This window comes from Bacillus siamensis KCTC 13613, from assembly GCF_000262045.1.
Lineage (GTDB): Bacteria > Bacillota > Bacilli > Bacillales > Bacillaceae > Bacillus > Bacillus siamensis.
Genome location: NZ_AJVF01000014.1, coordinates 1 through 55059 on the forward strand (window position 1 = coordinate 1; position 55059 = coordinate 55059).

The following is a 55059-nucleotide window of genomic DNA, read 5'->3' on the forward strand; positions in this document are numbered from 1 at the left end:
GCTCTTCAGCGCCGATGGTAGTCGGGGGTTTCCCCCTGTGAGAGTAGGACGCCGCCAAGCGATCATAACGGTAAAGGCAGCTCATCATGAGCTGCCTTTTTTGTTTTGAATAAAAACAATACAAACACCGAAATACGGCAACGCCCATATACTAATTGCAAACTTCAAAAAGGTCCAAATTGTGTATACAATCAATGGCTTCAGGGAAGGCTATTCATACGGAGGTGGGCACAAATGAATGAAACGTCCAGCCATGAAGAAACATGTATTGTGTGTGAAACTAAAAAAAGCAGGGGTATTCATATTTATACGAAATTTATATGTTTAGAGTGTGAGAAGAAAGTAGTTTCAACTCCAACCTCTGATCCGAATTATGAATTTTTCGTTCGTAAACTGAAAAGCCTTCATACACCGACATTATATTCTTAACCCTGAAAAGGGTCTTTTTTTTGCTTTAAAATAAGGGAGTAGTTTTTTCACTTTTTATAAAAGAACTGATACGATAAGAAGAGGAACTTGTTTAGAAATGGAATGTAATAGATAATACTGATAAAAGTGAATAAATAGGAGTCGATCTAATATGAAACCGTTTATTCAATATATGAAATGGATGCTTTGCGGCAGCGCGGTTTTTGTATTAGCGGGAACAGCCGCTTTTACGATAGGGCATCAGCCTTTTCTGTATTCGCTTTTATACGGAGCAGCAGGCGGAACTGCCGTCAGTATGGCCGGACTGTGGAATGCGAAGCGCCTCTTTTTAAAAAAACACCGGCTGACAAGAAAAGAATATACTTATATCAAGGAAAATCTTGAGGAAGCAAGAAATAAAATCGTTCGATTACGCAGGGCGCTTTTTCGCTCTAAAAGTATACAAATGCTGAAGCAGAATGCAGAGATACTGCGGATAACCCGGCGGATATATCTGCTCACAAAGCAGGAGCCGAAGCGTTTTTATCAGGCGGAGCGTTTCTATTATCAAACGCTTGATTCTGTTGTGGAGCTGACTGAAAAGTATGCTCTGCTCTCATCACAGCCGCGAAAAAATAAAGATTTATCAATGTCCTTGAGTCAGACAAGGATGACTCTTGCGGAGCTTGCCAGGCGGCTGGAAGAGGATCTTCATGAACTGATGAAGGAAGACATCGATGATCTGCATTTTGAATTAGATATGGCAAAGCAGTCACTGAGAAAGTAAGAAAGGGGGAAGGAAATGGCCAAAGACCGTTCCGATGATATCATGGGCGCTCAAAATGATCAGGCTGATCTAAAGCTTGCAGATACGCTGCCGGAAGAAAAAAGAGAAGCGGCACTTCAGCTCGCTGAAAAACTGGATCCCGGGAACATGCAAAGCATTGTTCTATTTGGTTCACAGGCGCAGGCGAATCTTCTTGAATTTTCCCATACGATGATAGAGCATGTGCAAGGAAAAGATGCAGGAGAGATGGGACAGATACTGTCTGATTTGATGAGAAAGCTTGACCAGGTAAACCCCGATGATCTGCAGATGAAAAACAAAGGATTCTTTGCCCGTTTGTTCAAAAGGGTATCCGGCTCTGTACAAGAAGTGCTTTCGAAATATCAAAAGACCAGTGTGCAGATTGACCGTATCAGCAGAAGGCTCGAACTTTCTAAAAATGGGCTGTTGAGTGATAATAAAAGGTTAGATCAGCTGTATGCCCAAAATAAACGATACTTTTCTGACTTAAATATGTATATAGCAGCGGGTGAATTAAAGTTAGATGAGCTGAAAACAAAGCTGATTCCCGAAGCGGTAAGAAAAGCTGAATTAGGGGAACACAATCAAATGGCCGCTCAGGAAGTTAATGACCTTCGCCAGTTTGCCGGCCGTCTGGATAAGAGAGTGCATGATCTGCTGCTGAGCAGGCAGATTACGCTTCAGAGTGCGCCGCAAATCCGTCTGATTCAAAACACGAATCAGGCACTGGCAGAGAAAATTCAGTCCTCCATTGTTACGGCTATTCCTTTATGGAAGAATCAAGTCGCCATCGCCCTGACACTAATGAAGCAGCAGAGTGCGGCAGATGCGCAGCAGAAGGCGGCGGATACGACGAATCAATTGCTCCTGAAAAATGCGGAGCTTTTGAAAACAAGTACAGTCGAGACCGCCAAAGCCAATGAGCGCGGACTTGTTGAGGCAGATACCTTAAAAAAAGTGCAGGAAAGTTTAGTCACCACACTGGAAGAAATCATGTCTATTCAAGAAGAAGGCAGGATGAAGCGCAGGCGGGCCGAGGAGGAGCTCATGATCATGGAAGGCGATTTGAAAAAGAAACTGCTTAATATGAAGTCCGGCCGGGAGAATGGCTAGTTGGCAAAAAGTCTTAGCTTTAAGTTGGCTCACAGGCACGATATAATAAGAAAGACAGGCAAAGGATTTGTTTAAAATATGGACACACCTTTATATACAGCGCTGCTGAAGCACGCGCACCGAAATACGTATTCTTTTCATGTTCCGGGACATCACAATGGAGATGTCTTTTTTGATGAAGCCAGATCTGTATATCAATCTCTTTTATCTATTGATATGACTGAGATTACAGGGCTTGATGACTTACATCACCCGACGGGAGTCATCAAGGAAGCACAGGAATTGTTGAGCAGGCTATACGGCTCTCAGGAAAGCTACTTTCTCGTCAATGGAACGACTGCCGGCAATCTGGCGATGATTTTAGCTGTTTGTGAACCGGGCGAACCCATTCTGATCCAGCGTAATTGTCACAAGTCTGTTTTCCATGCGGTGGCAATGGCCGGAGCCAAGCCGGTGTATTTAGCGCCGGAAATTGATAAAAACATGCATGTGCCGGCCCATGTATCCCTTCCGGTCATTGAAAAAGCGTTAGCGTCATATCCGAATGCGAAAGGCCTTGTTCTGACTAATCCGACTTACTACGGTCATGCTGCCGACTTGACCGCGGCAGTTAACAAAGCCCATTCATACGGCGTTCCTGTACTGGTGGATGAGGCTCATGGCGCTCACTTTGTGTTAGGTGAACCGTTCCCGCCATCATCATTAGATATGGGAGCGGATGCCGCTGTTCAATCGGCTCACAAAACGCTTCCGGCTATGACGATGGGATCTTACTTTCATTTAAACAGCACCCGCATTGACAGAGATCGATTAACCTATTATTTAAGCAGTTTGCAAAGCAGCAGCCCGTCATATCCGATAATGGCCTCTTTAGATACGGCGCGCGCTTATGTTCAGGATATCGCTGAAAAAGGGACACTCCCCGGTCATATGGCGCATATTGAACAAATCAAACGAATGTTCGCATCAATTTCTTCTATTGAAATGATCGAACCTTCCGGATTTGGGCTCAGGGCGGACCCGTTAAAATTCATTCTTCGGTCAAAGCTCGGACATTCCGGCTATTCATTACAAAGTATGTTGGAGAGTGAAGGCATTGTTGCCGAGCTGGCTGACGAGTACCAAGTATTGCTCGTCCTGCCGATAGGCGGCCGGCGGATGATAGAACAGGAAACCGTTAGAAACATACAGAGGAAACTGGAGAATACACCGCCCGATAAATTGCCGGATACCGTGAATTGGACCTTTCCGTCCATTTCGACACTTGAATATCCGCAAAATGAGATGCGGAAGTTTACAAAAGAGCTTACGGATATAAATAAGGCGGCCGGGCGCTTGCACGCGGGGAATATTATTCCCTATCCCCCGGGAATTCCGCTGATCATGGACGGAGAACGGATAACAGAAGAGATCGTACAAAAGCTTTCCCGTTTAATCGGCATGGACGCGCATATTCAAGGCTTGTTAAACGGGGAACAACTACTTGTTTATACAGAAGAGGAGAAATCATGAGCGGTTTATTTATTACATTTGAAGGTCCTGAAGGCGCAGGGAAAACGACTGTGCTTCAGGAAGTGAAAGAGATTCTGTCGGCAAAGGGGCTTCCGGTAACAGCGACAAGAGAACCGGGCGGCATCGACATTGCGGAACAGATCAGAGAAGTGATCTTAAATAAAAACAATACACTGATGGATGCAAAAACGGAGGCGCTGCTCTACGCCGCTGCGAGAAGACAGCATTTAGCCGAGAAGGTGCAGCCTGCATTGGAAGAAGGACGCATTGTGCTGTGCGATCGTTTTATCGACAGTTCGCTGGCTTATCAAGGCTATGCGAGAGGGCTCGGCATTGATGAAGTGCTTTCTATTAACCAGTTTGCAATCGGCGATACGATGCCTGATGTCACTATCTATTTTTCTATCGATCCGGAAGAAGGGCTGAAACGGATTACGTCGAATGATTCAAGAGAAAAGAATCGTCTTGATCTTGAGGCCCTGCACTTTCACACGAAAGTACGGGAAGGATATCAAAAGGTGATGCAGCGTTTCCCTGAAAGATTTCATACAATCGACGCATCGAAAAAGAAGGAACTCGTCATTCAGGACGTACTTCAGGTGATAAATGAAACATTGAAAAAAATTCAGTTGTGACCTGTTTCTCATAAGTTGATATAATGAATGTAACGACCATGTTCTTTCCAACCTAAAGGGGGCCTATAGAATGAAATTAATAGTGGCAGTGGTGCAGGATCAAGACAGCAACAGACTTTTGAAAGTATTAACCGACCACAACTTCAGGGTGACGAAGCTTGCGACAACAGGCGGATTTCTTAAATCAGGCAATACGACGTTTATGATCGGGGTGGAGGATATCCGTGTCGATAAAGCGCTCAGCCTCATTAAAGAAAATGGCTGTAAACGTGATCAAATGATTGCCCCGGTATCCCCGATGGGCGGGAATGCGGATTCTTACGTTCCTTATCCTGTCGAAGTGGAAGTCGGCGGAGCGACGGTCTTTGTCCTTCCGGTCGATGAATTTCATCAATTTTAAGGATTTGACGACGTGAAAATAAATTCTGACTTACGCACATTTATTGAGAAAAAGCAGCAGCCTGCTTATAAAGCGGCAGAGCTCTCCGGGACGTTTAAAAGTTCAATGGACAGCCAAAGCAGCAAGCTGAAATTTGACCAGCTGAGCAGGTTCTTAACGGATATAGAAACGTTCGGGAAAAGACTGACGAAGTCGAGGAACTTCAAAGACTTAGCGAAATTCAAAGGATTGGTAAAACGTTTTGTGAAAGAGGCCGTTGACAGCGGATTATCGCATGAAACGACGAAAAGCTTTGACCTGTACGGCAGCAGCCGGACCCTGGGGCTTGTGAAAGAAATAGATGAAAAGCTGCTCCAGCTGACGGAAGAGATGTTAGATCAGGAAAAACCGGCAATTGATTTGCTGGATCGAATCGGAGAAATAAAAGGTTTATTGATTAACCTTTACACATAGAGAGTGATACAATGGCAATATCATGGAAGGAAATGACCGGGCAGCAGCCCAGAGTGATGCGTCTTTTGCATAATAGCATTGAAAAGAAAAGGCTTTCTCACGCATATCTGTTTGAAGGCAAAAAAGGTACTGGCAAATTGGATGCCGCACTGCTTCTCGCAAAAAGCTTTTTTTGCCTTGAAGACGGGACTGAGCCTTGCGGGGAGTGCCGGAACTGCAAGCGTATTGATTCCGGAAACCACCCCGACCTGCATGTGGTTCAGCCCGACGGATTATCCATTAAAAAAGCTCAGATCCAATCGCTTCAGGAGGAGTTTTCTAAAACAGGACTGGAATCGCATAAAAAGCTGTACATTATATCCCATGCGGATCAAATGACGACAAATGCGGCAAACAGTCTGCTGAAATTTTTAGAGGAGCCGAGTCAAGACACTATCGCTATTCTGATTACTGAGCAGCTCCACAGAATATTGGATACCATCGTTTCGAGATGCCAGGTTCTTCCGTTTCAGCCGCTTCAGCCGAAAGCAATAGAAGAAAGGCTGGTTGAACAGGAAGTAAGCCCTCACATGGCCAGACTCTTAGCAAATATGACAAATAATATTGCGGAAGCAGTCGAATTAAGTCGAAATGATGAGTTTGCAGAGTCCAGAGCGAAAGTGATAAAATTGTATGAAGTCTTACATCAGCGGAAAGGACATGCCTTTTTCTTCATTCAGGATCAGTGGGTGCCCTTTTTCAAAGAAAAAACCCATCAAGAAATGGGTCTTGATATGCTCTTATTGATATACCGTGATGTATTATCCATCCAAATTGGAAATGAAGATAAACTGATTTATCAAGACTTATTCCAATCAATAAAACAGCATGCGCTGCAATTTACACAAGAAAGCGTTACGAACCAAATTCTCGCTGTTTTAGAAGCAAAAAAACGGCTTCATTCCAATGTGAATACACAGGGATTAATGGAGCACTTGGTGTTAACGTTGCAGGAGGGATAAGCTTGTACAACGTAATAGGCGTCCGCTTTAAAAAAGCGGGGAAAATTTATTATTTTGATCCGAACGGATTTGATATAGAACAGGACAGCTGCGTCATTGTTGAAACTGTAAGAGGTGTCGAATACGGGCAGGTTGTCATCGCAAATAAACAAGTGGACGAGCATGATGTTGTGCTTCCGCTTCGAAAGGTCATTCGCGTTGCTGATGAACGCGATCTTCTCATTGTAGAAGAAAACAAACAAGAGGCCCTGTCCGCCTTTGAAGTCTGTCAGAAAAAAGTAGCTGACCACGGCTTAGATATGAAACTCGTTGATGTTGAGTTTACGTTTGACCGCAATAAAGTCATTTTTTACTTCACGGCTGACGGACGGGTTGATTTCAGGGAATTGGTCAAAGACTTGGCTTCTATCTTTAAAACAAGAATCGAGTTGCGCCAAATCGGTGTGAGGGACGAGGCGAAAATGCTCGGCGGTATCGGCCCGTGCGGGAGAATGCTTTGCTGCTCCACGTTCCTCGGTGATTTTGAACCGGTATCCATCAAAATGGCAAAGGATCAAAATTTATCGTTGAACCCGACGAAAATTTCCGGTCTGTGCGGCCGTTTGATGTGCTGTTTAAAGTACGAAAATGATGAGTATGAGACGGCAAAAGAACAGCTGCCGGATTTAGGCGAAATGATTACGACGGCAAACGGCCCCGCAAAGGTTGTCGGTCTTAATATTCTGGAACGGGTGCTTCAGGTGGAACTGAAGAATCGTGAAAAAGTGATAGAATATACTTGGGAAGAGCTCTTGGAAGAGGGCGTCGTATCCGCACAAACCACAGATTAACGAGGTGTGGAACCTTGGATAAAAAAGAGTTATTTGATACTGTCATAAACCTGGAGGAACAAATCGGTTCGCTGTACCGTCAGCTGGGTGACTTAAAGCAGCATATCGGCGAAATGATTGAAGAGAATCACCATCTTCAGCTTGAAAACAAGCATTTGCGTAAGCGGCTTGATGACACGACAGAGCAAATTGAGCAATTCAAAGCCGATCAGAAAGAAACAAAAACACAGAAGGCAGAGCAAAGTGATATAGGAGAAGGCTACGACAATCTGGCCCGGCTGTATCAAGAAGGCTTTCATATTTGCAACGTCCATTATGGGAGCGTCCGCAAGGGAGATTGCCTTTTTTGTCTGTCCTTCTTAAATAAAAAATGAGGAAAAGGCTTCCGCTGATGTCGGAAGCCTTTTTCAAAGAGTGCCGAAAGGAATAAGATTATGGTTTCATTACGTGATGATGAAAGATTGGATTACTTATTAGCAGAGGACATGAAAATTGTACAGAGCCCGACGGTTTTCGCTTTTTCATTAGATGCCGTGCTGCTGTCTAAGTTTGCATACGTTCCGATTCAAAAGGGAAACATCGTTGATTTATGTACGGGGAATGGAATTGTGCCGCTTCTGCTCAGTACAAGGTCAAAGGCGGATATCACCGGGGTTGAAATTCAGGAGCGTTTGTATGATATGGCGCTCCGAAGCGTGGAATACAACGGGCTGGGCGGTCAGATCAGACTCATTCATGATGATCTGAAAAATATGCCGGAAAGACTCGGACATAATAAATATGATGTTGTCACCTGCAATCCGCCTTATTTTAAAACACCGAAAGAGGCTGAGCAGAACCTGAACGAACATCTCAGAATCGCAAGGCACGAAATTCTTTGCACGCTTGAAGATGTAATTTCCGTCAGCAGCAAACTGTTGAAGCAAGGCGGGAAAGCGGCGCTCGTTCATCGGCCGGGCCGGCTTTTGGAAATCTTTGAATTAATGAAAGCGTACCGAATAGAACCAAAGCGGGTTCAGTTTATCTATCCGAAACAAGGAAAAGAAGCGAACACTATTTTGGTTGAAGGAATTAAAGGCGGCCGCCCTGATCTCAAAATTCTTCCTCCGCTGTTTGTATATGATGAACAAAATGAATATACGAAAGAGATCCGCACGATTTTATATGGAGACAAATAGTCATTTCTTTTATGTGCTGCTGTGCAATGACAACAGTCTTTACGCCGGTTATACAAATGATCTGCAAAAACGGCTGAAAACCCACAATGAGGGAAAGGGCGCGAAGTACACAAGGGCGCGGAGGCCGGTTTCGTTATGCCATGCGGAATCATTTGACACAAAACGGGAAGCCATGCAGGCGGAATACCGTTTTAAGCAGCTAACTCGAAAGAAAAAAGAACAATATATAGAAGAAAAACGAAGCAACAAGGAGGCTGTATATGTTAAGTCGCCAGATGAGTTTTAACGGAAAATCTGAAATGGGAATCCTTTATCTTGTTCCTACACCGATCGGCAACTTGGAGGACATGACCTTTCGTGCAGTGGAGACGCTGAAATCGGTCGATGTCATAGCTGCCGAAGATACGAGACAGACGAAAAAGCTGTGCCACGTCTATGACATAGAAACATCTCTTACCAGTTATCATGAACACAACAAAGAAAGCAGTGGCCATAAAATTATTGAATGGATGAAAAACGGAAAGAATGTGGCTTTGGTCAGTGACGCCGGTATGCCGACAATTTCCGACCCGGGGGCTGAGATTGTAAGAGATTTTACCCAAATCGGCGGTTATGTCGTTCCGCTTCCCGGTGCAAATGCGGCCTTAACCGCGCTGACCGCATCAGGCATCACCCCGCAGCCGTTTTTCTTCTACGGATTCTTAAACAGACAGAAGAAAGAAAAGAAGAAAGAACTCGAAATCCTGAAAAAACGCCAGGAAACGATGATTTTTTACGAAGCGCCGCACAGATTAAAAGAAACATTAACCGCCATGCATGACGTTTTAGGAAATCGAAACATCGCCGTCACGAGAGAATTAACGAAAAAGTACGAGGAATTTATCAGAGGAACGGTCGCCGAGGTGCTTGAATGGGCAAATGAAGATCAAATCCGCGGTGAGTTCTGTCTCGTTGTCGAAGGCAATCAAGCCACTGAACCGGATGAAGATGACAAGCCTTGGTGGACGGAGCTTTCTGAGAAAGAGCATGTGGAGCATTACATAAACGAAGGAGCATCTTCCAAACAGGCCATAAAACAAACAGCGGTAGATCGGAACGTTCCGAAACGCGAGATTTATGACGCTTATCACATTCAATCATAAAAAAAACCGTTCTTGTATCGTAACAAGAACGGTTTTTGTATGAAATAACTTATTTTTGGTTTTGAAGCTGATTTTGAATTTCAGAGATGATTTGCTCAGCGCCTTCTTTGCTGAGTACCAATTTGCCGCCGGCAAGTTTAAGGTTATCATCAGAAACTTCACCAGTAACTTGGCAAGTCATGTTTGGTTTATATTTTTTTAGGATGATTTTTTCATCATCAACATAAATTTCAAGAGCGTCTTTTTCTGCGATGCCCAGTGTACGGCGAAGTTCGATAGGGATAACTACGCGTCCAAGTTCATCAACTTTACGTACGATACCAGTAGATTTCATTAACAGTCTCCTCCCGAGAGATAATTATTTTGTAGTTTATATTTTTCTTCGTCATTATTCGACAAAATTCCTTACATTCCTAGCATAACAAGGTTTCCAATAATCGTCAATCTTTTTGTTTACTATTGATTGTAAGAATTAGTTCTTATAGTAAGTAAAGCCTTGGAAATCCTGAAATAACAGGCTTTTTGACTGCTTTTTCGAACCTATTATCCTACTGAAAATCCTTTTAAATCAAGACTTTCGAACCAAGATGTTTTATATTAGTAGATTATATACGACAAATTTCGACATGTTAAGACTTTTTTTAATTTCAATAAAAATTTTTAATTTTATTTACTCTTTTACGCGCAGTACGTATATATCCTTGATCTTAAAGGCTAAGATGGTATCATAGATAGAGGACAAATATCAATATTGTATATCAAATAAAACCGCTCTCGTCCTTTGGGCGTGAGCTTTTCGACATTCTGAATGGGAGGTTGCAACATGCCGCAAGACAATAATACTTTTTATATTACGACCCCGATATATTATCCGAGCGGAAAATTACATATCGGCCATGCTTATACTACCGTGGCCGGCGATGCGATGGCGCGTTACAAAAGATTAAAAGGATTTGACGTACGCTACCTGACAGGAACGGATGAACACGGACAAAAAATCCAGCAGAAAGCGGAGGAAGAGAATATCACACCTCAGGCTTATGTGGATCGTGCCGTGGCTGAGATCCAAAAACTATGGAAGCAGCTCGACATTTCTCACGATGATTTCATCCGGACGACGGAAAGCCGGCATAAAGAAATTATTGAGAAAGTGTTCCAAAAGCTTCTGGATAATGGTGATATCTATCTGGATGAGTATGAGGGCTGGTACAGCATCCCTGATGAAACATTCTATACTGAAACACAGCTGGTGGATGTGGAACGAAATGAAAAGGGTGAGGTTGTCGGCGGAAAAAGCCCGGACAGCGGCCATCCAGTCGAATTAATCAAAGAGGAGTCATACTTCTTCCGCATGAGCAAATATGCAGACCGCCTGCTGAAGTTTTATGAGGACAATCCTTCCTTCATCCAGCCTGAATCACGCAAAAACGAAATGATTAACAATTTCATTAAACCGGGGCTTGAAGATTTGGCCGTTTCCAGAACGACGTTTGACTGGGGCGTAAAAGTGCCGGGAAACCCGAAGCATGTCGTGTATGTATGGATTGACGCATTATTCAACTATATTACGGCGCTCGGTTACGATACGGAAAATGACGAGCTTTACAAAAAGTACTGGCCTGCTGACGTCCACCTTGTCGGTAAAGAAATTGTCCGTTTTCATACCATTTACTGGCCGATTATGCTGATGGCGCTTGATCTCCCGCTCCCTAAGCAAGTATTCGCGCATGGCTGGTTATTGATGAAAGACGGAAAAATGTCGAAATCAAAAGGAAATGTCGTTGATCCGGTAACATTGATTGAACGCTACGGCTTGGATGAGCTTCGCTATTACCTGCTTCGCGAAGTGCCATTTGGTTCAGACGGTGTCTTTACGCCGGAAGGTTTTGTAGAACGGATTAATTATGACTTGGCAAACGACTTAGGAAACCTTCTGAATCGTACAGTCGCTATGATCCAAAAGTATTTTGACGGTGAGATTGGTTCATATGAAGGAAATGTGACTGATTTTGATCAAGAGCTTTCTTCTGTAGCCGGTGAAACGGTTAAAGCATATGAAAAGGCAATGGAAAACATGGAGTTCTCAGTGGCTTTATCAACGCTATGGCAATTAATCAGCCGTACGAACAAATATATTGATGAAACTGCTCCGTGGGTGCTGGCAAAAGATCCGGACAAACAAAAAGAATTACGCTCTGTCATGTATCATTTAGCTGAATCATTGCGTATTTCGGCCGTACTGCTTCAGCCTTTCTTAACGCAGACGCCTGAAAAAATGTTTGCTCAGCTCGGGATTGAGGATCAGTCTCTTAAAGCTTGGGACAGCATCCAGACATTCGGCCAATTAAAGAACGCGAAAGTGAAAAAAGGGGAGCCGCTTTTCCCTCGTCTTGAAGCTGAAGAGGAAGTAGCTTACATCAAGCAAAAAATGCAAGGGACTGCTCCTGTGAAAGAAGAAAAAACAGAAGAGCCGCAAGAAGCAGAGCGTCTTCCGGAAATTACGTTTGATCAATTTATGGATACAGAACTTCGCGTCGCAGAAGTCTTGTCCGCAGAACCGGTAAAAAAAGCGGACCGTCTGCTGAAGCTGCAAATTGATCTGGGCTTTGAACAGCGCCAAGTCGTATCAGGTATCGCGAAGCATTACACACCGGATCAGCTTGTGGGAATGAAGATCATTTGTGTAACGAATCTAAAACCGGTAAAACTGAGAGGCGAGCTTTCTCAAGGGATGATACTGGCAGGAGAATCTGACGGCGTCCTTAAGGTTGTAGCTGTCGACCAGTCATTACCGAAAGGCACCAGAATTAAATAATAGATGCAAAAGGTGTTTCACGTGTAACATTTCGTCGAACACCTTTTGTTTTTCAACAAGAAAGGAGTTTTTATGATGCTTTTTGATACACATGCACACTTAAACGCCGAGCAATTCGACACAGACTTAGAAGAAGTCATTGCGCGTGCAAAGGCTGAAAAAGTTGAACGAATCGTCGTTGTCGGATTCGACAAACCTACCATCACGCGTGCAATGGAGCTGATTGAGGAATATGACTTTATATACGCTGCGATCGGCTGGCATCCGGTAGACGCAATTGACATGACAGAGGAAGATTTATCATGGATTAAGGAACTGTCTGCTCATGAAAAAGTCGTGGCAATCGGAGAAATGGGCCTTGACTATCACTGGGACAAATCACCGAAGGATATCCAAAAAGAGGTATTCCGGAAACAAATCGCGCTTGCCAAAGAAGTGAACCTTCCAATTATCATCCACAACCGTGATGCGACTGAGGATGTTGTCACGATTTTGAAAGAAGAGGGAGCGGAAGAAGTCGGCGGCATTATGCACTGCTTTACGGGCAGCGCGGAGGTTGCGCGGCAGTGTATGGATATGAATTTCTATATCTCATTCGGAGGACCGGTTACCTTCAAAAATGCGAAGAAACCAAAAGAAGTGGCAAAGGAAATTCCGAATGACCGTTTGCTGATCGAAACTGACTGTCCTTTCCTGACACCCCATCCTTTCCGCGGCAAACGAAATGAGCCAAGCTACGTGAAATATGTTGCTGAACAGCTCGCGGAATTAAAAGGACTGACGTATGAAGAAATTGCTTCGATAACAACCGAAAACGCAAAAAGACTTTTCCGCATGAACTGACAAAATGCGCTGTCGTAACGTGTAAAGGCTTGTCCGATTCAGTGGATATGTAAAACGGTTCTACAAGCTTCCTTCTTCTCATAAGATAGGTTGTCGATATGTCTCTCTTCCTTTTTTTGCTTTGTTTTTGCATAATGAGGGATACGCTGAAGGTTTTTGATCTTCGAGATGGGAGGGTTGACAGCATTTTAGATACTCTATATAATCTCTCCGAGGAGAAGGAGGCGTTTTTCATCACACAAAAAATGAAAAAACTGTTTTCCGTAAAGCTTGGTAAAAGCAAGGTTATTCTTATTGCAGCTATTATTCTGCTGGGCGGAACCGGGACTGCATACGGGGCACATGAGCTCTCAAAACAATCAGTCTCTGTTTCTATCAACGGCAAGAAAAAGCAAATACGCACTCATGCAAAAACGGTTGGGGAACTTCTGGAAGATTTACATATAGAGACAAGAAATGAAGACCGGATTACCCCGTCTAAGCAGACAGCATTGGCTGAGAACATGAATGTCGTATATGATGCTGCAAAGCAGATCCGTGTGACAAGAGGCGGAGAAGAAAAGACTTTATGGTCAACGGCAAAAACAGTCGGCGCATTTCTGAACGAACAGCATACACCTGTGAATCAGCACGATAAAATAGATCCAGCAGCAGATACGAAAGTGACAAACGGCATGAAAGTCACGGTCGACCCGGCTTTTCAGGTCACTGTAAATGATGCGGGAAAGAAAAAGAAAATATGGACGACTTCGACTACGGTCGCTGACTTTTTAACGCAGCATAAGATGGACATGAAAGACGAAGATCAAGTAAAACCGGCATTACACGAAAAGCTCACAAAAGATCAGGCCGGCATACAAATCACTCGTATCGAAAAAGTCACCGATGTAGTTGAGGAAAAAATAGCGTATCGAGTGAAAGAAAAAGAGGATGCGTCTCTCGACAACGGGAAAGAAAAGATCGTTCAAAAAGGAAAAGAAGGCAAGCTTAAAAAGCATTTTCATGTTGTCAAAGAAAATGGAAAAGAAGTATCAAGAAAGCTTGTCAAAGAAGAAACATCTGAAAAAAGCAAAGATCAGATCATTGCGGTCGGCACAAAGCGGCACAGTCCCAAGATTGAGCAGCTCAGTGCACCGGTGAAGGCTTCTTCGGGTGAAACCGGATCTTCCGGTAAAGTGATTACCGTGTCTTCCACGGCATATACCGCAAGCTGCAGCGGCTGTTCCGGCCATACGGCTACAGGCGTTAACCTGACAAGCAATCCGAATGCCAAGGTCATTGCGGTAGACCCAAGCGTCATTCCGCTCGGCACAAGAGTCCACGTAGACGGATACGGGGATGCTGTGGCCGCAGATACGGGCTCAGCCATTAAAGGAAGACGGATTGATGTCTTTTTCCCTGAAAAATCTTCGGCGTACCGCTGGGGAAAGAAACAGGTCAAAATAAAAATTTTAAATTAATTCCGATTCATTCAGAGGGTTTTGCGCCCTCTGTTTTTTTCGTTATAATAGGTAAAGTGTATTTTCAGTATATTAGACGTGACATGTAAACAAAGGTTTCGTTTTGGATATAAAAAGTTTTTTTGGAGGAAGTAATGAAAATTAAAGAAATTATTGTAGTCGAGGGACGCGATGACACTGCGCGCATAAAACTTGCCGTTGATGCGGATACGATTGAGACGAACGGTTCGGCAATCGGAGACGAAGTCATCAGGCAGATTCGGCTGGCGCAGGAAACGAGAGGAGTCATCGTGCTGACGGACCCGGATTTTCCGGGGGAAAAGATCCGGAAAACCATTTCCGAAGCAGTACCCGGCTGTAAACACGCATTTCTGCCCAAACATCTTGCCAAACCGAAGAACAAGCGCGGCATCGGCGTTGAGCACGCATCCATTGAAAGCATCAGAGCATGTCTGGAAAATGTGCATGAAGAGATGGAGGCAAAGCCGAGTGAGATTTCGGCTGAAGATTTAATACAAGCCGGTCTGATCGGCGGGCCGGCTGCCAAAAGACGCCGCGAACGATTGGGCGACCTGCTGAAGATCGGCTATACAAACGGCAAACAGCTTCAAAAACGGCTGCAGATGTTTCAAATCAAAAGAAGTGATTTTATTGATGCGCTCGATGCTATGATGCAGGAGGAACAGGATGAACAATAAAGATATCGCGACACCTATCAGAACGAAAGAAATTCTGAAAAAATACGGTTTCTCTTTTAAAAAGAGTCTGGGACAGAATTTCTTAATTGATACAAACATATTGGACAGAATTGTGGACCATGCGGAAATAACGGATCGGACCGGAGTCATTGAAATCGGACCCGGAATCGGCGCGCTGACAGAGCAGCTTGCCAAACGGGCGAAAAAGGTCGTCGCGTTTGAAATTGATCAGCGCCTCCTGCCCATTCTCAATGATACGCTGTCTCCGTATGACAATGTAACGATCATTCATCAGGATGTGCTGAAAGCAGACGTCAAATCCGTCATTGAAGAGCAGTTTCAGGATTGTGATGAAATAATGGTGACGGCGAATCTTCCGTATTATGTAACGACACCGATCATCATGAAGCTTTTGGAAGAGCATCTTCCCTTAAAAGGAATTGTCGTCATGCTGCAAAAAGAGGTCGCTGAGCGGATGGCGGCTGATCCTTCCTCTAAGGAGTACGGATCGCTTTCCATCGCAGTTCAGTTCTACACGGAGGCCAAAACGGTCATGACCGTACCGAAAACGGTGTTTGTGCCTCAGCCTAACGTCGATTCCGCGGTCATCCGTCTCTTGCTTCGAGACGGCCCGGCGGTTGACGTCGATAATGAACCGTTTTTCTTCCAGCTGATTAAAGCAAGCTTCGCTCAGCGCCGGAAAACCTTGCTGAACAACCTTGTGAACAATCTTCCGGGCGGAAAAGAGAAGAAAGCTCAAATCGAAGAAATTCTCCAAGAAACGAATATTGACGGAAAGCGGCGCGGTGAATCCCTGTCTATAGAAGAATTCGCGCTCCTGTCCAACGGATTGTATAAAGCCCTTTTCTAAGAAGGGCTTTTTGTTTTGCGTCACCACTTGGACTGCCGCTACATAGGCTAGAGAAGAACCTTATTCATTCAACTGCAAGAAAAGCTTGAAACATCAAGCGCCGCAGCGGAAAGAGGTGCATTTGATAAGGCTTCTTTCATGATGAGGCTTAGTCTATTTGTGGAGTGGGTAACGTGCAATTTCAAATAGGAGATATGGTAGCCAGAAAATCCTATCAAATGGATGTTTTATTTCGCATTATCGGCATAGAGCAAACAAGCAAAGGAAATTCAATTGCCATCCTGCATGGTGACGAAGTCAGATTGATTGCGGATGCTGATTTTTCTGATTTGGCGCCTGTAAGAAAAGACGAACAGGCCGTGAGAAAGCAGAAAGATGAAAGCAGGATGAATGAATCTCTCGAGCTGCTCCGCCAGGATTATAAGCTGCTTCGGGAAAAACAGGAATATTATGCGACGAATCAATATCAGCATCAGGAGCACTACTTTCATATGCCCGGCAAGGTATTGCATTTGGACGGCGATGAGGCTTATTTGAAAAAGTGCCTGAACTTTTACGAAAAAATCGGTGTGCCGGTGTACGGGATTCACTGCCATGAGAAAAAAATGCCGGCATCCATTGAGGAGCTGCTCGACAAATACCGGCCGGATATTTTAGTCATCACCGGCCATGATGCATATTCCAAGCATAAGGGAGACGTGAACGATTTAAGCGCCTACAGGCATTCTAAACACTTTGTCGAAACGGTTCAAAGAGCGAGACGAAAAGTCCCCCACTTGGACCAGCTTGTCATATTCGCGGGTGCCTGCCAATCCCATTTCGAGTCTTTAATCAAAGCGGGCGCGAATTTTGCAAGTTCACCGTCACGCGTCAACATTCATGCGCTTGACCCGGTATATATTGTCGCGAAAATCAGCTTCACTCCGTTTATGGAGCGGATTAATGTGTGGGATGTCCTGAGAAATACGCTGACGAGAGAGAAAGGGCTGGGAGGCATTGAAACGAAGGGTGTGCTGCGTGTCGGTATGCCGTATAAATCAAATGGATGAGTGAAAAACCCGCATGAAATTCGCTATGCGGGTTAATTATTTTACATATTGATACATAAATTTCCGGAACTTGTGAAAAATAATGCAGAAATCAATAGAATTTTGTCAAAATAATTTTGTTGACAATGACTTATTAACGTTGATATAATTTAAATTTTGTTTGACAAAATTGGGCTCTTGTTGTACAATAAATGTAGTGAGGTGGATGCAATGGCGAAGACGTTGTCCGATATAAAAAGATCGCTTGATGGGAATTTAGGTAAACGGCTTACGTTAAAAGCAAACGGCGGCCGCCGAAAAACGATTGAGCGTTCGGGCATTTTAGCTGAGACGTACCCTTCTGTTTTTGTGATACAACTAGATCAAGACGAGAATTCGTTTGAAAGAGTTTCATACAGTTATGCTGATATTCTGACTGAGACTGTTGAATTGACATTCAATGATGATGCGGCAAGCTCAGTAGCATTTTAATGGGCAGTGAACCTTTTGTTTACTGCTTTTTGTTTTGCCTTCTAAAGCTCTTCTAATTATTCCCTCGAAAGTTTCAGCTGATTAAACGGAAGCTATAAGTGTCACATGTTTTATCGTGGCGTGCACGAATGGTGATCAATTCTATAAAAGGGGTTGTTTCGTTTGGGCAGACGTCGTGGAGTTATGTCAGATGAGTTCAAGTATGAGCTGGCAAAGGACCTTGGTTTTTACGATACGGTGAAAAACGAGGGCTGGGGCGGCATTCGGGCGCGCGATGCCGGGAATATGGTAAAGCGTGCGATTGAGATTGCCGAACAGCAGATGGCGGCTCAGAACCAAAATAACCGATAATGCAGTGGCCCGGGGGACAATCCGTTCCCCGGTTTTTTCTATCGGCTGTCAAAATCGGCGTCAATTTCGGATAAGTACCTCCGGGTCTCCAAATGTGATACAATGTTCATACTTATGTTTAGATGGAGAAGTAGGTGAAAGCTATGCGTATTTTAGAAAAAGCGCCGGCCAAAATCAATCTGTCCCTCGATGTGAGGAGTAAACGCCCGGATGGTTATCATGAAGTGGAGATGATCATGACGACAATTGATTTGGCAGATCGGATTGAACTGACAGAACTGCCCGAAAACGTGATCAGAGTGGCGTCGCATAATCGCTTTGTTCCGGATGATCAAAGAAATCTGGCTTATCAGGCAGCCAAACTGCTCAAAGAACGGTTTCAAGTCAAAAAAGGCGTTTCCATTATGATTACAAAGGTAATCCCTGTAGCGGCAGGGCTTGCCGGCGGAAGCAGCGATGCGGCAGCCACACTAAGAGGGCTGAACAGGCTTTGGGATTTAAAGCTTTCTGTCGAAGAGCTCGCGGAGCTTGGCGCTGAAATCGGTTCAGACGTGTCCTTCTGTGTTTACGGAGGCACTGCCCTGGCAACCGGACGCGGTGAGAAGATCAGGCATATCAGTGCTCCGCCTCATTGCTGGGTCGTGCTCGCCAAACCGACGATCGGGGTATCGACCGCCGAAGTGTACCGCCGGCTGAATTTGCAGCAGGTTCGGCATCCGGATGTACAGGCAATGATTGACGCAATTGAAGAAAAAAGTTTCCAAAAGGTATGCAGCCAACTAGGAAACGTATTGGAATCGGTTACGCTCAACCTTCATCCCGAGGTGGCGATGATCAAAAATCAAATGAAACGCTTCGGCGCCGATGCGGTGTTAATGAGCGGAAGCGGACCGACTGTATTCGGTTTGGTTCAATACGAATCAAAGGTGCAGCGGATTTATAACGGGTTAAGAGGCTTCTGTGATCAGGTGTACGCGGTGCGGATGATCGGCGAACAGAATGCTCTTGATTAAATCCGTATGTTAAGTTATATTGTTTTTAAATTATTCGGATTTTGGGGGTAAGTTCATGAAGTTTCGTCGCAGCGGCAGATTGGTGGACTTAACAAATTATTTGTTAACCCATCCGCATGAATTAATACCGTTAACGTTTTTCTCTGAACGGTATCAATCAGCAAAGTCATCAATCAGTGAAGATTTAACGATTATTAAACAGACCTTCGAACAGCAAGGCATTGGGACGCTGCTTACAGTGCCGGGAGCTGCCGGAGGCGTCAAATACATTCCGAAAGTGAAACAGGCTGAAGCAGAAGCGTTTATACAGGAGCTGGGACAGTCTTTAGTAAATCCTGAGCGTATCCTTCCGGGCGGTTATGTATATTTAACGGATATCTTAGGCAAACCATCTGTCCTCTCTCATGTAGGCAGGCTTTTTGCTTCCGTTTTTGCGGAGCGGGAGATTGATGTGGTGATGACCGTTGCGACAAAGGGAATCCCTCTCGCTTACGCAGCGGCCAGTTATCTGAACGTTCCGGTTGTCATCGTACGAAAAGATAATAAAGTGACGGAAGGCTCCACGGTGAGCATCAATTATGTATCAGGGTCGTCTAACCGCATTCAAACGATGTCACTTGCGAAAAGAAGTTTGGCCACGGGGTCGAACGTTTTGATTATTGACGACTTTATGAAAGCGGGCGGCACTATAAACGGCATGATCAGCCTGCTTGATGAGTTTAATGCGAACGTCGCGGGAATAGGCGTCTTGGTTGAAGCTGAGGGAGTGAATGAACGGCTTGTCGATGAATACATGTCGCTGCTCACACTTTCAACCATCAATATGAAAGACAAAACGATTGAGATTCAAAACGGCAATTTTCTGCGATTTTTTAAAGAACAGCATTTAAAGAATGGGGAGACAGAAAAATGACAAAAGCAATCCATACAAAACACGCGCCGGCAGCAATCGGGCCATATTCACAAGGAATCATCGTAAACAACATGTTTTACAGCTCAGGCCAGATTCCTCTTACTGCTGAAGGAGAAATGGTAAACGGTGATATCACAGAACAAACGCATCAGGTGTTCAGCAATTTAAAGGCTGTGCTGAAAGAAGCGGGCGCTTCTCTCGAGACGGTTGTAAAAGCAACGGTGTTTATTGCTGATATGGAGCAGTTTGCGGAAGTGAATGAAGTGTACGGACAATACTTTGATGTACATAAGCCGGCAAGGTCTTGTGTGGAAGTGGCGAGACTGCCGAAAGACGCTCTCGTGGAAATTGAAGTCATTGCGCTGGTGAAATCTTAAATCTCAGAAAAGTGGTTCCGGTCTCCGGAATCACTTTTTTTATGCAGTATATGATCCCCCGATATGGTTTATCACCTAATTGTGTATGTATATCCTATATTTTCAAAAAAACTTTTTGAAATATGCAGGAATTTAAAAAGAATCGTGGAATTGTTAGACTAATGCTTTTATATAGGGAAAAGGTGGTGAACTACTGTGGAAGTTACTGACGTAAGATTACGCCGCGTGAATACCGATGGTCGCATGAGAGCGATTGCATCCATCACGCTGGATCACGAATTTGTCGTACATGATATTCGTGTGATTGATGGAAACAATGGTCTTTTCGTTGCGATGCCGAGTAAACGCACCCCTGATGGAGAATTCCGCGATATTGCTCATCCTATTAATTCCAGCACGCGGGGCAAGATCCAGGATGCTGTTTTAAATGAGTATCATCGTTTGGGTGATTCTGAAGCATTAGAATATGAAGAAGCTGGGGCTTCTTAAACATAACAAAATGTAAGGACTGCTGATAAAGGCTGACACAAGGCCTTTTCCGGCAGTCCTTTTTTAAATCTGATTTTTCAGTAATAAAGCGATTACATAGAAAATTCTTGCACTTTTTGATGTCTTCTTGAAATCAACAGCTATTTAGGATATATTTTTCTATGGATAAAAGGGATATTGGAGGCCATTAAATGGATAAGCGGTTTGCAGTGATTTTAGCTGCCGGAAAAGGAACGAGAATGAAATCTAAGCTTTATAAGGTCCTTCATCCGGTATGCGGAAAGCCTATGGTAGAGCACGTCGCAGACGAGGCTCTGAAATTATCTTTAGCGAAGCTTGTCACCATCGTAGGACATGGCGCCGAAGATGTGAAAAAGCAGCTCGGACAGAAAAGCGATTACGCTCTCCAAGCAGAACAGCTCGGTACGGCTCATGCAGTCAAGCAGGCAAAACCATTTCTTCACGGAGAGAAAGGTGTCACGATCGTTATTTGCGGCGATACACCGCTTCTGACGGCGGAGACGATGGAAGCCATGCTGAATGAACATACAAACAAAGGCGCAAAAGCCACGGTGTTAACGGCCGTTGCCGACGATCCCGCCGGATACGGAAGAATCATCCGGGGAGAAGACGGCGCCGTTCAAAAAATCGTGGAGCATAAGGATGCTTCGGAGCAAGAACGTCTTGTGAAAGAAATCAACACGGGAACGTACTGTTTTGATAACGAGGCTCTTTTTCGTGTCATCGAACAGGTTTCGAATGAAAATGCCCAAGGCGAGTATTACCTGCCGGATGTAATCGAAATCCTCAAAGACGAAGGCGAAACTGTTGCCGCTTACCAGACTGGTAACTTCCAAGAGACGCTCGGAGTGAATGATAGAGTCGCTCTTTCTCAGGCTGAAATGTATATGAAAGAGCGTATTAACAAACGGCATATGCAAAACGGAGTCACTTTAATCGATCCGATGAATACGTACATCTCACCTGACGCACGTATCGGACAAGATACAGTTATTTATCCCGGAACTGTGTTAAAGGGACAAGCTGAAATCGGCGATGAATGTGTCATCGGCCCTCACACTGAGATAGAGGACAGCTCGATCGGCAGCCGCACTGTGATTAAACAATCCGTTGTCAATCGGAGCAAAGTTGGGAATGATGTAAATATCGGTCCTTTTGCTCACATCAGACCTGATTCCGCAATCGGCAATGAAGTGAAGATCGGAAACTTTGTGGAAATCAAGAAAACACAATTCGGCGACCGAAGCAAAGCATCTCATTTAAGCTATATCGGTGATGCCGAAGTGGGCACGGACGTCAATCTCGGGTGCGGCTCCATCACGGTCAATTATGATGGGAAGAACAAATATTTAACCAAAATTGAAGACGGCGCGTTTATTGGCTGCAACTCCAATCTGGTCGCTCCTGTCACAGTGGGAGAAGGCGCATACGTCGCTGCGGGCTCAACCGTAACTGAAGATGTGCCGGGCGAAGCGCTTGCCATTGCCAGAGCAAGACAAGTAAATAAAGAAGATTATGTGAAAAATATTCATAAAAAATAATCCTAAAATCGGAGGTTTACCATGTCTAACGAATACGGAGATAAGAATTTAAAGATTTTTTCTTTGAATTCAAATCCAGAACTTGCAAAAGAAATCGCGGATAATGTAGGAGTTCAATTAGGAAAGTGCTCTGTTACAAGATTCAGTGACGGAGAGGTCCAGATCAACATAGAAGAAAGTATTCGCGGCTGTGATTGCTATATCATTCAGTCTACAAGTGCGCCGGTCAACGAGCACATCATGGAATTGCTGATTATGGTGGACGCTTTAAAGCGCGCTTCCGCGAAAACAATCAACATTGTGATTCCGTACTACGGTTATGCGCGCCAGGACAGAAAAGCAAGATCACGTGAACCGATCACGGCAAAACTTTTTGCAAACCTGCTTGAAACAGCGGGTGCGACACGCGTGATCGCGCTTGATTTACACGCGCCGCAAATTCAAGGTTTCTTTGATATTCCGATTGACCACTTAATGGGTGTTCCGATTTTAGGCCATTACTTTGAAGGTAAAGACTTGAAAGATATCGTCATTGTTTCTCCTGACCACGGCGGTGTGACGCGCGCCCGCAAACTTGCGGACCGTCTGAAAGCGCCGATCGCGATTATCGACAAACGCCGTCCTAGACCGAATGAGGTGGAGGTGATGAACATCGTCGGTAACGTGGAAGGAAAAACTGCGATTCTGATTGATGATATTATTGATACCGCCGGCACAATCACACTTGCCGCAAACGCGCTGGTTGAAAACGGAGCCGCGGAAGTGTATGCATGCTGTACGCATCCTGTATTGTCAGGCCCTGCGGTTGAGCGGATCAACAACTCTAAAATCAAGGAGCTTGTCGTAACAAACAGCATTAAGCTTCCTGAAGAGAAAAAAATCGAACGCTTTAAGCAGCTTTCTGTCGGACCGCTTCTGGCTGAAGCGATTATCCGTGTTCACGAGAAACAATCTGTCAGCTATTTATTCAGCTAAACCGAAACTTTAAGGTTTAAATCCCAGTTATTGTGGGTATTGTTCTAATAGGACGATAAAACGATAATTAGGATGGTGCTGAATATGGCAACTTTAAAAGCAAATGAAAGAACAGATTTTAAACGTTCGACGCTTCGGAAAATCCGTCATTCAGGACATGTTCCAGGGATTATATACGGGAAAGAAACAACGAACACGGCTGTCTCTTTAGACAGTGTCGAATTGCTTAAAACATTGCGGGACGAAGGAAAAAACACGATTATCACAATTGATGTCAACGGAAATCAGCAATCGGTTATGGTGACAGATCTTCAGACAGACCCGCTCAAAAACGAATTGACGCACGCCGATTTTCAAGTCGTGAATATGAGTGAGGAGCTGGAGGCGGAAGTGCCGATTCAGCTGACGGGAGAGGCGAAAGGAGTCAAAGACGGAGGCGTCATCCAGCAGCCGCTGCATGAGCTTTCGATCAAGGCTAAGCCGAAGGACATCCCTCAGACAATCAATGTTGATATTTCCGGGCTTGAAATGAATGATGTGCTGACCATCGCAGATCTGACTGCCGACGGCAATTATACATTTACAAACGATCCGGAAGAAGTCGTGGCTTCCATCCTTCCTCCTAAGCAGGAAGCATTCGAAGAAGATGCAGAACCATCTCCTGAGGAAGAGCCCGAAGGAGAAAATCAATAAGCGCTTTAAGACGTAACCCGCCCGAGGTTACGTCTTTTGTGCTAGAATGAGAAGAATTACAGCGATGTTGAGGGAGGATTTACGATGCTTGTGATTGCCGGTCTGGGTAACCCGGGAAAAACCTACGAGAACACGAGACATAATGTCGGCTTTATGGCCATTGACGAGCTTTCTAAAGAATGGAATATTGAATTGAATAAAACGAAATTCAACGGACTTTACGGAATCGGTTTTGTTTCCGGAAAAAAAGTTCTACTTGTTAAACCGCTTACATATATGAATTTATCAGGGGAATGTTTGCGGCCGCTATTGGATTATTATGATGCCGATCATGAAGATTTGAAAGTCATATACGATGACCTGGATCTTCCGACGGGGAAAATCAGGCTCCGGACGAAGGGGAGCGCAGGCGGACACAACGGAATTAAATCGCTTATTCAGCACCTCGGAACCCCTGAATTTGACCGGGTCAGAATCGGAATCGGCCGTCCCGTCAACGGGATGAAAGTCGTTGATTATGTGCTGGGCGCTTTTACGAAAGATGAAGCGCCGCATATCAATGATGCCGTCTCAAAAACCGTAAAAGCCTGCGAAGCTTCCTTGACGAAACCATTTTTAGAAGTTATGAACGAATTTAATGCAAATGTATAAGATAAATAATGGGAGACCATACTAGGGAAAAATGATTTTTTCACATCAGGAGGTCCAATGTATGGCTTTGCATTATTTCTGCCGCCACTGCGGTTTTAAGGTAGGGAGCCTGGAGTATTCGTCGGTGCCGACACAGTCACTTGGATTTCAGCACTTAACAAATGAGGAAAGAAACGATATGATTTCATATAAAGACAATGGAGATGTCCATGTTCTTACAATTTGTGAAGACTGCCAAGAAGCGCTGGAACGCAATCCGCACTACCATGAACACAACACATTTATTCAATAATGAGCTTTGGTGTAGATTCTAGACCAAAGCGTTTTTCTGTTCTTGCAGAAAATAGAGAGGAGGGGCCCATATGGACAATATTCAAACCTTTATTAAAGAAAGCGATGATTTTAAATCCATTGTTAACGGTTTACATGAGGGGCTGAAGGAACAGCTGCTTGCGGGTCTGTCAGGTTCTGCGCGTTCTGTTTTTACCTCCGCCCTTGCACAGGAAACGAAAAAGCCGATTTTCTTTATCACTCATAATTTATATCAGGCCCAAAAAGTGACGGAAGATCTGACGGCGCTTCTCGGGGATCAATCTGTTTTTTTATACCCCGTAAATGAATTGATTTCTTCAGAAATTGCGGTGGCGAGTCCTGAACTGCGCGCTCAGCGGCTTGATGTCATTAATAGATTAACAAACGGAGAAGCGCCGGTCGTAGTGGCACCCGTTGCAGCACTGAGAAGAATGCTTCCGCCGAAAGAACTGTGGAAAAGCAGCCAAATCACCATATCACTCGGAGACGATATAGAACAGGATCAGCTGTCTGCACGCCTTGTAGAGGTGGGGTATGAGCGTTCCGATATGGTTTCTGCACCCGGTGAATTCAGTATTCGCGGCGGAATAATCGACATTTATCCGCTGACGTCAGAACATCCGGTGCGGATTGAACTGTTTGATACGGAGGTCGACTCCATCAGAAGCTTCAACTCTGATGACCAGAGATCAATTGAGACGCTAAAAACGGTGGCCATCGGACCGGCGAAGGAACTGATCATCCGGGCGGAAGAAAAAGCCCGCGCGATGGAAAGGCTCGATAAAGGGCTTGCCGACAGTCTGAAGAAGCTGAAGCAGGACAAACAAAAGGAAATGCTTCATATCAATATCTCACATGATAAAGAACGGTTATCAACGGGACAGACTGATCAGGAACTTGTGAAGTATCTCTCGTACTTTTACGAAAAGCCTGCTAGTTTGCTAGATTATACACCGTCAGACACCTTGTTATTGTTAGACGAAGTTAGCCGGATTCATGAAATGGAGGATCAGCTCCAAAAAGAAGAAGCCGAATTCATGACAAGTCTGCTGGAAGAAGGAAAAATTCTGCATGACATCAATTTATCCTTCAGCTTTCAGGAGATGATGGCCGAGAAGCGGCGTCCTGCCATTTACTTTTCATTATTTTTGCGTCATGTTCAGCATACAAGCCCTCAAAATATCGTGAATGTGACAAGCCGGCAGATGCAGAGTTTTCATGGGCAGATGAATGTGCTCGCCAGTGAAATGGAGCGCTTTAAGAAATCAAACTTCACCGTCGTCTTTTTAGGCGCAAATAAGGACAGAACCGACAGATTGGCGTCCGTGCTGGCTGATTACGAAATTGAAGCCGCCAAAACGGACAGCTCCAAAGCGCTTGTACAAGGACAGGTCTATGTCATGGAAGGCGAGCTGCAATCCGGTTTTGAACTGCCGCTGATGAAGCTGGCCGTCATTACGGAGGAAGAGCTGTTCAAAAACCGAATCAAGAAGAAGCCGAGAAAGCAGAAGCTGACAAATGCTGAACGGATCAAAAGCTACTCTGAGCTTCAAGTCGGTGACTATGTCGTCCACGTCAACCACGGGATCGGTAAGTATTTGGGGATCGAGACACTTGAAATCAAGGGCATTCATAAAGATTACCTCAACATTCATTACCAGGGCAGTGATAAGCTGTACGTCCCGGTAGAACAAATCGACCAGGTGCAAAAGTACGTCGGCTCTGAAGGAAAAGAACCGAAGCTTTATAAACTGGGCGGCAGTGAATGGAAACGGGTGAAGAAAAAAGTTGAAAACTCCGTTCAGGATATTGCCGATGATCTGATTAAGCTTTATGCGGAACGCGAAGCAAGCAAAGGCTATGCGTTCTCGCCGGATCATGAAATGCAGCGTCAGTTCGAGTCTGCTTTCCCTTATCAGGAAACAGATGATCAGCTCCGATCCATTCAGGAAATTAAAAAGGATATGGAAAGAGAACGCCCGATGGACCGTTTGCTTTGCGGAGATGTCGGTTACGGGAAGACGGAGGTAGCCATCCGTGCGGCCTTTAAAGCGATCGCCGACGGAAAACAGGTCGCGCTCCTTGTGCCGACGACCATACTCGCACAGCAGCATTATGAAACCATTACGGAGCGTTTCCAAGACTATCCGATTAACATCGGTCTTCTCAGCCGATTCAGAACGAGAAAAGAATCTAATGAAACGCTCAAAGGTCTGAAAAACGGAACAGTAGATATCGTGATCGGAACCCACAGGCTCTTATCTAAAGATGTCGTCTATAAAGATCTCGGCTTGCTCATCATCGACGAAGAGCAGCGCTTCGGTGTTACGCATAAGGAAAAAATCAAACAGATCAAAGCCAATGTCGATGTGCTGACTCTGACGGCGACGCCGATTCCGCGTACGCTTCATATGTCCATGCTCGGTGTGCGGGACTTATCTGTTATTGAAACGCCGCCGGAAAACCGTTTCCCTGTCCAGACATATGTCGTGGAATACAACGGCGCGCTTGTACGAGAAGCCATCGAAAGAGAACTGGCGCGCGGAGGACAGGTATATTTCTTGTACAACCGCGTGGATGATATCGAGCGGAAGGCTGACGAAATTTCCATGCTTGTTCCCGATGCGAAGGTGGCATACGCCCACGGAAAAATGACCGAAAATGAATTGGAAAGCGTCATGCTTAATTTTCTGGAAGGGGAATCAGATGTCCTCGTCAGCACGACCATTATTGAGACAGGCGTAGATATACCGAACGTCAATACCTTGATCGTGTTTGACGGAGACAAAATGGGACTGTCTCAGCTGTATCAGCTGAGAGGACGGGTCGGCCGCTCCAATCGTGTCGCGTACGCGTATTTTACGTACCGCAGAGACAAAGTGCTTACTGAGGTGGCGGAAAAACGGCTGCAGGCGATTAAAGAATTTACCGAGCTGGGATCAGGGTTTAAAATTGCCATGCGTGACTTGACGATCAGGGGAGCGGGGAACCTTCTCGGCGCCCAGCAGCACGGTTTCATCGACTCGGTCGGTTTTGACCTGTATTCGCAAATGCTCAAAGAAGCCATTGAAGAGCGTAAAGGCGATACGCCGAAAAGCGAACAGTTTGAGACAGAAATCGATATCGAGCTTGATGCATATATTCCTGAAAACTATATACAAGACGGCAAGCAAAAAATCGACATGTATAAACGTTTCAGATCAATCGCTACAATTGAGGAGAAAAATGAGCTTCAAGATGAAATCATCGACAGGTTCGGCAGCTATCCTAAAGAGGTTGAATGGCTGTTTACAGTTGCTGAGATGAAAGTGTACGGCAAATATGAACGCGTCGAACTCATCAAGCAGGATAAGGACGCGGTCAGATTCACTATTTCGGAAGAGGCCAGCTCCCAGATTGACGGCCAGAAATTGTTTGAACTCGGCAATAAATACGGCCGGCAGATCGGACTGGGAATGGAAGGGAAAAAACTGAAAATCTCAGTGCAGACGAAAGGCCGCAAAACCGAAGAGTGGCTGGAGACCGTACTCGGCATGCTGAAAGGCCTTCAAGATGTGAAGAAAGAAACAATCGCGTCCTCATAAAAATTGTTACTCTCTGGTGTATATTACATTTGATGTGACGGATACTAATTTCAAGCGAGTGGCGGAAGCTACATAAAGTAAAGAGCTTTAGTACTTTCCCTTAAATATCATCACATGAAAGAGAGGCACCAGAGAGATGAAAGCTACAGGTATTGTACGTCGTATTGATGATCTAGGACGGGTCGTCATCCCTAAGGAAATTCGGAGAACACTGCGAATCAGGGAAGGAGACCCGCTTGAAATATTCGTTGACCGCGACGGAGAAGTTATATTAAAAAAATATTCTCCTATCAGTGAGCTTGGCGATTTTGCGAAAGAATATGCGGATGCATTGTATGACAGTCTCGGTCATTCCGTTTTGATTTGCGACCGTGACGTGTATATTGCCGTTTCGGGCAGCTCCAAAAAAGAATTTCTGAATAAATCCATCAGCGATTTGCTTGAAAAAACGATGGACCAGCGCAGCTCGGTGCTGGAAAATGACGTAAAATCCGCACAGCTTGTTAATGACATTGATGAAGACATGAGCTCCTATACAATCGCTCCTATCGTGGCGAATGGCGATCCTATCGGTGCCGTGGTCATTTTTTCTAAAGAACAGGCACTTGGAGAGGTAGAACACAAAGCGGTAGAAACGGCAGCCAGCTTTTTGGCGAGACAAATGGAACAGTAGGTCTTATTACCATTATTGAAATAAGAAACGGGGAAAGAACAGCTCTTAAACAAGTGCTGTTCTTTTTCATATGTGCTCACTATCGGTTCGGCCGTTAGGATTGTGATATAATAAGCTCGTTTTATAGACGTAATTTTTTAGCGGCTGGAAGGAGCTTTTGGATGAACGATTCAGTTGGCGTCAAACGGCAATCGGCATGGAAAGGTGCTTTTGTGCTTGTTGTTGCGGGCATCGTGACAAAGATATTAAGCGCCGTGTACAGAGTTCCTTTTCAGAATATTGTCGGTGACGTCGGATTCTATATTTATCAGCAGGTGTATCCATTTTTAGGCATCGCGGTCATGCTTTCAACATCCGGATTTCCGGTGATCATCTCAAAATTAATGAACGATTATAGCAATCATAAACAAAAAATAATGAAAATTTCCGCCCTTTATGTCACGGCGGCCGGACTTATACTGTTTGTGCTCATGTATGCCGGCGCGGCGCCGTTGGCCGGTTTTATGGGTGACGCCCGCCTTGAACTGCTGATACGGGTAGCGGCGTTCGCTTTTATACTGTTTCCGTTTACGGCGGTTTTTCGGGGGTATTTTCAGGGCGTGCATGATATGATGCCGTCAGCCTTATCCCAGATCACCGAACAGCTTCTCCGTGTGGCGGTGCTTCTCGGTTTATCTTTCTGGCTTTTGAAAAGCGGCCGTTCATTATATGCGGCAGGTGCGGGGGCAGCCTCGGGATCAATTGCCGGAAGCTTGGCGGCTCTTTGCGTATTGGCCTTATTCTGGTACAAGCGGGAAGACAAGAAGACAGACATCGGACAAATCGAAACAGGTATCATTGTAAAAAAGCTGCTGCTTTATTCAGTCACTATCTGTATCAGCAGTGTATTCATGCTTTTGATTCAGCTCGTAGACGCCTTAAACTTATATTCACTGCTGTCAGACGGAACAAAGAGCCATGCTGCGAAACAGCTGAAAGGCATATATGACCGCGGGCAGCCGCTTCTTCAGCTGGGAACTGTGTTTGCCGTCAGTATCGCCGCATCTCTTGTTCCTTCCATTTCAAAAGCGGTGCATGGGAACAAGCCGTTTATCATAAAAGAGAAAGCGACCTCTGCCGTTAAGCTCTGCCTTGCGGTAGGGATCGGCGCATCGGCCGGACTTTTTTGCATTTTAGAGCCGGTGAACATCATGCTTTTCCAAAACAGTGAGGGGACGCAGACCTTACAAATATTCAGCTTATCTATCTTTTTTGCTTCGATTGCGCTTACGGCAGCCGCGATCCTGCAAGGCGCGGGACATACCGTCTTCCCCGCCGTGTCCGTCTTGGCGGGAGGGGTGCTGAAATGGGTGCTGAATGTTTGGCTGGTCCCGGACTGGGGTATTACAGGAGCGGCGCTGGCGACCGTCTTGGCATTTGCCGCAGTTGCGTGCCTGAATCTGCAGAGAATTTGGTCGAAGGGCTGGCTGACGAATATCGGCGGCATGATTGCCCGTTTGTGCTGGTGCACTCTGCTGATGGCTTCTTTTCTGCTCGTGTATACGAAGCTTTGGCAGTTATTCGTTCCCGTCAGCAGAACCGGAGCAGTATGTGAGAGTCTGTCTGCGTCAGTCCTCGGGGGGCTTTTGTTTATTTATTGTATGATGAGAATGAAGATATTTACGGACGAAGAGCTGAGCAGCCTTCCTTTCGGCAATGCTTTAAGCAAATTGAAAAAGAGGAGAGAAAAACATGGCAGGTAACATTACGGTCGTCGGCCTCGGCGCCGGTGACATGGATCAGTTGACAGTGGGCGTACATAAGCTGCTGACTCAGGCGAAGCATCTATATATAAGAACGAAAGACCACCCTTTGATTCCGGAATTAGAGCAAGAGGCTGCAGCGGATATCCGGTATTTTGATGATGTTTATGAAAAGCACGATCAGTTTGGAGCGGTCTATGAAGAGATCACGGACATTCTGTTTGAAAAAGCGAAGCAAGAGGATGTCGTCTACGCTGTACCCGGTCATCCGTTTGTCGCTGAGAAAACCGTTCAGCTGTTATTTGAACGCCGGGAAGAACAGCAGGTGACGGTTCATACCGCCGGAGGACAAAGCTTTCTGGATGCCACCTTTAATGCATTGCGGATTGATCCGATTGAAGGGTTTCAATTTACAGATGCGCAAACAATGACGCCGGATGAGCTTGAGCTCCGCCATCACCTGATCATTTGCCAGGTTTATGACCAAATGACGGCCTCTGAGGTGAAGCTGACGCTTATGGAGAAATTGCCTGACGATTATGAAGTGGTCATCGTAACGGCAGCCGGAAGCAAGGGAGAAAAGATCACCAAAGTGCCTTTGTTTGAACTTGACCGCAATGTAGAGATAAATAACTTAACAAGTGTGTATGTTCCGCCGATTAAAAAAGAAGAACTCCTTTACCAGGAATTTTCCGCATTCCGAAGAATTATTCGTGAGCTTCGCGGGCCGAATGGCTGTCCGTGGGATCAAAAGCAGACACACCAGTCATTAAAGAAATATATGATTGAGGAATGCTACGAATTGCTCGAGGCCATTGACGAAGAGGACACGGATCACATGATAGAAGAGCTCGGGGATGTCATGCTTCAGGTTATGCTTCACGCCCAGATCGGAGAAGACGAAGGGTATTTCTCAATTGATGATGTCATCAGAGACATCAGCGCCAAGATGGTCAGACGGCACCCGCACGTGTTTAAGGATGTTAAGGTTCAGGATGAACATGATGTCGTCGCCAACTGGGAAGAAATCAAAAAGGCGGAAAAGCAAACAACATCCTCTTCATTGCTGGATGACGTACCGAAAACACTGCCTTCTCTTGCAAAAGCGGCCAAACTTCAGAAAAAAGCCGCAAAAACCGGCTTTGACTGGGATGACGTTCAGGATATATGGAATAAAGTAAATGAAGAGCTGAAGGAATTTTCTGCAGAGGCTTCCGCCGAATCAGCAGATGAAATCAGCTTAAAAGCTGAATTCGGCGATGTTTTATTTGCATTGGTCAATATCGGCCGATACTATAAAATTGAGCCAGAGGAAGCGCTCGCCATGACAAATGACAAATTCCGCAGACGCTTTGCTTATATTGAGAAAGAAGCGGCGGCAAAGGGTCTTGAATTGACCGCAATGTCACTTGAGGAAATGGACAAATTGTGGGATGAAGCAAAAGAAATGGAGAGGAGATTCTAAATATGAGACTTGATAAGTTTTTAAAAGTATCCAGATTAATTAAGCGCCGCACTTTGGCGAAAGAGGTCGCCGACCAGGGGAGAATCACCGTTAACGGGAATCAGGCGAAAGCCAGCTCAGACGTAAAAGCCGGCGATGAACTGACGGTTCGCTTCGGCCAAAAGCTTGTCACCGTAAAGGTAAACGAATTGAAAGAAACAACAAAAAAAGAAGAAGCCGCGGGCATGTATACAATCGTCAAAGAAGAAAAACTCGGCGAATAGGCTTGTTCTAAACAAAGCTCCCGCCTCATACAATGCAGTAATAATGCTAAAAGTATCGAGGATATGGGGGCTGAATAGATGAATTCATATTATGAGCAAAAAGGTTCTTCTTCTGTTCCGGAACAGCATGATGTGACGATGAAAGGGAGAAAGCATTTAGACATTTCGGGCGTCAAGCATGTAGAAAGTTTTGACAACGAAGAGTTTTTGCTGGAAACGGTTATGGGAATGCTTTCCGTCAGAGGCGAGAACCTGCAGATGAAAAACCTTGATGTGGAAAAAGGGATTGTATCTATAAAGGGCAGGGTGTTTGACCTTGTATATTTAGACGAGCAGCAAGGGGATAAAGCTAAAGGGTTTTTTAGCAAGTTGTTTAAATGACGCTGACGACCCAATTTTATACGATGCTGGCAATGACCGGTATGGGCGCCTGGCTCGGAGCGTCGCTTGATACATACAGGCTGTTTGTCAGCCGCGCCAAAACGGCCAGATGGCTGTTATTCATTCATGACCTTCTTTTTTGGATTGTACAAGGTCTGCTGTTTTTCTATGTGCTGCTCAACGTGAATGAAGGTGAACTCAGGATATACATTTTCTTGGCTGTCTTACTGGGAATTGCGACGTACCAAAGCCTGTTTAAACGAATGTATATAAAAATACTGAAATTCGCCATCCATCTTGCGGTATCTCTTTATCAATTCGCAAAAAAGCTCATTCAGCATGTGCTGTTCCGTCCGGTGGTTCTGCTTTTTAAGCTGCTCATCGGGCTGATCACGTTTATTTCTTTATACTCCTATCGGGTGAGCGCCTTTTTTGTGAAGTGTCTTTTTAAGATCGTAACGTTTTTGCTGCATCCGCTGTTCTTCCTGTTGAAACAATTATTGAAACTTCTTCCTGAAAAGTGGCGTCTTACTTTCAAACGATATTTTCAAAAAAGTGCAGGATTTTTACAAAAGAGCAAGAAACTAATCATAACAATCAGATCGACCATGATACGTATTTTGAAAAGATGAAAGGAGGACCGTCTGGTTTGAATCTATCTAGAGAACGTACAATAACTGAAATTCAAAACGACTATAAAGAGCAGGTTGAACGGCAATCCCAGCTTATGAAAAGAAGGCGGAAAGGGCTTTTCAGACGGTTGATCGTATTCGGCGCCCTTGTGTTGTTGACGGCTATTGTCTTAGCGGGTTCTCTGTGGTCACAGACCTCTTCCCTTAGCGCAAACGAAGAAAAGAAAGCTCAGCTGGAAAAACAAGTGAAAGAATTGGACGCGAAACAGGCTGATTTAAAAGATGAAATTTCCAAATTAAAGGATGAGGATTACGTCACAGAGCTTGCCAGAAGAGACTTGTTTATGTCAGGAAATGGTGAGATTCTCTTTAATGTAGAAAAGAAGAGCAAGTAGCCTTGTTGACACTTAAAATTTTATTTAGGTATAATTAAACAAACGATCTTTTTATAAGCCTAAGGAGGAGCACTTTTTTTATGTCGATTGAAGTTGGCAGCAAGTTGCAAGGGAAAATAACAGGTATTACAAATTTCGGAGCATTTGTTGAATTGCCTGGAGGCTCAACCGGTCTCGTTCATATCAGTGAGGTAGCCGATAATTATGTGAAAGACATTAACGAGCATTTAAAAGTCGGCGATCAAGTTGAAGTGAAAGTCATCAACGTTGAAAAAGACGGGAAAATTGGTTTATCAATTAAAAAAGCTAAAGACCGTCCGCAAGCCAGACCTAGAAATGATTTCCGTCCGAAAGAATCTTTTGAACAGAAAATGAACAAGTTTCTTAAAGATAGCGAAGACCGCTTATCATCTTTAAAACGAAACACGGAATCAAAACGTGGAGGGCGCGGAGCAAGAAGAGGATAACTTGCTGCTTTCTATAAATACATTGGAGCATCCGTCTATCCCGCGGGTGCTTTTTTTTGTAAACATCCATGTAGTCAGAAAATTAAAACTTCAAAGTTTCTGTTGACGGAATGAAGAAACCTTTGTATTATATAACTTGTGCTTATAAGCACTTATATGGCGGTGTAGCTCAGCTGGCTAGAGCGTACGGTTCATACCCGTGAGGTCGGGGGTTCGATCCCCTCCGCCGCTACCATATATTTTTGGCCCGTTGGTCAAGCGGTTAAGACACCGCCCTTTCACGGCGGTAACACGGGTTCGAATCCCGTACGGGTCATCAAGCGAATCGGCTTCTGTTGCAGAAGCCGATTTTTTCATATTTAGACAACTTTTTGAGAAATGTCGGAGGAAATAAGAAAGGAAAGGGGAACAAGGGAGAAAGCGTCGAAGAGTTCTTTGGAATCGTTACCTTCTTTTGACAAAATCCTATCTGTGCTTTCGTTTATAATGACAAGCAACGAATAAAACAGGTGGGGGATGAGAGCAATGGAAAAAGCGGAAAGAAGAGTGAACGGGCCGATGGCGGGACAAGCTCTGGAAAAACTGCAATCGTTTTTTGAAAAGGCTGCAAAGCTTGCGGTTCATCAGGCGCATTCATTTTTTTTCTATAAGGGTTTCATTTATGTCGTGATCGGTTTTCTGCTTGGACGGGCTTTTATATTATCTGAGGTTCTTCCGTTTGCGCTGCCGTTTTTCGGGGCGATGCTTTTGATCAGAAGAGATAAAGCCTTCTATGCTTGTCTGTCATTACTTGCAGGCGCGTTAACCATTTCGCCGAAACACTCTTTGCTGATTCTCACAGCTTTAGCCGTCTTTACTCTATTTTCAAAAATCGGTACATATATCATGCAGGACCGGGTGAAGATGCTACCGATCGTGGTGTTTTTCTCTATGGCTGCCGCGAGAATCGGTTTTGTATATTTTGATAGCGGCGCTTTTACCACTTATGACTATGTGATGGCTGTTGTCGAGGCTGGCTTGGCCTTTATTTTGACGCTGATCTTTTTGCAAAGTCTGCCGATCTTCACGATCAAAAAAGTGAAACAATCATTAAAAATAGAAGAAATCATCTGTTTTATGATCTTGATCGCATCCGTTTTAACAGGTCTTGCAGGCGTTTCGTTTCAGGGAATGCAGGCCGAACACATACTGGCCCGTTATGTCGTTCTGAGTTTTTCCTTTGTCGGCGGAGCAAGCATCGGCTGTACTGTCGGTGTTGTGACCGGGCTGATTCTCGGGCTTGCGAATATCGGCAATCTCTATCAAATGAGTCTGCTTGCGTTTTCCGGGCTTCTTGGCGGACTGCTGAAGGAAGGCAAGAAAGCAGGCGCCGCAGTCGGATTGGTGATCGGCTCACTGCTGATTTCATTATATGGAGAAGGGTCCGCCGGGTTAATGACCACCCTTTACGAATCTTTGATTGCCGTTGCCTTGTTTTTAATTACGCCCCAGTCGATTACGAAAAAGGTGGCGCGATACATACCGGGCACTGCTGAGCACAGTCAGGAACAGCAGCAGTACGCGAGAAAAATCAGAGATGTCACTGCCCAGAAAGTAGATCAGTTCTCCAATGTGTTTCATGCCTTGTCGGAGAGCTTCGCCACCTTTCATCAGACGTCTTCCGATGAGCAGGCTGAAGAAGGGGAAGTGGATCTCTTTTTAAGCAAAATCACCGAGCATTCCTGCCAATCCTGTTATAAGAAAAGCAAATGCTGGGTTCAAAACTTTGATAAAACATATGATTTAATGAAACAAGTTATGCATGAAACAGAGGAAAAACAGTATGCCTCAAACCGCAGATTAAAAAAGGAGTTTCAGCAGCACTGTTCCAAATCCAGACAGGTGGAAGAGCTGATTGAAGACGAACTTGCCCATCATCACGCCCATCTGACCCTGAAGAGAAAAGTTCAGGACAGCAGAAGGCTTGTTGCCGAGCAGCTGTTGGGGGTTTCTGAGGTCATGGCGGACTTTTCTCGGGAAATAAAACGGGAGAGGGAGCAGCATTTTATTCAGGAAGAACAAATGATAGAGGCGCTTCAGCATTTCGGAATCGAGATTCAGCATGTCGAGATATACAGCTTGGAGCAGGGCAATATTGATATTGAAATGACAATCCCGTTCAGCGGAGGGCACGGCGAGAGTGAGAAAATTATCGCCCCGATGCTGTCTGACATTCTTGAGGAGCAGATACTTGTCAAAAGCGAACAGCACTCGGCTCATCCGAATGGCTACAGCCATGTCGCGTTCGGTTCGACCAAGTCTTACCGGGTATCGACAGGCGCGGCTCACGCGGCAAAAGGAGGGGGCCTTGTCTCCGGCGACAGCTACAGCATGATGGAACTGGGGGCGAGAAAGTATGCAGCCGCGATCAGCGACGGCATGGGCAATGGGGCGAGGGCCCATTATGAGAGCAATGAAACGATTAAACTTCTCGAAAAAATTCTCGAATCGGGGATTGATGAAAAAATCGCGATCAAAACGATCAACAGCATTCTGTCTTTACGGACGACGGATGAAATCTACTCAACTCTCGATCTTTCTATCATTGATCTTCAGGATGCAAGCTGTAAATTCTTGAAGGTCGGTTCAACGCCGAGTTTTATCAAGCGGGGAGATCAAGTCATGAAAGTGCAGGCCAGCAATCTGCCGATCGGCATCATCAATGAATTTGATGTGGAAGTCGTAAGTGAACAGCTGAAAGCGGGAGATCTGCTCGTCATGATGAGTGACGGTATTTTTGAAGGGCCGAAGCACGTAGAGAACCACGACCTGTGGATGAAACGGAAAATGAAAGGGCTGAAAACCGAAGACCCGCAGGAAATCGCTGATATATTAATGGAAGAGGTCATCAGAACACGTGCAGGCCAAATCGAAGACGATATGACGGTCGTTGTCGTCCGGATTGACCACAATACACCGAAATGGGCATCCATACCGGTGCCGGCGGTTTTCCAAAATAATAAGGAGATTTCTTAATCCTTTCGTATAAATCACATTTCTTCTGGCGAAGATGGGACTAATCGTATCACCGGGAGGAATGAATGTGAATAAGGGACATTTAAATCAAGTTCTGCTGATTACAGATGGCTGCTCCAATCATGGTGAAGACCCGATCGCAATGGCGGCTTTCGCCAAGGAGCAGGGGATTACGGTGAATGTTATAGGAATTATGGAAGAAAACGCGATTGACCAAGAGGCAATGAAGGAAGTTGAAGGGATCGCCATGGCCGGAGGCGGCGTCCATCAAGTTGTGTATGCGTCTCAATTGTCTCAAACGGTTCAAATGGTGACAAAAAAAGCAATGACCCAGACACTTCAAGGTGTCGTCAATCAAGAGCTTAAACAAATTTTAGGGAAAAACGTTGAAATGGAAGAACTTTCTCCGGAAAAACGCGGCGAAGTGATGGAAGTGGTTGATGAACTCGGCGAAACGGTTCATCTGCAAGTGCTTGTGCTGGTTGATACGAGTGCGAGTATGGCGCCGAAACTGCCGACGGTGAAAGAAGCGCTGATTGATCTTTCCATCAGTTTAAATTCCCGGGCCGGTCACAATGAATTTGCTATGTGTATATTTCCCGGGAAAACCCAGGAAGTTGAGCTTGTGCTGAATTGGACGCCGAAGCTTGAATCGCTTTCCGCTCTCTTTGCGAAGCTGTCAACCGGCGGTATCACCCCTACGGGTCCTGCTATCCGGGAAGCGGCGCAGCAGTTTGAAAGAATCCGCTCAAGAAGGAGCATGTTGGCAGATGATGAACGACGCTTTAACGAGTTTGGCATGTAGTCTGGCACCGGGAACGGAAATCCGTGGCAAGTGGAACGGCAAATCCTACAGATTGCTCAAACAGCTTGGCAAAGGGGCTAACGGTATTGTATATCTGGCAGAAGCATCAGGCGGACATGTCGCTTTGAAAATAAGCAGCGACAGCATGTCTGTTACCTCTGAAGTGAATGTCTTAAAATCCTTTTCAAAGGCCCGGTCGCAAACGATGGGGCCTTCTTTTTTTGATGCGGATGATGCCTTTATACCGCAGCTGAATAAAAATGTCTCTTTTTACGTGATGGAGTACATAGAAGGGCCGCTTCTTCCGCAATATATCAGCAGTAAGGGAACGGAGTGGATTCCGGTGCTGATGGTGCAGCTTCTTTCCAGTCTGTCTGTCCTCCATCAGCAAGGATGGGTCTTTGGCGACCTCAAGCCGGAAAACCTCATTGTAACCGGACCTCCGGCTGCCATTCGCTGCATTGATGTAGGGGGAACGACAAAACAGGGGCGCGCGATTAAAGAGTATACGGAGTTTTACGACAGGGGCTATTGGGGGTATGGAACAAGAAAAGCGGAACCATCCTATGACCTGTTTGCTGCAGCTATGATCATGATCCACTGTGTTCAGAAGAAAGAGTGCAAAAAGACAGGACAGCCGAAAGAACAGCTTCGTTCTATTATTGAAGGCCACCCGTTTTTGAATAAGTATAAGAAGGTTCTGTTTTCTGCTTTAAACGGGCAATATCCGTCTGCTGAAGCGATGAAACATGACATCCTGACGGCGGGGCAGAGCACGGGGGGCAAAAGGAAAACCGCCGCCAAGCCTAAGGCGCAGCAGGCGAAACCGCGGCAGGGTACTGTTTCTCAGACGCGGTATAAACCAAAACAAAAGCCCGCAAAACACAATGGTTTGTTTGAAACAACACTTATTCTAATCAGCGTTCTCGCCCTTTATTTCGCTTACATCGTCTTTTTTCTCATCTAATGCCGGCCGGACGCCGATGTTCATGCTTCTTCTTTGCTTGGAGGGAATGAAAGTGATAGGATATGTATATCTTTAAAAAACCTGCTCATCGTGAGGGGGACATTGTGAAAAGCGTGGAAGATTTTTTCAAAACATATCATCTTCAGGCGGAGGGAGAAACGATTATAGCCGGAGTCTCCGGAGGCCCTGATTCAATGGCGCTTCTCAGCATGCTGAATAAGCACTTCGGGCATTCCTCCGTTATCATTGCGGCGCATGTCGACCATCAGTTCAGAGGACCTGAATCTGAAGAAGATATGAAGTTTGTGCAGTCATATTGCGAGGCGGAACACATCCTTTGCGAAGCGGTACAGATTGATGTTTCCGCATATGCAAGGAAGAATAAGCTGAACAAGCAGGCTGCCGCGCGTGATTGCAGATATCAGTTTTTTAAAGAGCTGATGGCAAAACACCAAGCAAAGTTTTTAGCGCTGGCTCATCATGGCGACGACCAAGTTGAGACAATGCTCATGAGGCTTGCGAAAGGTACGCTCGGGGCGGGGCTTGCGGGAATGCAGCCTGTCCGCGAATTTGCATCCGGCCTGCTGATCAGACCTTTCCTCTATACGGCAAAAGATGAAATTCTTGAATATTGCCGTCAAGAAGGGCTGTCCTACAGAACGGATGAGAGCAACACAAAAGACGATTATACAAGAAACAGATTCAGAAAGACCGTGCTTCCTTTTTTAAAACAAGAATCACCTGACGTTCATAAAATGTTTCAAAAGGTGAGTGAAGCACTGACAGAAGACGAACAATACTTGCAGTCATTAACGAAAGAACGAATGAATAAGGTTATTACAAGCAAGTCTGACACATCAGTTGAAGTCAATTCCTCTCAATTGCTTGCCCTTCCGATACCTTTACAAAGAAGAGGAGTTCAACTAATATTAAACTATCTTTATGAAAACGTTCCATCGTCGTTTTCCGCCCGCCATATCCAGCAGTTTCTTGAATGGGCAGAAAACGGAAGCGCCTCAGGAGTGCTTGATTTTCCGAAAGGGCTGAAGGTGGTCAAATCATATCAGACATGTTTGTTTACATTTGAACAATGGCAGTGTGAAAAGATTCCCTTTGAGCTGCAGCTGCAAGGAGCAGAAGGTGAGACTGCTGTTCTGCCCAACGGCTTTATGATAGAGGTGGCCGATCAGGCCGACCCTCATATCAAAAATGGGAATGCTGTTTTTATAACAAGCAGAAATAAGGTGCAATTTCCTTTAACAATCCGGACGAGAAAAATCGGCGACCGGATCAAACTTAAAGGGATGAATGGCTCGAAAAAGGTAAAAGATATATTTATTGATCATAAACTGCCTCTGCGTGATCGGGACGAATGGCCGATTGTAACGGATGCAAGCGGTGAAATTATCTGGCTGCCTGGCTTGAAAAAATCCATCTTTGACAATCTTGTGATTTCAAACAGTGACCGCATTGTATTACAATATAGACAGCATGAAAAGTGTAGGGGGCAAGCATTAACATGAAACAAGATATCGAAAAAGTGCTGATTTCAGAAGATGAGATCCAGCAGAAAGTAAAACAGCTTGGAGAACAATTAACAAGCGAGTACAGCGACACGTTTCCGTTGGCAATCGGTGTGTTAAAGGGAGCGCTCCCTTTTATGGCTGATCTTATAAAGCATATTGATACATATTTGGAAATGGACTTCATGGATGTATCAAGCTACGGAAATTCCACGGTTTCTTCCGGAGAAGTCAAAATCATCAAAGATTTGGATACATCTGTAGAAGGCCGGGACATCTTAATCATTGAAGATATTATCGACAGTGGGTTAACCTTGAGCTATCTCGTAGAACTCTTCCGATATCGTAAAGCGAAATCAATTAAGATTGTTACCCTGTTGGATAAACCAAGCGGAAGAAAAGCGGACATTAAAGCAGACTTCGTAGGCTTTGAAGTTCCTGACGCGTTTGTTGTGGGTTACGGACTTGATTATGCCGAACGCTATCGCAATCTGCCTTACATCGGAGTGTTGAAACCGGCGATTTATGAAAGCTGATCGGCTGCCTGCTTCCGAGATGGTTATCGGTTGTATTGGAATGATTTTCTATGGTACTATTGAACATAGTTGTGCTTACTGTGGGAGGAGGTAAGGAATGAATCGGGTCTTCCGTAATACCATTTTTTATTTACTTATTTTATTAGTAGTAATCGGGGTTGTGAGTTACTTCCAGACTTCAAACCCGAAAACAGAAAATATGTCGTACAGTACGTTTATCAAGAACCTCGATGAAGGGAAAGTTGATAGCGTATCGGTTCAGCCTGTCAGAGGTGTTTATGAGGTAAAAGGACAGCTGAAAAAATACGACAAAGACCAGTACTTTTTAACACATGTTCCTGAAGGAAAAGGAGCAGACCAGATATTTGACGCAATTAAAAAGACGGACGTAAAAGTTGATCCCGCACAGGAAACAAGCGGGTGGGTGACGTTCTTAACGACGATCATTCCGTTTGTCATCATCTTTATTCTGTTTTTCTTCCTGCTCAATCAGGCTCAGGGCGGCGGAAGCCGTGTCATGAACTTCGGAAAGAGCAAAGCGAAGCTGTATACGGAAGAAAAGAAACGCGTGAAGTTTAAAGATGTAGCCGGCGCGGATGAGGAGAAGCAGGAGCTTGTTGAGGTTGTTGAGTTTCTGAAAGATCCCCGCAAATTCGCCGAGCTTGGCGCCAGAATTCCTAAAGGCGTGCTGCTGGTCGGACCTCCGGGAACCGGTAAGACATTGCTTGCGAGAGCATCAGCCGGTGAAGCCGGCGTTCCTTTCTTCAGCATCAGCGGATCTGACTTCGTTGAAATGTTTGTCGGTGTCGGTGCTTCCCGTGTGCGTGATTTATTCGAAAATGCGAAAAAGAATGCGCCTTGCCTGATCTTCATTGATGAGATCGACGCGGTAGGACGTCAGCGCGGCGCCGGTCTTGGCGGCGGGCATGATGAACGCGAACAGACGCTGAACCAGCTGCTTGTTGAGATGGACGGTTTCAGTGCGAATGAAGGAATCATTATTATCGCTGCGACAAACCGTGCGGACATTCTTGACCCTGCATTGCTCCGTCCGGGACGTTTTGACCGTCAGATTACGGTAGACCGTCCGGATGTCATCGGCCGTGAAGCCGTATTGCAGGTCCATGCGAGAAACAAACCGCTTGATGAGACGGTGAACTTAAAAGCAATCGCTTCAAGAACACCTGGTTTCTCAGGCGCAGATTTAGAAAACCTTCTTAACGAAGCGGCACTTGTTGCTGCCCGTCAAAACAAGAAGAAAATTGATATGCGCGACATTGATGAAGCAACGGACCGTGTTATTGCGGGTCCTGCGAAGAAGAGCCGCGTCATCTCGAAAAAAGAACGCAATATCGTGGCATACCACGAGGGCGGTCACACCGTTATCGGACTTGTGCTGGATGAAGCCGATATGGTTCATAAAGTAACGATCGTTCCGAGGGGGCAGGCAGGCGGATACGCGGTCATGCTTCCGAGAGAAGACCGCTACTTCCAGACAAAGCCTGAGCTTCTCGACAAAATTGTCGGTCTTCTGGGCGGACGCGTTGCCGAAGAGATTATTTTCGGTGAAGTCAGCACCGGGGCTCACAATGACTTCCAGCGGGCAACGAGCATTGCCAGAAGAATGGTGACGGAGTTCGGTATGTCAGAAAAACTCGGACCGCTCCAGTTCGGTCAATCTCAAGGCGGTCAAGTATTCCTGGGCCGGGATTTCAACAACGAGCAAAACTACAGTGATCAGATCGCTTACGAAATCGATCAGGAAATTCAGCGCATCATTAAAGAATGTTATGAGCGTGCGAAAACCATCCTGACTGAAAATCGCGATAAGCTTGAATTGATTGCTCAGACATTGCTAGATGTGGAAACATTAGATGCGGAACAAATCAAGCATCTCGTGGATCATGGAAAACTCCCAGAGCGCAATTTCTCAGATGACCATCTTCAAAAAGACGATGTGAAAGTAAACATTCTGTCTAAAACAGAAGACGAAAAGAAAGACGAACCGAAAGAATAGTTCGCTTTCCGATATGAAAACCGCCGGCTTATACCGGCGGTTTTTTTACTGGTTCCGTTTTGTTTACAAAAGAGCTGCAGATCGTGTATGGTATTGTAGAATGTTGAAAAAGTTATGATTAGAAACTATTCAAAAGTGGTGATAGAGGTTGTTACTGGTTATAGATGTGGGGAACACCAACACCGTGATTGGTGTATATCATGATGGTGAATTAGAATATCATTGGCGTGTAGAAACGAGCAGACACAAAACAGAAGACGAATTCGGCATGCTGCTCCGCTCCTTATTTGAACATTCCGGACTCATGTTTGAACAGATCGAAGGAATTATCATCTCATCCGTGGTGCCGCCGATTATGTTCTCTTTAGAAAGAATGTGCACAAAATACTTTCACATCGAGCCGCAGGTTGTCGGCCCGGGGATGAAAACAGGTTTAAATATAAAATATGACAATCCGAAAGAAGTGGGAGCAGACAGGATTGTCAATGCCGTCGCGGCGATTCATCAGTATGGCGGCCCCTTAATTGTCGTTGACTTCGGAACGGCGACGACGTATTGCTACATTGATGAAAACAAACAATATATGGGCGGCGCGATAGCTCCCGGCATTACGATTTCAACGGAAGCGCTGTACTCGCGCGCGGCCAAGCTTCCGAGAATTGAAATCGCCCGACCGGACAATATCATCGGCAAAAACACGGTAAGCGCCATGCAGTCCGGCATCCTTTTCGGCTATGTCGGACAAGTTGAAGGCATTGTCAAGCGGATGAAATGGCAGGCCAAACAAGAACCGAAAGTCATTGCGACAGGCGGTCTTGCCTCATTAATCGCAAATGAATCAGACTGTATTGATGTTGTTGACCCGTTTCTTACTTTAAAAGGGCTGGAAATCATTTATGAGCGAAATCGCGTGGGTCACGTATAGGAGGTTAAACGATGGATTATTTAATTAAAGCAATTGCATATGACGGTAAAGTTCGGGCTTATGCAGCCAGAACGACTGATATGGTAAATGAAGCGCAAAGAAGGCATGACACATGGCCGACGGCATCAGCCGCAATCGGCCGGACGATGACAGCGTCTCTGATGCTCGGAGCGATGATGAAGGGTGAAGATAAGCTGACCGTCAAAATAGAAGGCGGCGGGCCGATCGGCGCCATCATCGCAGATGCGAATGCAAAGGGCGAAGTCAGAGCATACGTAACAAATCCGCACGTTCACTTTGACCTCAATGAACAGGGGAAACTGGATGTGAGACGGGCGGTAGGAACGGATGGAACACTTAGTGTCGTAAAAGATTTAGGCTTGCGTGATTATTTTACGGGACAAGTAGAAATTGTCTCAGGTGAACTCGGTGACGACTTCACATACTACCTTGTTTCTTCTGAACAAGTCCCTTCATCCGTCGGTGTAGGAGTGCTTGTGAACCCTGATAACACGATTCTCGCTGCCGGCGGATTCATTATTCAGCTTCTTCCGGGGACTGATGAAGAAACCATTTCAACAATTGAAAAGCAATTATCTCAAATTGAACCGATTTCAAAATTGATTCAAAAAGGCCTGACACCGGAAGAAATTTTAGAAGAAGTACTGGGCCAGAAACCGGACGTACTTGAGAATATGCCGGTCAAATTTCACTGTTCTTGTTCTAAAGATCGTTTCGAAGCAGCCATTTTAGGACTAGGCAAAAAAGAAATACAAGATATGATAGAAGAAGACGGAAAAGCCGAAGCGGTTTGCCATTTTTGTAATGAGAAATATTTATTTACAAAAGAAGAACTGGAAGAGCTTCGTGACGAAACAACCCGCTAGCTCTTTAGCGGGTTGTTCTATTTTAAAAAAGGGATGGGGTAGATTTTGAAACCGAGAACACTTTTGACGATTATTGTAGCGGCGCTGTTAGTATGCAGCGCGGCAATCGCGTATCATTTAACAAAATCCCAAGCTGCAGGGTCATCTGAAGAATTCATCGCGACAATCGGTGATAAACATATCACGCGGCAGGACTGGATGAAAAAGATGGAAGACCAATACGGAAAATCAACCTTGGAAGACATGATTAATACACAAGTAGTGGAAGAGCTTGCGAAAAAGAATAAACTCACAGTTTCAAACAGCGAATTGGAACGTGAATTTCTTTTAATCAAAGCGGTGAATAATTCATTTTATGAAGACGATCATATTACGGAAAACGAATGGAAAGACCAGATCCGCTACAACATTCTTCTTGAGGAACTGCTGACGAAGGACATCGATATATCGGATAAGGAAATGCAATCATTTTATAATAAAAATAAAGAACTGTATCAATTTGATGATTCTTACAGAATCCGGCACATCGTCGTCAAAAGCAAAGAAGAAGCGGACAGGGTGCTTGCTGATTTGAAAGGCGGTTCCAGCTTTGAAGCCGTCGCCGCAGAGCGTTCCACTGACAGATACACGTCTCAGTATGGCGGAGACCTCGGCTTTGTTACGGAAAACCAGGAGAATATCCCGCAGGCATATATCACAGAAGCCAAAAATCTCAAAGAAAATGAATGGTCCGCTGAACCGATTAAAGTTTCTTCAGGATACGCCGTCATTCAGCTGAAAGAAAAGCTTAAGGCGAGAACTTTCTCATATAATGAAGTGAAGAGCCAAATCAGACGCCAGATCGCGATGGATCAATTAGGTGATAAGGCGACAGTCAAAACGCTGTGGAAAGAGGCGGATGTCTCTTGGTTCTACGGGGAAAAAAGAACTAAATGATTGACAAAAAATTTTGAAATTGATAACTTATATTTATAATACCAATAAATTTAGTCGGAAATTGAGGTGTCCAACATGGTGCGTATTGCAAATTCTATTACTGAACTAATCGGAAATACTCCTATTGTGAAATTGAATCGCCTGACGGATGAAAACAGCGCAGATGTATATCTGAAGCTTGAATACATGAATCCGGGCAGCAGCGTAAAAGACCGTATCGGAGCAGCGATGATTGAAGCGGCTGAAAAAGAAGGCAAATTAAAAGCCGGCGACACAATCATTGAACCGACAAGCGGAAATACAGGAATCGGTCTTGCGATGGTGGCAGCGGCAAAAGGTCTCAGAGCCATTCTCGTTATGCCTGATACGATGAGCATGGAGCGACGCAATCTGCTGCGCGCATACGGAGCAGAGCTTGTGCTGACTCCTGGCGCAGAAGGAATGAAGGGCGCCATTAAAAAGGCGGAGGAGCTTGCAGAGGAACACGGTTATTTTGTGCCTCAGCAATTCAACAATGCGGCAAACCCGGAAATTCACCGCCAAACGACTGGGAAAGAAATTGTAGAACAGTTTGGAGACGACCAGCTCGATGCGTTCGTGGCCGGTATCGGTACGGGCGGAACCATCACGGGAGCGGGTGAAGTGCTGAAAGAAGCATATCCATCCATCAAAATCTATGCGGTAGAGCCGGCGGATTCTCCAGTTCTTTCTGGCGGAAAACCGGGTCCGCATAAAATCCAGGGTATCGGAGCGGGTTTTGTCCCTGAAACATTGAATACGGACATCTATGATCAGATCATTCCCGTCAAAAATGAGGATGCATTTGAATATGCCCGTAAAACGGCGAAAGAAGAAGGGATTCTCGGCGGTATTTCTTCCGGAGCGGCCATTTACGCGGCGCTGGAAATCGCGAAAAAACTGGGGAAAGGCAAGAAAGTGCTTGCGATCATCCCTAGTAATGGAGAACGTTACTTAAGCACCCCGCTTTATCAGTTTGAATAGAGACATACACACGGCTCCCGGCTGTATCCGGGAGTTTTTTTGTGCCTGAAGCATCGGAAATCCAAAAAACGTTTCGAATTTTATGGTTGGAAGAGAAATTCACTTTTTTCACCAGTATGATTGCTTTAAAATAAAACTACAGAAAAACGAAGCAGAGGATTGATACGATGGCACAACGCAGACCGGCAGGAAGAAAGATACCTTTTAAGAAGCAAGCATTTTTACAGCAATATGAAAACCTTTCGAAATCGAGAAAACGGCATGTTCTGCTCGAAAGCGCGAGAGGGGGAAGATTCAGTATAGCCGGTCTAGATCCGATTGCGTCCGTCAGAGGGAAAGACGGAATCACAACGATCAAGCATGAAGAAGAAACGCTGTTTAAAGAAGGAGACCCGCTGCGGGCTTTTCATGATTGGTTTGAGACGCTTGGGACGGAAACAAACGATGAGTTCCCGGATTTTCAAGGCGGCGCGATTGGATTTATCAGTTACGACTATGCCCGATACATTGAGAATTTTAAAATGCTGTCTTTAGATGATTTGGAAACACCTGATATATACTTTCTCGTTTTTGATGATGTCGCCGTTTACGACCATGAGGCTGAGGCGTTATGGCTCATTACCCATACCGAAGCGGAAGAAGCGGAGCTTGTGGAAGCAAAGCTGTCCGGATTAGAGGATATGTGGCGCTCCCGTCAAACGCGGGACGAGCCTTTTTCTCCGCTGAGCCGGGAAGGAGACGGATCGTATGCCGCTCCGTTCACTGAAGAAGGATTTTCACAGGCCGTAGAACAAATTAAGCAATATATCGCGAGCGGCGATGTGTTTCAGGTTAATCTGTCCATCAGGCAATTCCAATCCTTATCCGTTCACCCGTATGAGGTGTATAAACATTTGAGAAACGTCAACCCGTCTCCTTACATGGCTTATCTTGAGACACCGGGTTTTCAAGTGATATGCGGGTCGCCGGAGCTATTGGTGACGAAAAAGGGGAAGAAGCTTGAAACAAGACCGATCGCGGGTACGCGTTCAAGAGGAAAAGACGATGCAGAAGACAAGGCGCTGGCTGATGAATTAATTCACAACGAGAAAGAACGTGCGGAACACGTCATGCTTGTTGATCTGGAGCGCAATGATCTCGGCCGCGTATCGCGCTACGGCTCCGTGCGGGTTAACGAGTTTATGGCGATCGAAAAATATTCGCACGTCATGCATATCGTGTCAAATGTACAGGGGGAGCTGCAGGACGGATATGACGCGACAGACATTATTCATGCGGTTTTCCCGGGTGGCACCATCACCGGAGCACCCAAAGTGAGAACGATGGAAATTATAGAAGAGCTTGAGCCGACAAGACGGGGGCTTTATACTGGATCTATAGGCTGGTTCGGATTCAACGGAGATTTGCAATTTAACATTGTGATCCGGACGATCTATGCAGCCGGCGGACATGCTTTTATGCAGTCCGGAGCAGGAGTGGTCATTGACTCGGTTCCGAAGCACGAATACAAGGAATCGTTCAAAAAAGCTTTTGCCATGAAAAAGGCGTTAGAGCTGAGCGAAGAAGAGACAAAAAATTAGATGAGGTGAGCAGAGATGATTTTAATGATTGACAATTATGATTCATTTACGTACAACTTGGTTCAATATTTGGGTGAGCTGGGGGAGGAACTGATCGTCAGACGGAATGACGGGATTACGATTGAAGAGATAGAAGAGCTGGCGCCGGATTTCTTGATGATTTCACCTGGGCCGTGCAGTCCGGATGAAGCGGGAATCAGCCTCGAGGCCATCAAACACTTTGCCGGCAGCATTCCTATTTTCGGCGTATGTCTCGGACATCAGTCGATCGCACAAGTGTTCGGAGGAGATGTCGTCAGAGCGGAGCGGCTCATGCACGGCAAAACGTCAGACATTATGCATGACGGACAGACGATTTTTAAAGGCCTGCAAAATCCGCTGGTCGCCACCCGGTACCACTCGCTTATTGTTAAAGCGGACACATTGCCTGACTGCTTTACGGTATCCGCTCAAACCAAAGAAGGAGAAATTATGGCAATCCGCCATAATGAGCTGCCTGTTGAAGGTGTTCAGTTCCATCCGGAATCCATCATGACCTCCTTCGGCAAAGAGATGCTCAGAAACTTTATTGAGACACACCGTAAGAAGGAAGTGACGGTGTGATTATATATTTGAATGGTCAATATATAGAGGAGAAAGAAGCGGCGCTTTCTCCTTTTGACCATGGTTATCTGTACGGGATCGGCGCGTTTGAGACGTTCAGGCTTTATAACGGCCGGCCGTTTTTGTCGGATGCGCATGTCGCCAGGCTCAACAGGGCGCTTCGGGATTTGCAGATTGCGTACGAGGTGAATAAACAGGAGCTGCTTGATATGCTTGCAAGCCTGTTGCTCCTCAATGACATCAAAGACGGCAGCGCGCGTGTCCGGCTTAACGTCTCGGCAGGCGTCAGTGATAAAGGATTTACCGCCCAGACTTATGAAAAGCCGACCGTCCTTTGTTTCGTCAGCCGGCTTAATCCGGAAGCTTTGCCTCTTGAAAAAGAAGGCAAACTTCTCTCTGTCCGGAGAAATACGCCTGAAGGATCTTTTCGGTTAAAGTCCCATCACTATTTAAACAATATGTATGCTAAACAAGAAATCGGCAATGATCCGAATCTTGAAGGGATTTTCCTGACCCGAGAAGGAGATGTCGCGGAAGGCATTGTCTCCAATGTGTTTTGGCGAAAAGGAGACAAGGTCTTTACGCCATCCTTGGATACAGGCATTCTCGACGGGGTAACGAGACAGTTTGTCATTGATGAATTGAAACGGCAGGGGACAGAGGTTGCCGAAGGCCGATTCCGTTTTCAATCAATGCTTGAAGCGGATGAAGCGTGGATGACAAACTCCGTGCTTGAAATTATCCCGTTTTTTAAAATAGAGGAAGTGCCGCTGCCCGGAGTGAGCGGAAAAACGGTGCAATTGCTCCGTAAGCAGTATCAGCAGGAAATAAACAAAATGAATGTAAAGGAGGAGGAACAAAATGGCGCAGCAAACGATTGAACAGCCTAAACTGATTCATACAAAAAAAGGCGCTTTATCCTATAAGGAGAAGACACTCGTTATGGGAATTTTAAATGTAACGCCAGACTCCTTCTCTGACGGCGGAAAATACGACAGTACGGAAAGAGCGCTTCTGCATGCGGCGAAGATGGCTGAAGAAGGGGCGCATATCATAGATATCGGCGGCGAATCGACAAGGCCCGGCGCATCACTCGTGTCGGCTGATGAAGAACTGTCACGTGTAATCCCCGCTATAGAACGGATCACAAGCGAACTGGACGTTCCGATTTCAATTGATACGTACAAAGCGTCCGTGGCAGACGAAGCGGTGAAAGCGGGCGCCTCTATCATCAATGATATCTGGGGGGCGAAAGGTGACCCTGACATGGCGCCGGTAGCAGCCAAACACGGAGTTCCGATTATCTTAATGCATAATCGAAAAGAAAGAAATTATAACGATCTTATTCCTGATATGCTTGCAGACTTAATGGAAAGCGTAAAAATTGCCGCGGACGCCGGCGTTTCAGATGAAAATATGATTCTGGATCCGGGGATCGGCTTTGCGAAAAACTATGAGGACAATCTGGCTGTCATGAACAAGCTGGAAGTGTTCAGCGGGTTAGGTTATCCGCTGCTCCTGGCGACATCAAGAAAAAGATTCATCGGCCATGTGCTTGACCTCCCTCCTGAGGAACGTGCCGAGGGGACAGGGGCGACAGTATGCCTTGGCGTTCAGAAAGGCTGCGACATTGTGAGGGTGCATGATGTCAAAGAGATCGCAAGAATGACTAAGATGATGGATGCTATGTTGAACAAAGGAGGCGCGCATTATGGATAAAGTATATGTAGAAGGTATGGAATTTTACGGATATCACGGTGTGTTCGAAGAAGAAAACAAACTCGGCCAGCGTTTCAAAGTAGACCTGACTGCCGAACTGGACTTGAGCAAAGCGGGACAAACGGATGACCTTTCTTACACGATTAACTATGCGGAGCTGTACAGTGTCTGCCGCGGCATCGTTGAGGGCGAACCCGTCAATTTGGTCGAGACGCTTGCGGAGCGGATCGCAGACACCGTTCTTAAGAAATTTGAGCCGGTGCGGCAATGTACGGTAAAGGTTGTTAAGCCTGATCCGCCGATTCCCGGCCATTATAAATCAGTAGCCATAGAAATGACGAGAAAGAAATCATGAACAACACGGCATATATCGGTCTCGGGTCCAACATGGGCGACCGTGAACGTTACTTGCGGCGCGCAGTGGCCATGCTCAGCCGGCATGATGGCGTGACGGTGTCAAAGGTATCCTCCATATATGAAACAGATCCCGTGGGTTACGAAGATCAAGATCAGTTTCTCAATATGGCCGTTGAAGTGAAGACGTCATTGACTCCTTTCGAACTTCTTGACGTGACGCAGAGCATTGAAGCTGAATTAGGCAGAACGAGAGAAATCCGCTGGGGGCCGCGAACGGCAGACCTTGACATTTTGCTGTATAATCGTGAAAATATTGAAACAGAGCGGCTGGTTGTTCCGCATCCGAGAATGTACGAGCGCTTATTTGTCCTTGCGCCGTTAAAAGAAATTTGTCCGCATGCGGATCATATCACGATAAGCGATGAAACAAACCAAGAAGGTGTAAGCGTATGGAAGCAGAAATCTGGGGTAGACGAATTCGTGCATTCAGAAAGCTGAAGGGGTATACTCAAGAAGGGTTTGCAAAAGCGATAGGTATTTCAGTTTCCATTCTCGGCGAGATTGAACGCGGAAACCGTTTGCCGTCAGCTTCGATCATTCGTGACGCTGCTGATGCTTTAAATATAAGCGCGGAGGAATTGGCTCCGCCTGAAAATGCAGGAAAGGAGGACGAATAGTGTTTAAAATCGGTGATATTGAATTAAAAAACAGAGTAGTTCTTGCTCCGATGGCCGGAGTCTGCAACGCCGCATTCCGTCTTACCGTTAAAGAATTCGGAGCGGGACTCGTATGTGCGGAAATGGTCAGTGACAAAGCCATTCTGTACAACAACGCGAAAACAATGGGAATGCTCTACATCGAGGAGAGAGAAAAACCTCTCAGCCTGCAGATTTTCGGAGGGAAGAAAGAAACCCTTGTAGAAGCGGCTAAGTTTGTCGATCAAAATACGACGGCTGATATTATTGATATTAACATGGGATGCCCTGTGCCGAAGATTACAAAATGCGACGCGGGAGCAAAATGGCTTCTCGATCCGAATAAAATTTATGAAATGGTATCCGCAGTAGTAGATGCTGTTGATAAGCCCGTCACGGTGAAGATGAGAATGGGCTGGGATGAAGATCACATTTATGCCGTGAAAAACGCCCAGGCTGTTGAGCGCGCCGGCGGAAAAGCTGTTGCGATGCACGGACGCACAAGAGTGCAAATGTATGAAGGCACTGCGAACTGGGATATCATTAAAGAAGTAAAGCAATCCGTCTCTATTCCTGTTATCGGAAACGGGGATGTCAAAACGCCTCAGGACGCGAAACGCATGCTCGAGGAAACCGGTGTTGACGGCGTCATGATCGGCCGTGCCGCACTCGGCAACCCGTGGATGATTTACCGTACGGTTCAGTACCTTGAAACCGGTGAGTTAAAAGACGAACCGAAAGTCCGTGAAAAAATGTCAGTATGCAAACTGCACCTTGACCGCCTGATTAACTTAAAAGGTGAAAAGGTAGCGGTAAGAGAAATGAGAAAGCACGCTGCATGGTATTTGAAAGGCGTAAAAGGCAATGCGAATGTTCGCAATGAAATCAATCAATGTGAGACAAGAGAAGAGTTTGTACAACTTTTAGATGCATTTACGGTTGAAGTTGAGACGAAAGAACTTCAAAACGCAAAAGTAGGATAATACTCACCTCTATTTGCTGCTCACTGCTAGTTTTGTGCTGGCAGTTTTTCTGCTTTTTTCATGAAACAATATCTGTAATGGAGTGATAACAATGAGTCAAGAAGAGCAAAATCATGAGGAATTGAACGACCAGCTGCAAGTCAGACGCGATAAAATGAACCAGCTGAGAGAAAACGGCATTGATCCTTTCGGCGAACGCTTCGAGAGAACACATCAATCTCAGCAGATCATTGACGCCTACCAAGAGCTTTCTAAAGAAGAACTGGAAGAAAAAGCGATTGAAGTTACCATTGCAGGCCGTATGATGACAAAGCGCGGTAAAGGAAAAGCCGGCTTTGCCCATCTGCAGGACTTAGAGGGTCAAATTCAAATTTACGTAAGAAAAGACAGTGTCGGCGAAGAACAATATGAAATCTTTAAATCTTCAGACCTCGGAGACGTTATCGGCATCACCGGGAAAGTTTTCAAAACAAACGTAGGTGAGCTGTCTGTCAAAGCGACATCTTTTGAATTGCTGACAAAAGCACTGCGTCCGCTTCCTGATAAATATCATGGATTAAAAGATGTTGAACAGCGTTACCGTCAGCGCTATCTTGACCTGATCGTAAACCCTGACAGCAAACAAACGTTTATCACACGCAGCAAAATCATCCAAGCGATGAGAAGATACTTAGATGACCATGGATACTTAGAAGTCGAAACACCTACAATGCACAGCATACCGGGAGGAGCGTCTGCGCGCCCGTTCATCACGCATCATAATGCGCTGGATATGCCTCTTTATATGCGTATTGCGATTGAGCTTCATCTGAAACGCCTGATTGTCGGCGGGCTGGAAAAAGTCTACGAAATCGGACGCGTGTTCCGTAATGAAGGTGTTTCTACACGCCACAACCCTGAATTCACGATGATCGAACTGTATGAAGCGTACGCTGATTATAAGGACATTATGAGCCTGACGGAAAACCTCGTTGCACATATTGCGCAGGAAGTGCTGGGAAGCACCACGATCCAGTACGGTGAAGAGCAGATTGATCTGAAACCTGAATGGAAACGACTCCATATGGTAGATGCGGTCAAAGAAGCTACAGGTGTAGATTTCTGGAATGAGATGACTGTTGAAGAAGCACGCGGCCATGCAAAAGAACATGGTATCGAGATCACAAACTCAATGACGGTGGGCCATATCATCAATGAATTCTTCGAACAAAAAATTGAAGAAACACTCATTCAGCCGACATTTATTTATGGCCACCCTGTAGAGATTTCTCCTCTTGCTAAGAAAAATCCTGAGGATCCGCGCTTTACAGACCGTTTTGAGCTGTTTATCGTCGGCCGTGAGCACGCTAACGCATTTACGGAGCTGAATGACCCTATCGACCAAAGAGAACGTTTTGAAGCGCAATTAAAAGAAAGAGAAGAAGGAAACGATGAAGCGCATATGATGGATGAAGACTTCGTTGAAGCTCTTGAGTACGGCATGCCGCCGACCGGAGGATTAGGTATCGGCATCGACCGACTTGTCATGCTGTTAACAAATGCTCCGTCTATCAGAGACGTTTTATTATTCCCTCAAATGAGACATCGCTAATAAAAGGGAAGGCGCCGTTTCTGCATATCGCAGTACGGCGCTTTTTTAGAAACAAGCCGTTCATAAAGCTTTTTTGATTTTCTTTTAAAAAACTATTGCACTATTATTTGTGAGGTGGTATATTATTATTCGTTGCCGCTAAACAAGGCGCTGACGAAAAAAAGAAATTTAAAAAGTTATTGACTTCAAGAGATTGATAAGATATAATAATAAAGTCGCTTGAACGAAAGACAAAATGATCTTTGAAAACTAAACAAGACAAAACGTACCTGTTAATTCAAAGTTTTAAATAA

Annotated in this window: 59 protein-coding genes and 2 tRNA genes; 60 read left to right on the forward strand and 1 reads right to left on the reverse strand. The window is 45.3% G+C overall.

Annotated elements, in window-relative coordinates:
* The first annotated feature begins 234 nt into the window (after positions 1–234).
* From Y79_RS0103815 to rsmI, 13 genes are all read left to right on the forward strand, one after another.
* Positions 235–429, forward strand: coding sequence for a sigma factor G inhibitor Gin (locus Y79_RS0103815; protein WP_007409914.1), 195 nt, complete (start codon positions 235–237; stop codon positions 427–429).
* Positions 430–580: 151 nt separating this feature from the next.
* Positions 581–1195, forward strand: a complete 615-nt coding sequence (locus tag Y79_RS0103820; protein ID WP_016936508.1) for a 5-bromo-4-chloroindolyl phosphate hydrolysis family protein — start codon at positions 581–583, stop codon at positions 1193–1195.
* A gap of 15 nt (positions 1196–1210) precedes the next feature.
* A complete protein-coding gene (locus Y79_RS0103825) occupies positions 1211–2329 on the forward strand; it encodes a toxic anion resistance protein (RefSeq protein WP_016936509.1) in 1119 nt (372 codons plus the stop codon).
* A gap of 78 nt (positions 2330–2407) precedes the next feature.
* Complete coding sequence (locus tag Y79_RS0103830; protein ID WP_016936510.1) at positions 2408–3841, forward strand: aminotransferase class I/II-fold pyridoxal phosphate-dependent enzyme; 1434 nt, start codon at positions 2408–2410, stop codon at positions 3839–3841.
* Positions 3838–4476, forward strand: coding sequence for a dTMP kinase (gene tmk / locus Y79_RS0103835; protein ID WP_016936511.1), 639 nt, complete (start codon positions 3838–3840; stop codon positions 4474–4476). The genes Y79_RS0103830 and tmk overlap by 4 nt, the downstream gene beginning before the upstream one ends.
* A 70-nt stretch (positions 4477–4546) precedes the next feature.
* Positions 4547–4876: a cyclic di-AMP receptor DarA gene (darA, locus tag Y79_RS0103840; protein ID WP_004264734.1), complete on the forward strand. Its 330-nt coding sequence runs from the start codon at positions 4547–4549 to the stop codon at positions 4874–4876.
* A 12-nt stretch (positions 4877–4888) separates the two neighbouring features.
* Complete coding sequence (locus Y79_RS0103845; protein ID WP_016936512.1) at positions 4889–5329, forward strand: YaaR family protein; 441 nt, start codon at positions 4889–4891, stop codon at positions 5327–5329.
* Between the two features lie 11 nt (positions 5330–5340).
* On the forward strand, positions 5341–6330 hold the full coding sequence (gene holB, locus Y79_RS0103850) for a DNA polymerase III subunit delta' (RefSeq protein WP_016936513.1): 990 nt from the start codon (positions 5341–5343) through the stop codon (positions 6328–6330).
* A gap of 2 nt (positions 6331–6332) precedes the next feature.
* Positions 6333–7160 carry a competence/sporulation regulator complex protein RicT gene (ricT, locus tag Y79_RS0103855; RefSeq protein ID WP_004264723.1) on the forward strand — a complete coding sequence of 276 codons (828 nt, stop codon included), beginning with the start codon at positions 6333–6335 and terminating at the stop codon, positions 7158–7160.
* 14 nt (positions 7161–7174) lie between these two features.
* Positions 7175–7534, forward strand: coding sequence for a replication initiation-control protein YabA (gene yabA / locus Y79_RS0103860; protein ID WP_016936514.1), 360 nt, complete (start codon positions 7175–7177; stop codon positions 7532–7534).
* Between the two features lie 60 nt (positions 7535–7594).
* A complete protein-coding gene (locus tag Y79_RS0103865; protein WP_016936515.1) occupies positions 7595–8338 on the forward strand; it encodes a tRNA1(Val) (adenine(37)-N6)-methyltransferase in 744 nt (247 codons plus the stop codon).
* Positions 8325–8624 (forward strand): GIY-YIG nuclease family protein, encoded by a 300-nt coding sequence (locus Y79_RS0103870; protein WP_016936516.1) that lies wholly within the window; start codon positions 8325–8327, stop codon positions 8622–8624. Before Y79_RS0103865 ends, Y79_RS0103870 begins: the two co-directional genes overlap by 14 nt.
* Complete coding sequence (gene rsmI, locus Y79_RS0103875) at positions 8599–9480, forward strand: 16S rRNA (cytidine(1402)-2'-O)-methyltransferase (protein WP_029575220.1); 882 nt, start codon at positions 8599–8601, stop codon at positions 9478–9480. The genes Y79_RS0103870 and rsmI overlap by 26 nt, the downstream gene beginning before the upstream one ends.
* A gap of 49 nt (positions 9481–9529) precedes the next feature.
* On the opposite strand, the gene abrB is transcribed toward rsmI, so the two are convergent.
* Positions 9530–9820: a transition state genes transcriptional regulator AbrB gene (gene abrB, locus Y79_RS0103880; RefSeq protein WP_169510469.1), complete on the reverse strand. Its 291-nt coding sequence runs from the start codon at positions 9818–9820 to the stop codon at positions 9530–9532.
* Between the two features lie 483 nt (positions 9821–10303).
* Between abrB and metG the strand changes: the two genes are divergently transcribed.
* The 47 genes from metG to lysS all read left to right on the forward strand — a co-directional run bounded on the left by metG (position 10304) and on the right by lysS (position 54766).
* Positions 10304–12295, forward strand: a complete 1992-nt coding sequence (metG, locus tag Y79_RS0103885) for a methionine--tRNA ligase (protein WP_016936518.1) — start codon at positions 10304–10306, stop codon at positions 12293–12295.
* A 75-nt stretch (positions 12296–12370) separates the two neighbouring features.
* Positions 12371–13138 carry a TatD family hydrolase gene (locus Y79_RS0103890; RefSeq protein WP_016936519.1) on the forward strand — a complete coding sequence of 256 codons (768 nt, stop codon included), beginning with the start codon at positions 12371–12373 and terminating at the stop codon, positions 13136–13138.
* Between the two features lie 134 nt (positions 13139–13272).
* A complete protein-coding gene (locus Y79_RS0103895; RefSeq protein ID WP_095242191.1) occupies positions 13273–14598 on the forward strand; it encodes a G5 and 3D domain-containing protein in 1326 nt (441 codons plus the stop codon).
* A gap of 134 nt (positions 14599–14732) precedes the next feature.
* Positions 14733–15296 (forward strand): ribonuclease M5, encoded by a 564-nt coding sequence (gene rnmV / locus Y79_RS0103900; RefSeq protein WP_013350755.1) that lies wholly within the window; start codon positions 14733–14735, stop codon positions 15294–15296.
* Complete coding sequence (gene rsmA / locus Y79_RS0103905; protein ID WP_016936521.1) at positions 15286–16167, forward strand: 16S rRNA (adenine(1518)-N(6)/adenine(1519)-N(6))-dimethyltransferase RsmA; 882 nt, start codon at positions 15286–15288, stop codon at positions 16165–16167. The genes rnmV and rsmA overlap by 11 nt, the downstream gene beginning before the upstream one ends.
* Before the next feature lie 173 nt (positions 16168–16340).
* On the forward strand, positions 16341–17216 hold the full coding sequence (yabG, locus tag Y79_RS0103910) for a sporulation peptidase YabG (protein WP_016936522.1): 876 nt from the start codon (positions 16341–16343) through the stop codon (positions 17214–17216).
* A gap of 210 nt (positions 17217–17426) precedes the next feature.
* Positions 17427–17687, forward strand: a complete 261-nt coding sequence (veg, locus tag Y79_RS0103915) for a biofilm formation stimulator Veg (RefSeq protein ID WP_003218330.1) — start codon at positions 17427–17429, stop codon at positions 17685–17687.
* A 162-nt stretch (positions 17688–17849) separates the two neighbouring features.
* A complete protein-coding gene (locus Y79_RS0103920) occupies positions 17850–18038 on the forward strand; it encodes a small, acid-soluble spore protein, alpha/beta type (protein WP_011996172.1) in 189 nt (62 codons plus the stop codon).
* 143 nt (positions 18039–18181) lie between these two features.
* A complete protein-coding gene (gene ispE / locus Y79_RS0103925; protein WP_016936523.1) occupies positions 18182–19051 on the forward strand; it encodes a 4-(cytidine 5'-diphospho)-2-C-methyl-D-erythritol kinase in 870 nt (289 codons plus the stop codon).
* 55 nt (positions 19052–19106) lie between these two features.
* Positions 19107–19964: a pur operon repressor gene (purR, locus tag Y79_RS0103930; protein ID WP_004264666.1), complete on the forward strand. Its 858-nt coding sequence runs from the start codon at positions 19107–19109 to the stop codon at positions 19962–19964.
* Positions 19961–20341, forward strand: a complete 381-nt coding sequence (gene ridA / locus Y79_RS0103935; protein WP_004264663.1) for a 2-iminobutanoate/2-iminopropanoate deaminase — start codon at positions 19961–19963, stop codon at positions 20339–20341. The genes purR and ridA overlap by 4 nt, the downstream gene beginning before the upstream one ends.
* A 195-nt stretch (positions 20342–20536) precedes the next feature.
* On the forward strand, positions 20537–20830 hold the full coding sequence (gene spoVG / locus Y79_RS0103940; protein ID WP_004264660.1) for a septation regulator SpoVG: 294 nt from the start codon (positions 20537–20539) through the stop codon (positions 20828–20830).
* Between the two features lie 191 nt (positions 20831–21021).
* Positions 21022–22392 carry a bifunctional UDP-N-acetylglucosamine diphosphorylase/glucosamine-1-phosphate N-acetyltransferase GlmU gene (gene glmU / locus Y79_RS0103945; protein WP_016936524.1) on the forward strand — a complete coding sequence of 457 codons (1371 nt, stop codon included), beginning with the start codon at positions 21022–21024 and terminating at the stop codon, positions 22390–22392.
* A gap of 21 nt (positions 22393–22413) precedes the next feature.
* Entirely contained in the window at positions 22414–23367 is a 954-nt protein-coding gene (locus Y79_RS0103950) for a ribose-phosphate diphosphokinase (RefSeq protein ID WP_013350761.1), read from the forward strand.
* Positions 23368–23451: 84 nt separating this feature from the next.
* Positions 23452–24060: a 50S ribosomal protein L25/general stress protein Ctc gene (locus Y79_RS0103955; RefSeq protein WP_016936525.1), complete on the forward strand. Its 609-nt coding sequence runs from the start codon at positions 23452–23454 to the stop codon at positions 24058–24060.
* An 84-nt stretch (positions 24061–24144) separates the two neighbouring features.
* Positions 24145–24711, forward strand: a complete 567-nt coding sequence (gene pth / locus Y79_RS0103960; RefSeq protein WP_016936526.1) for an aminoacyl-tRNA hydrolase — start codon at positions 24145–24147, stop codon at positions 24709–24711.
* Positions 24712–24772: 61 nt separating this feature from the next.
* A complete protein-coding gene (locus tag Y79_RS0103965; protein WP_016936527.1) occupies positions 24773–25003 on the forward strand; it encodes an anti-sigma-F factor Fin in 231 nt (76 codons plus the stop codon).
* 70 nt (positions 25004–25073) lie between these two features.
* Entirely contained in the window at positions 25074–28607 is a 3534-nt protein-coding gene (gene mfd / locus Y79_RS0103970) for a transcription-repair coupling factor (protein ID WP_016936528.1), read from the forward strand.
* 136 nt (positions 28608–28743) lie between these two features.
* Complete coding sequence (gene spoVT / locus Y79_RS0103975; RefSeq protein ID WP_016936529.1) at positions 28744–29280, forward strand: stage V sporulation protein T; 537 nt, start codon at positions 28744–28746, stop codon at positions 29278–29280.
* A 161-nt stretch (positions 29281–29441) separates the two neighbouring features.
* Positions 29442–31022 carry a putative polysaccharide biosynthesis protein gene (locus Y79_RS0103980; protein WP_016936530.1) on the forward strand — a complete coding sequence of 527 codons (1581 nt, stop codon included), beginning with the start codon at positions 29442–29444 and terminating at the stop codon, positions 31020–31022.
* Entirely contained in the window at positions 31012–32487 is a 1476-nt protein-coding gene (gene yabN / locus Y79_RS0103985; protein WP_016936531.1) for a bifunctional methyltransferase/pyrophosphohydrolase YabN, read from the forward strand. The genes Y79_RS0103980 and yabN overlap by 11 nt, the downstream gene beginning before the upstream one ends.
* 2 nt (positions 32488–32489) lie before the next feature.
* Positions 32490–32750, forward strand: a complete 261-nt coding sequence (locus tag Y79_RS0103990; RefSeq protein WP_007409934.1) for an RNA-binding S4 domain-containing protein — start codon at positions 32490–32492, stop codon at positions 32748–32750.
* Positions 32751–32828: 78 nt separating this feature from the next.
* On the forward strand, positions 32829–33131 hold the full coding sequence (yabP, locus tag Y79_RS0103995) for a sporulation protein YabP (RefSeq protein WP_004264638.1): 303 nt from the start codon (positions 32829–32831) through the stop codon (positions 33129–33131).
* Positions 33128–33763: a spore cortex biosynthesis protein YabQ gene (gene yabQ, locus Y79_RS0104000; RefSeq protein WP_016936532.1), complete on the forward strand. Its 636-nt coding sequence runs from the start codon at positions 33128–33130 to the stop codon at positions 33761–33763. Before yabP ends, yabQ begins: the two co-directional genes overlap by 4 nt.
* A gap of 17 nt (positions 33764–33780) precedes the next feature.
* Positions 33781–34158, forward strand: a complete 378-nt coding sequence (divIC, locus tag Y79_RS0104005) for a cell division protein DivIC (protein ID WP_016936533.1) — start codon at positions 33781–33783, stop codon at positions 34156–34158.
* Positions 34159–34238: 80 nt separating this feature from the next.
* On the forward strand, positions 34239–34625 hold the full coding sequence (locus tag Y79_RS0104010) for a S1 domain-containing RNA-binding protein (RefSeq protein ID WP_004264630.1): 387 nt from the start codon (positions 34239–34241) through the stop codon (positions 34623–34625).
* Positions 34626–34783: 158 nt separating this feature from the next.
* Positions 34784–34860, forward strand: a tRNA-Met gene (locus Y79_RS0104015).
* Between the two features lie 9 nt (positions 34861–34869).
* A tRNA-Glu gene (locus tag Y79_RS0104020) sits at positions 34870–34941 on the forward strand.
* A 209-nt stretch (positions 34942–35150) separates the two neighbouring features.
* Positions 35151–37640, forward strand: coding sequence for a stage II sporulation protein E (gene spoIIE, locus Y79_RS0104025; RefSeq protein WP_016936534.1), 2490 nt, complete (start codon positions 35151–35153; stop codon positions 37638–37640).
* Positions 37641–37707: 67 nt separating this feature from the next.
* Positions 37708–38445, forward strand: coding sequence for a vWA domain-containing protein (locus tag Y79_RS0104030; protein WP_016936535.1), 738 nt, complete (start codon positions 37708–37710; stop codon positions 38443–38445).
* Positions 38411–39412 (forward strand): protein kinase domain-containing protein, encoded by a 1002-nt coding sequence (locus tag Y79_RS0104035; RefSeq protein WP_016936536.1) that lies wholly within the window; start codon positions 38411–38413, stop codon positions 39410–39412. The genes Y79_RS0104030 and Y79_RS0104035 overlap by 35 nt, the downstream gene beginning before the upstream one ends.
* A gap of 104 nt (positions 39413–39516) precedes the next feature.
* A complete protein-coding gene (gene tilS, locus Y79_RS0104040) occupies positions 39517–40935 on the forward strand; it encodes a tRNA lysidine(34) synthetase TilS (protein ID WP_029575221.1) in 1419 nt (472 codons plus the stop codon).
* The gene (gene hpt, locus Y79_RS0104045; RefSeq protein ID WP_004264611.1) at positions 40932–41471 is read left to right on the forward strand and encodes a hypoxanthine phosphoribosyltransferase; all 540 of its coding nucleotides are present in this window, start codon (positions 40932–40934) and stop codon (positions 41469–41471) included. Before tilS ends, hpt begins: the two co-directional genes overlap by 4 nt.
* A 97-nt stretch (positions 41472–41568) precedes the next feature.
* A complete protein-coding gene (ftsH, locus tag Y79_RS0104050; RefSeq protein ID WP_007615201.1) occupies positions 41569–43488 on the forward strand; it encodes an ATP-dependent zinc metalloprotease FtsH in 1920 nt (639 codons plus the stop codon).
* A gap of 148 nt (positions 43489–43636) precedes the next feature.
* Positions 43637–44413 carry a type III pantothenate kinase gene (locus Y79_RS0104055; protein WP_016936538.1) on the forward strand — a complete coding sequence of 259 codons (777 nt, stop codon included), beginning with the start codon at positions 43637–43639 and terminating at the stop codon, positions 44411–44413.
* Between the two features lie 11 nt (positions 44414–44424).
* Positions 44425–45300, forward strand: a complete 876-nt coding sequence (hslO, locus tag Y79_RS0104060; protein WP_016936539.1) for an Hsp33 family molecular chaperone HslO — start codon at positions 44425–44427, stop codon at positions 45298–45300.
* A gap of 45 nt (positions 45301–45345) precedes the next feature.
* Positions 45346–46236, forward strand: a complete 891-nt coding sequence (locus Y79_RS0104065; protein WP_016936540.1) for a peptidyl-prolyl cis-trans isomerase — start codon at positions 45346–45348, stop codon at positions 46234–46236.
* A 75-nt stretch (positions 46237–46311) separates the two neighbouring features.
* On the forward strand, positions 46312–47238 hold the full coding sequence (gene cysK, locus Y79_RS0104070) for a cysteine synthase A (protein ID WP_004264603.1): 927 nt from the start codon (positions 46312–46314) through the stop codon (positions 47236–47238).
* Positions 47239–47405: 167 nt separating this feature from the next.
* Positions 47406–48818, forward strand: a complete 1413-nt coding sequence (pabB, locus tag Y79_RS0104075; RefSeq protein WP_016936541.1) for an aminodeoxychorismate synthase, component I — start codon at positions 47406–47408, stop codon at positions 48816–48818.
* A 15-nt stretch (positions 48819–48833) separates the two neighbouring features.
* The gene (gene pabA, locus Y79_RS0104080; protein WP_016936542.1) at positions 48834–49421 is read left to right on the forward strand and encodes an aminodeoxychorismate/anthranilate synthase component II; all 588 of its coding nucleotides are present in this window, start codon (positions 48834–48836) and stop codon (positions 49419–49421) included.
* Entirely contained in the window at positions 49418–50302 is an 885-nt protein-coding gene (pabC, locus tag Y79_RS0104085) for an aminodeoxychorismate lyase (RefSeq protein ID WP_016936543.1), read from the forward strand. Before pabA ends, pabC begins: the two co-directional genes overlap by 4 nt.
* Positions 50283–51140, forward strand: a complete 858-nt coding sequence (gene folP / locus Y79_RS0104090; RefSeq protein WP_016936544.1) for a dihydropteroate synthase — start codon at positions 50283–50285, stop codon at positions 51138–51140. Before pabC ends, folP begins: the two co-directional genes overlap by 20 nt.
* Entirely contained in the window at positions 51133–51495 is a 363-nt protein-coding gene (gene folB / locus Y79_RS0104095; protein ID WP_016936545.1) for a dihydroneopterin aldolase, read from the forward strand. Before folP ends, folB begins: the two co-directional genes overlap by 8 nt.
* Positions 51492–51995 carry a 2-amino-4-hydroxy-6-hydroxymethyldihydropteridine diphosphokinase gene (gene folK, locus Y79_RS0104100; protein WP_016936546.1) on the forward strand — a complete coding sequence of 168 codons (504 nt, stop codon included), beginning with the start codon at positions 51492–51494 and terminating at the stop codon, positions 51993–51995. Before folB ends, folK begins: the two co-directional genes overlap by 4 nt.
* The gene (locus Y79_RS0104105) at positions 51947–52174 is read left to right on the forward strand and encodes a helix-turn-helix domain-containing protein (RefSeq protein WP_016936547.1); all 228 of its coding nucleotides are present in this window, start codon (positions 51947–51949) and stop codon (positions 52172–52174) included. The genes folK and Y79_RS0104105 overlap by 49 nt, the downstream gene beginning before the upstream one ends.
* Positions 52174–53175: a tRNA dihydrouridine synthase DusB gene (gene dusB / locus Y79_RS0104110; RefSeq protein ID WP_016936548.1), complete on the forward strand. Its 1002-nt coding sequence runs from the start codon at positions 52174–52176 to the stop codon at positions 53173–53175. The genes Y79_RS0104105 and dusB overlap by 1 nt, the downstream gene beginning before the upstream one ends.
* A 91-nt stretch (positions 53176–53266) precedes the next feature.
* Positions 53267–54766 carry a lysine--tRNA ligase gene (gene lysS, locus Y79_RS0104115; RefSeq protein ID WP_016936549.1) on the forward strand — a complete coding sequence of 500 codons (1500 nt, stop codon included), beginning with the start codon at positions 53267–53269 and terminating at the stop codon, positions 54764–54766.
* Positions 54767–55059 lie beyond the last annotated feature (293 nt).

What these genes read in the sequence shown, in the direction of transcription:
- Y79_RS0103815 (WP_007409914.1), top strand. Translation starts at nt 235, where the DNA reads ATGAATGAAACGTCCAGCCATGAAGAAACATGTATTGTGTGTGAAACT.
- Y79_RS0103820 (WP_016936508.1), top strand. Translation starts at nt 581, where the DNA reads ATGAAACCGTTTATTCAATATATGAAATGGATGCTTTGCGGCAGCGCG.
- Y79_RS0103825 (WP_016936509.1), top strand. Translation starts at nt 1,211, where the DNA reads ATGGCCAAAGACCGTTCCGATGATATCATGGGCGCTCAAAATGATCAG.
- Y79_RS0103830 (WP_016936510.1), top strand. Translation starts at nt 2,408, where the DNA reads ATGGACACACCTTTATATACAGCGCTGCTGAAGCACGCGCACCGAAAT.
- tmk (WP_016936511.1), top strand. Translation starts at nt 3,838, where the DNA reads ATGAGCGGTTTATTTATTACATTTGAAGGTCCTGAAGGCGCAGGGAAA.
- darA (WP_004264734.1), top strand. Translation starts at nt 4,547, where the DNA reads ATGAAATTAATAGTGGCAGTGGTGCAGGATCAAGACAGCAACAGACTT.
- holB (WP_016936513.1), top strand. Translation starts at nt 5,341, where the DNA reads ATGGCAATATCATGGAAGGAAATGACCGGGCAGCAGCCCAGAGTGATG.
- Y79_RS0103865 (WP_016936515.1), top strand. Translation starts at nt 7,595, where the DNA reads ATGGTTTCATTACGTGATGATGAAAGATTGGATTACTTATTAGCAGAG.
- Y79_RS0103870 (WP_016936516.1), top strand. Translation starts at nt 8,325, where the DNA reads ATGGAGACAAATAGTCATTTCTTTTATGTGCTGCTGTGCAATGACAAC.
- rsmI (WP_029575220.1), top strand. Translation starts at nt 8,599, where the DNA reads ATGTTAAGTCGCCAGATGAGTTTTAACGGAAAATCTGAAATGGGAATC.
- metG (WP_016936518.1), top strand. Translation starts at nt 10,304, where the DNA reads ATGCCGCAAGACAATAATACTTTTTATATTACGACCCCGATATATTAT.
- Y79_RS0103890 (WP_016936519.1), top strand. Translation starts at nt 12,371, where the DNA reads ATGCTTTTTGATACACATGCACACTTAAACGCCGAGCAATTCGACACA.
- Y79_RS0103895 (WP_095242191.1), top strand. Translation starts at nt 13,273, where the DNA reads ATGAGGGATACGCTGAAGGTTTTTGATCTTCGAGATGGGAGGGTTGAC.
- rnmV (WP_013350755.1), top strand. Translation starts at nt 14,733, where the DNA reads ATGAAAATTAAAGAAATTATTGTAGTCGAGGGACGCGATGACACTGCG.
- rsmA (WP_016936521.1), top strand. Translation starts at nt 15,286, where the DNA reads ATGAACAATAAAGATATCGCGACACCTATCAGAACGAAAGAAATTCTG.
- veg (WP_003218330.1), top strand. Translation starts at nt 17,427, where the DNA reads ATGGCGAAGACGTTGTCCGATATAAAAAGATCGCTTGATGGGAATTTA.
- ispE (WP_016936523.1), top strand. Translation starts at nt 18,182, where the DNA reads ATGCGTATTTTAGAAAAAGCGCCGGCCAAAATCAATCTGTCCCTCGAT.
- purR (WP_004264666.1), top strand. Translation starts at nt 19,107, where the DNA reads ATGAAGTTTCGTCGCAGCGGCAGATTGGTGGACTTAACAAATTATTTG.
- ridA (WP_004264663.1), top strand. Translation starts at nt 19,961, where the DNA reads ATGACAAAAGCAATCCATACAAAACACGCGCCGGCAGCAATCGGGCCA.
- glmU (WP_016936524.1), top strand. Translation starts at nt 21,022, where the DNA reads ATGGATAAGCGGTTTGCAGTGATTTTAGCTGCCGGAAAAGGAACGAGA.
- Y79_RS0103950 (WP_013350761.1), top strand. Translation starts at nt 22,414, where the DNA reads ATGTCTAACGAATACGGAGATAAGAATTTAAAGATTTTTTCTTTGAAT.
- Y79_RS0103955 (WP_016936525.1), top strand. Translation starts at nt 23,452, where the DNA reads ATGGCAACTTTAAAAGCAAATGAAAGAACAGATTTTAAACGTTCGACG.
- pth (WP_016936526.1), top strand. Translation starts at nt 24,145, where the DNA reads ATGCTTGTGATTGCCGGTCTGGGTAACCCGGGAAAAACCTACGAGAAC.
- Y79_RS0103965 (WP_016936527.1), top strand. Translation starts at nt 24,773, where the DNA reads ATGGCTTTGCATTATTTCTGCCGCCACTGCGGTTTTAAGGTAGGGAGC.
- mfd (WP_016936528.1), top strand. Translation starts at nt 25,074, where the DNA reads ATGGACAATATTCAAACCTTTATTAAAGAAAGCGATGATTTTAAATCC.
- spoVT (WP_016936529.1), top strand. Translation starts at nt 28,744, where the DNA reads ATGAAAGCTACAGGTATTGTACGTCGTATTGATGATCTAGGACGGGTC.
- Y79_RS0103980 (WP_016936530.1), top strand. Translation starts at nt 29,442, where the DNA reads ATGAACGATTCAGTTGGCGTCAAACGGCAATCGGCATGGAAAGGTGCT.
- yabN (WP_016936531.1), top strand. Translation starts at nt 31,012, where the DNA reads ATGGCAGGTAACATTACGGTCGTCGGCCTCGGCGCCGGTGACATGGAT.
- Y79_RS0103990 (WP_007409934.1), top strand. Translation starts at nt 32,490, where the DNA reads ATGAGACTTGATAAGTTTTTAAAAGTATCCAGATTAATTAAGCGCCGC.
- yabP (WP_004264638.1), top strand. Translation starts at nt 32,829, where the DNA reads ATGAATTCATATTATGAGCAAAAAGGTTCTTCTTCTGTTCCGGAACAG.
- yabQ (WP_016936532.1), top strand. Translation starts at nt 33,128, where the DNA reads ATGACGCTGACGACCCAATTTTATACGATGCTGGCAATGACCGGTATG.
- Y79_RS0104010 (WP_004264630.1), top strand. Translation starts at nt 34,239, where the DNA reads ATGTCGATTGAAGTTGGCAGCAAGTTGCAAGGGAAAATAACAGGTATT.
- spoIIE (WP_016936534.1), top strand. Translation starts at nt 35,151, where the DNA reads ATGGAAAAAGCGGAAAGAAGAGTGAACGGGCCGATGGCGGGACAAGCT.
- Y79_RS0104035 (WP_016936536.1), top strand. Translation starts at nt 38,411, where the DNA reads ATGATGAACGACGCTTTAACGAGTTTGGCATGTAGTCTGGCACCGGGA.
- hpt (WP_004264611.1), top strand. Translation starts at nt 40,932, where the DNA reads ATGAAACAAGATATCGAAAAAGTGCTGATTTCAGAAGATGAGATCCAG.
- ftsH (WP_007615201.1), top strand. Translation starts at nt 41,569, where the DNA reads ATGAATCGGGTCTTCCGTAATACCATTTTTTATTTACTTATTTTATTA.
- hslO (WP_016936539.1), top strand. Translation starts at nt 44,425, where the DNA reads ATGGATTATTTAATTAAAGCAATTGCATATGACGGTAAAGTTCGGGCT.
- cysK (WP_004264603.1), top strand. Translation starts at nt 46,312, where the DNA reads ATGGTGCGTATTGCAAATTCTATTACTGAACTAATCGGAAATACTCCT.
- pabB (WP_016936541.1), top strand. Translation starts at nt 47,406, where the DNA reads ATGGCACAACGCAGACCGGCAGGAAGAAAGATACCTTTTAAGAAGCAA.
- pabA (WP_016936542.1), top strand. Translation starts at nt 48,834, where the DNA reads ATGATTTTAATGATTGACAATTATGATTCATTTACGTACAACTTGGTT.
- folP (WP_016936544.1), top strand. Translation starts at nt 50,283, where the DNA reads ATGGCGCAGCAAACGATTGAACAGCCTAAACTGATTCATACAAAAAAA.
- folB (WP_016936545.1), top strand. Translation starts at nt 51,133, where the DNA reads ATGGATAAAGTATATGTAGAAGGTATGGAATTTTACGGATATCACGGT.
- folK (WP_016936546.1), top strand. Translation starts at nt 51,492, where the DNA reads ATGAACAACACGGCATATATCGGTCTCGGGTCCAACATGGGCGACCGT.
- Y79_RS0104105 (WP_016936547.1), top strand. Translation starts at nt 51,947, where the DNA reads ATGGAAGCAGAAATCTGGGGTAGACGAATTCGTGCATTCAGAAAGCTG.
- lysS (WP_016936549.1), top strand. Translation starts at nt 53,267, where the DNA reads ATGAGTCAAGAAGAGCAAAATCATGAGGAATTGAACGACCAGCTGCAA.